Source organism: Pseudonocardia sp. NPDC046786, assembly GCF_040645415.1.
Classification (GTDB): Bacteria; Actinomycetota; Actinomycetes; order Mycobacteriales; family Pseudonocardiaceae; genus Pseudonocardia; species Pseudonocardia kongjuensis.
Genome location: NZ_JBEYYF010000027.1, coordinates 1 through 57,671, shown reverse-complemented (window position 1 = coordinate 57,671; position 57,671 = coordinate 1). Strand labels below are relative to the sequence as shown.

The 57,671-nt window shown below is 75.0% G+C and carries 49 protein-coding genes (1 of these 49 running past the window's edge); 20 read left to right on the top strand and 29 right to left on the bottom strand.

Annotation, left to right across the window (positions count from 1 at the left end; translation table 11 throughout):
• The 4 genes from ABZ881_RS26170 to ABZ881_RS26155 all read left to right on the top strand — a co-directional run.
• Positions 1-4,445: the 3' portion of an amino acid adenylation domain-containing protein gene (locus tag ABZ881_RS26170; RefSeq protein ID WP_358488258.1), read on the top strand. The gene continues 3,409 nt to the left of window position 1, outside the view; 4,445 of the gene's 7,854 nt are visible here — the last part of the coding sequence; its start codon lies beyond the left edge, outside the window; it ends in the stop codon at positions 4,443-4,445.
• Entirely contained in the window at positions 4,442-5,536 is a 1,095-nt protein-coding gene (locus ABZ881_RS26165) for a hypothetical protein (protein WP_358488257.1), read from the top strand. Before ABZ881_RS26170 ends, ABZ881_RS26165 begins: the two co-directional genes overlap by 4 nt.
• Positions 5,533-6,639, top strand: coding sequence for a Gfo/Idh/MocA family oxidoreductase (locus ABZ881_RS26160; protein WP_358488256.1), 1,107 nt, complete (start codon positions 5,533-5,535; stop codon positions 6,637-6,639). The genes ABZ881_RS26165 and ABZ881_RS26160 overlap by 4 nt, the downstream gene beginning before the upstream one ends.
• A 61-nt stretch (positions 6,640-6,700) precedes the next feature.
• Positions 6,701-7,411, top strand: a complete 711-nt coding sequence (locus tag ABZ881_RS26155) for a VOC family protein (protein ID WP_358488255.1) — start codon at positions 6,701-6,703, stop codon at positions 7,409-7,411.
• Between the two features lie 6 nt (positions 7,412-7,417).
• On the opposite strand, the gene ABZ881_RS26150 is transcribed toward ABZ881_RS26155, so the two are convergent.
• Positions 7,418-12,421, bottom strand: coding sequence for an amino acid adenylation domain-containing protein (locus tag ABZ881_RS26150; RefSeq protein ID WP_358488254.1), 5,004 nt, complete (start codon positions 12,419-12,421; stop codon positions 7,418-7,420).
• A 153-nt stretch (positions 12,422-12,574) separates the two neighbouring features.
• On the opposite strand from ABZ881_RS26150, the gene ABZ881_RS26145 reads away from it, so the two are divergent.
• The 4 genes from ABZ881_RS26145 (at position 12,575) to serA (ending at position 19,104) form a co-directional block, all read left to right on the top strand.
• Complete coding sequence (locus ABZ881_RS26145) at positions 12,575-13,348, top strand: class I SAM-dependent methyltransferase (RefSeq protein ID WP_358488253.1); 774 nt, start codon at positions 12,575-12,577, stop codon at positions 13,346-13,348.
• Between the two features lie 100 nt (positions 13,349-13,448).
• Positions 13,449-16,925 (top strand): carboxylic acid reductase, encoded by a 3,477-nt coding sequence (gene car, locus ABZ881_RS26140; RefSeq protein WP_358488252.1) that lies wholly within the window; start codon positions 13,449-13,451, stop codon positions 16,923-16,925.
• Between the two features lie 62 nt (positions 16,926-16,987).
• Positions 16,988-17,710, top strand: coding sequence for an SDR family oxidoreductase (locus ABZ881_RS26135; protein ID WP_358488251.1), 723 nt, complete (start codon positions 16,988-16,990; stop codon positions 17,708-17,710).
• Positions 17,711-17,904: 194 nt separating this feature from the next.
• Positions 17,905-19,104, top strand: a complete 1,200-nt coding sequence (gene serA / locus ABZ881_RS26130) for a phosphoglycerate dehydrogenase (protein ID WP_358488250.1) — start codon at positions 17,905-17,907, stop codon at positions 19,102-19,104.
• A 1-nt stretch (position 19,105) separates the two neighbouring features.
• On the opposite strand, the gene ABZ881_RS26125 is transcribed toward serA, so the two are convergent.
• Positions 19,106-19,588: a hypothetical protein gene (locus ABZ881_RS26125; protein ID WP_358488249.1), complete on the bottom strand. Its 483-nt coding sequence runs from the start codon at positions 19,586-19,588 to the stop codon at positions 19,106-19,108.
• 282 nt (positions 19,589-19,870) lie between these two features.
• On the opposite strand from ABZ881_RS26125, the gene ABZ881_RS26120 reads away from it, so the two are divergent.
• Positions 19,871-21,085 carry an alkaline phosphatase gene (locus ABZ881_RS26120; protein ID WP_358488248.1) on the top strand — a complete coding sequence of 405 codons (1,215 nt, stop codon included), beginning with the start codon at positions 19,871-19,873 and terminating at the stop codon, positions 21,083-21,085.
• 58 nt (positions 21,086-21,143) lie between these two features.
• Here ABZ881_RS26120 and ABZ881_RS26115 read toward each other — a convergent pair whose 3' ends face one another.
• On the bottom strand, positions 21,144-21,608 hold the full coding sequence (locus tag ABZ881_RS26115; RefSeq protein WP_358488247.1) for a GNAT family N-acetyltransferase: 465 nt from the start codon (positions 21,606-21,608) through the stop codon (positions 21,144-21,146).
• Positions 21,609-21,740: 132 nt separating this feature from the next.
• Between ABZ881_RS26115 and ABZ881_RS26110 the strand changes: the two genes are divergently transcribed.
• From ABZ881_RS26110 to ABZ881_RS26100, 3 genes are all read left to right on the top strand, one after another.
• The gene (locus tag ABZ881_RS26110) at positions 21,741-21,959 is read left to right on the top strand and encodes a hypothetical protein (protein WP_358488246.1); all 219 of its coding nucleotides are present in this window, start codon (positions 21,741-21,743) and stop codon (positions 21,957-21,959) included.
• A gap of 93 nt (positions 21,960-22,052) precedes the next feature.
• On the top strand, positions 22,053-22,664 hold the full coding sequence (locus ABZ881_RS26105; protein ID WP_358488245.1) for a histone-like nucleoid-structuring protein Lsr2: 612 nt from the start codon (positions 22,053-22,055) through the stop codon (positions 22,662-22,664).
• The gene (locus tag ABZ881_RS26100; protein ID WP_358488244.1) at positions 22,661-23,539 is read left to right on the top strand and encodes an alpha/beta hydrolase; all 879 of its coding nucleotides are present in this window, start codon (positions 22,661-22,663) and stop codon (positions 23,537-23,539) included. The genes ABZ881_RS26105 and ABZ881_RS26100 overlap by 4 nt, the downstream gene beginning before the upstream one ends.
• Positions 23,540-23,588: 49 nt before the next feature.
• Here ABZ881_RS26100 and ABZ881_RS26095 read toward each other — a convergent pair whose 3' ends face one another.
• The 3 genes from ABZ881_RS26095 to ABZ881_RS26085 all read right to left on the bottom strand — a co-directional run bounded on the left by ABZ881_RS26095 (position 23,589) and on the right by ABZ881_RS26085 (position 29,299).
• Complete coding sequence (locus tag ABZ881_RS26095) at positions 23,589-27,002, bottom strand: arabinosyltransferase domain-containing protein (RefSeq protein ID WP_358488243.1); 3,414 nt, start codon at positions 27,000-27,002, stop codon at positions 23,589-23,591.
• Positions 27,003-27,076: 74 nt separating this feature from the next.
• The gene (locus tag ABZ881_RS26090) at positions 27,077-27,718 is read right to left on the bottom strand and encodes an antibiotic biosynthesis monooxygenase (protein WP_358488242.1); all 642 of its coding nucleotides are present in this window, start codon (positions 27,716-27,718) and stop codon (positions 27,077-27,079) included.
• Between the two features lie 183 nt (positions 27,719-27,901).
• On the bottom strand, positions 27,902-29,299 hold the full coding sequence (locus ABZ881_RS26085) for an APC family permease (RefSeq protein ID WP_358488241.1): 1,398 nt from the start codon (positions 29,297-29,299) through the stop codon (positions 27,902-27,904).
• A gap of 94 nt (positions 29,300-29,393) precedes the next feature.
• On the opposite strand from ABZ881_RS26085, the gene ABZ881_RS26080 reads away from it, so the two are divergent.
• Complete coding sequence (locus tag ABZ881_RS26080) at positions 29,394-30,128, top strand: 2-phosphosulfolactate phosphatase (RefSeq protein ID WP_358488240.1); 735 nt, start codon at positions 29,394-29,396, stop codon at positions 30,126-30,128.
• A gap of 2 nt (positions 30,129-30,130) precedes the next feature.
• On the opposite strand, the gene ABZ881_RS26075 is transcribed toward ABZ881_RS26080, so the two are convergent.
• Positions 30,131-30,706, bottom strand: coding sequence for a Fic family protein (locus ABZ881_RS26075; protein WP_358488239.1), 576 nt, complete (start codon positions 30,704-30,706; stop codon positions 30,131-30,133).
• Positions 30,703-30,891 carry an antitoxin VbhA family protein gene (locus ABZ881_RS26070; protein ID WP_344017593.1) on the bottom strand — a complete coding sequence of 63 codons (189 nt, stop codon included), beginning with the start codon at positions 30,889-30,891 and terminating at the stop codon, positions 30,703-30,705. Before ABZ881_RS26070 ends, ABZ881_RS26075 begins: the two co-directional genes overlap by 4 nt.
• Before the next feature lie 142 nt (positions 30,892-31,033).
• On the opposite strand from ABZ881_RS26070, the gene ABZ881_RS26065 reads away from it, so the two are divergent.
• Positions 31,034-31,990 carry an alpha/beta fold hydrolase gene (locus ABZ881_RS26065; RefSeq protein ID WP_358488238.1) on the top strand — a complete coding sequence of 319 codons (957 nt, stop codon included), beginning with the start codon at positions 31,034-31,036 and terminating at the stop codon, positions 31,988-31,990.
• A 38-nt stretch (positions 31,991-32,028) separates the two neighbouring features.
• Positions 32,029-32,685: a pentapeptide repeat-containing protein gene (locus ABZ881_RS26060; protein ID WP_358488237.1), complete on the top strand. Its 657-nt coding sequence runs from the start codon at positions 32,029-32,031 to the stop codon at positions 32,683-32,685.
• A gap of 4 nt (positions 32,686-32,689) precedes the next feature.
• Here ABZ881_RS26060 and ABZ881_RS26055 read toward each other — a convergent pair whose 3' ends face one another.
• The 10 genes from ABZ881_RS26055 to ABZ881_RS26010 form a co-directional block, all read right to left on the bottom strand.
• Positions 32,690-33,355, bottom strand: coding sequence for a hypothetical protein (locus ABZ881_RS26055; protein ID WP_358488236.1), 666 nt, complete (start codon positions 33,353-33,355; stop codon positions 32,690-32,692).
• 69 nt (positions 33,356-33,424) lie between these two features.
• Positions 33,425-33,892 carry a hypothetical protein gene (locus tag ABZ881_RS26050; protein WP_358488235.1) on the bottom strand — a complete coding sequence of 156 codons (468 nt, stop codon included), beginning with the start codon at positions 33,890-33,892 and terminating at the stop codon, positions 33,425-33,427.
• Between the two features lie 89 nt (positions 33,893-33,981).
• Positions 33,982-34,665 carry a hypothetical protein gene (locus ABZ881_RS26045; RefSeq protein WP_358488234.1) on the bottom strand — a complete coding sequence of 228 codons (684 nt, stop codon included), beginning with the start codon at positions 34,663-34,665 and terminating at the stop codon, positions 33,982-33,984.
• A gap of 125 nt (positions 34,666-34,790) precedes the next feature.
• Positions 34,791-35,057 (bottom strand): hypothetical protein, encoded by a 267-nt coding sequence (locus tag ABZ881_RS26040; protein ID WP_358488233.1) that lies wholly within the window; start codon positions 35,055-35,057, stop codon positions 34,791-34,793.
• Between the two features lie 774 nt (positions 35,058-35,831).
• Positions 35,832-36,812, bottom strand: a complete 981-nt coding sequence (locus ABZ881_RS26035) for a biotin-dependent carboxyltransferase family protein (protein WP_358488232.1) — start codon at positions 36,810-36,812, stop codon at positions 35,832-35,834.
• The gene (locus tag ABZ881_RS26030) at positions 36,809-37,681 is read right to left on the bottom strand and encodes an allophanate hydrolase subunit 1 (protein WP_358488231.1); all 873 of its coding nucleotides are present in this window, start codon (positions 37,679-37,681) and stop codon (positions 36,809-36,811) included. Before ABZ881_RS26030 ends, ABZ881_RS26035 begins: the two co-directional genes overlap by 4 nt.
• A complete protein-coding gene (locus ABZ881_RS26025; protein ID WP_358488230.1) occupies positions 37,681-39,033 on the bottom strand; it encodes an acetyl-CoA carboxylase biotin carboxylase subunit in 1,353 nt (450 codons plus the stop codon). Before ABZ881_RS26025 ends, ABZ881_RS26030 begins: the two co-directional genes overlap by 1 nt.
• Before the next feature lie 12 nt (positions 39,034-39,045).
• Positions 39,046-39,291 (bottom strand): acetyl-CoA carboxylase, encoded by a 246-nt coding sequence (locus ABZ881_RS26020; RefSeq protein ID WP_358488229.1) that lies wholly within the window; start codon positions 39,289-39,291, stop codon positions 39,046-39,048.
• Between the two features lie 28 nt (positions 39,292-39,319).
• Complete coding sequence (locus tag ABZ881_RS26015; protein ID WP_358488228.1) at positions 39,320-40,042, bottom strand: LamB/YcsF family protein; 723 nt, start codon at positions 40,040-40,042, stop codon at positions 39,320-39,322.
• Between the two features lie 23 nt (positions 40,043-40,065).
• The gene (locus ABZ881_RS26010; RefSeq protein WP_358488227.1) at positions 40,066-42,453 is read right to left on the bottom strand and encodes a molybdopterin cofactor-binding domain-containing protein; all 2,388 of its coding nucleotides are present in this window, start codon (positions 42,451-42,453) and stop codon (positions 40,066-40,068) included.
• A gap of 120 nt (positions 42,454-42,573) precedes the next feature.
• On the opposite strand from ABZ881_RS26010, the gene ABZ881_RS26005 reads away from it, so the two are divergent.
• Both ABZ881_RS26005 and ABZ881_RS26000 read left to right on the top strand, forming a co-directional pair.
• Positions 42,574-44,064, top strand: coding sequence for a PucR family transcriptional regulator (locus ABZ881_RS26005; RefSeq protein WP_358488226.1), 1,491 nt, complete (start codon positions 42,574-42,576; stop codon positions 44,062-44,064).
• A 112-nt stretch (positions 44,065-44,176) separates the two neighbouring features.
• A complete protein-coding gene (locus tag ABZ881_RS26000) occupies positions 44,177-44,779 on the top strand; it encodes an NAD(P)H-dependent oxidoreductase (protein WP_358488225.1) in 603 nt (200 codons plus the stop codon).
• A gap of 86 nt (positions 44,780-44,865) precedes the next feature.
• Here ABZ881_RS26000 and ABZ881_RS25995 read toward each other — a convergent pair whose 3' ends face one another.
• Positions 44,866-45,456, bottom strand: coding sequence for a DUF4232 domain-containing protein (locus ABZ881_RS25995; RefSeq protein ID WP_358488224.1), 591 nt, complete (start codon positions 45,454-45,456; stop codon positions 44,866-44,868).
• Positions 45,457-45,603: 147 nt separating this feature from the next.
• Here ABZ881_RS25995 and ABZ881_RS25990 point away from each other — a divergent pair, with 147 nt between their 5' ends.
• Complete coding sequence (locus tag ABZ881_RS25990; protein WP_358488223.1) at positions 45,604-46,341, top strand: sulfite exporter TauE/SafE family protein; 738 nt, start codon at positions 45,604-45,606, stop codon at positions 46,339-46,341.
• A 30-nt stretch (positions 46,342-46,371) separates the two neighbouring features.
• Here the strand turns inward: ABZ881_RS25990 and ABZ881_RS25985 are convergent, their stop codons facing one another.
• The 9 genes from ABZ881_RS25985 to ABZ881_RS25945 all read right to left on the bottom strand — a co-directional run bounded on the left by ABZ881_RS25985 (position 46,372) and on the right by ABZ881_RS25945 (position 55,286).
• Positions 46,372-47,139, bottom strand: a complete 768-nt coding sequence (locus ABZ881_RS25985; RefSeq protein ID WP_358488222.1) for an ABC transporter permease — start codon at positions 47,137-47,139, stop codon at positions 46,372-46,374.
• A 282-nt stretch (positions 47,140-47,421) separates the two neighbouring features.
• Complete coding sequence (locus ABZ881_RS25980) at positions 47,422-48,249, bottom strand: ABC transporter ATP-binding protein (protein WP_344017572.1); 828 nt, start codon at positions 48,247-48,249, stop codon at positions 47,422-47,424.
• Between the two features lie 38 nt (positions 48,250-48,287).
• On the bottom strand, positions 48,288-49,328 hold the full coding sequence (locus ABZ881_RS25975) for an ABC transporter substrate-binding protein (RefSeq protein ID WP_358488221.1): 1,041 nt from the start codon (positions 49,326-49,328) through the stop codon (positions 48,288-48,290).
• Positions 49,329-49,357: 29 nt separating this feature from the next.
• Complete coding sequence (locus tag ABZ881_RS25970) at positions 49,358-49,789, bottom strand: DUF126 domain-containing protein (RefSeq protein ID WP_358488220.1); 432 nt, start codon at positions 49,787-49,789, stop codon at positions 49,358-49,360.
• The gene (locus ABZ881_RS25965) at positions 49,786-51,066 is read right to left on the bottom strand and encodes an aconitase X catalytic domain-containing protein (protein WP_358488219.1); all 1,281 of its coding nucleotides are present in this window, start codon (positions 51,064-51,066) and stop codon (positions 49,786-49,788) included. The genes ABZ881_RS25970 and ABZ881_RS25965 overlap by 4 nt, the downstream gene beginning before the upstream one ends.
• Before the next feature lie 82 nt (positions 51,067-51,148).
• Complete coding sequence (locus ABZ881_RS25960) at positions 51,149-52,456, bottom strand: FAD-dependent oxidoreductase (protein ID WP_358488218.1); 1,308 nt, start codon at positions 52,454-52,456, stop codon at positions 51,149-51,151.
• An 83-nt stretch (positions 52,457-52,539) separates the two neighbouring features.
• Complete coding sequence (locus tag ABZ881_RS25955) at positions 52,540-53,511, bottom strand: LysR family transcriptional regulator (RefSeq protein WP_358488217.1); 972 nt, start codon at positions 53,509-53,511, stop codon at positions 52,540-52,542.
• Positions 53,512-53,614: 103 nt separating this feature from the next.
• The gene (locus ABZ881_RS25950) at positions 53,615-54,208 is read right to left on the bottom strand and encodes a hypothetical protein (RefSeq protein WP_344017565.1); all 594 of its coding nucleotides are present in this window, start codon (positions 54,206-54,208) and stop codon (positions 53,615-53,617) included.
• A gap of 145 nt (positions 54,209-54,353) precedes the next feature.
• Positions 54,354-55,286, bottom strand: a complete 933-nt coding sequence (locus ABZ881_RS25945) for a universal stress protein (RefSeq protein WP_358488216.1) — start codon at positions 55,284-55,286, stop codon at positions 54,354-54,356.
• Between the two features lie 183 nt (positions 55,287-55,469).
• Here ABZ881_RS25945 and ABZ881_RS25940 point away from each other — a divergent pair, with 183 nt between their 5' ends.
• Positions 55,470-55,649 carry a hypothetical protein gene (locus ABZ881_RS25940; RefSeq protein ID WP_358488215.1) on the top strand — a complete coding sequence of 60 codons (180 nt, stop codon included), beginning with the start codon at positions 55,470-55,472 and terminating at the stop codon, positions 55,647-55,649.
• A 94-nt stretch (positions 55,650-55,743) separates the two neighbouring features.
• Here ABZ881_RS25940 and msrA read toward each other — a convergent pair whose 3' ends face one another.
• Entirely contained in the window at positions 55,744-56,256 is a 513-nt protein-coding gene (gene msrA / locus ABZ881_RS25935; protein WP_358488214.1) for a peptide-methionine (S)-S-oxide reductase MsrA, read from the bottom strand.
• Positions 56,257-56,550: 294 nt separating this feature from the next.
• Here msrA and ABZ881_RS25930 point away from each other — a divergent pair.
• Positions 56,551-57,671 (top strand): HAD-IC family P-type ATPase (locus tag ABZ881_RS25930; RefSeq protein WP_358488213.1); only part of this gene is annotated, 1,121 nt, incomplete at its 3' end.

The following is a 57,671-nucleotide window of genomic DNA, read 5'->3' as shown; positions in this document are numbered from 1 at the left end:
CGGCCGAGACGCTGCTGGCCGGCCTGTGGGCCGAGCTGCTCGGCGTCGGGCCGGTGGCGCGCACCGACGACTTCTTCGCCCGCGGCGGGGACAGCCTCATCGCCACCCGCCTGATCGGCAGGTTGCGCGCGGCGGGGGTGGACGGTGCCCGGATCGCCGACGTGTTCGCCCATCCGGTGCTCGCCGACCACGCCAGGCTGCTGACCCCGCCGACCGGCGGCGCACCGGCCCCGGCGCCGTCCCCTGCGGACCCCTCCCGTGAAGGACCGGCCGAGTTCGCCCCGACCGAGGTGCAGCGGGCCTACTGGCTGGGCCGCCGCCCCGAGTTCACCCTCGGCGGGGTCGGCTGCCACTTCTACCGCGAGTACGAGATCACCGATCTCGATCTCGACCGGCTGGCCACCGCACTGCAACGGCTCGTTGCCCGGCACGACATGCTCCGCACCGTCTTCGACCAGGTCACCGGTATGCAGCGGGTACTGGACGTGGCCGTCCTGCCCGCGCCGGTCGTCCCGGTCGTCGAGACCGCGCCGGGCGCGGCGGCGGAGCGGGAGTGCGGCCGGATGCGCGACGAGATGTCGCACCGGGTGTTCGACACCGCGTCCTGGCCGCTGTTCGCAGTGCGCGCCGTCCGATGGGGACGGACCACCCGGCTCGCGGTGGGCCTCGACGCGATCGTGCTGGACGCGCTCAGCGTGATGGTCTTCTACCGGGAGCTGGAGCTCCTCTACAGCGACCCGGACGCCGAGCCGCCCCGGCCCGGGGTCTCGTTCCGGGACCTGCTCGCCGCCGGGGCCCCGGATCCGCGGCGGACGGCCGACGCCAGGGCGTACTGGTGGTCGCGGATCGACGGCCTCCCGCCCGCGCCCCGACTGCCACTGGCCCGCGACCCCGCCACGATCGGACCTCCCCGGTTCGTCCGGCACACCGCACACCTGACCGAGGACCGCTGGCGGGCCGTGACGGAACGGGCCACGGGACACGGGCTCACCCCGTCCGCGGTGCTGTTCACGGCGTTCGGGGAGGTGCTGAACCGCTGGTCGGGCACCGACGGGCTCACCCTCACCGTGACCCTGTTCGACCGGCCGGCCTGCCACCCGGACGCCGACGGGGTGCTCGGCGACTTCACCTCGCTGCTCCTGCTCGCCCACCACAGCACCCCGGGCACGAGCTGGGCCGACACCGTCCGAGGCCTCCAGGAACGGTTGTGGTCGGACCTCGACCACCGCGAGCTGTCCGCGCTGACGGTGCTGCGCGAGTCGGCCCGTCGGGACGGTGTCGCCGAGCGGTCGGCGCCGGTCGTGGTGACCAGCGCGCTGGGCATCGGCGACCGGCTCGGCGGGGCGTCGCCGGGGATGTTCGACCATCCGGTGTGGGCGGTCTCGCAGACGCCGCAGGTCTGGCTCGACCACCAGATCGTCGACCGGGACGGTGGTGTCGACCTGTCCTGGGACGTCGTCGAGGGCCTCTTCCCGGACGGCATGGTCGAGGAGATGTTCGCCGCGTACCTCGATCTCCTCGATCGGGTCGCCACCCGGTCCTGGTCGGGTCCGCTCACGCCGAACCTGCCTGCCGCCACCGTCGCGGCACGTCACGGCCACAACGACACGACGGCGCCGCAGCGCAGCGCCCTGCTGCACGAACAGGTCCTCGCCCACGCCCGGCTGGCCCCGGAGCGGACCGCCGTGCTCACCGGGGTGCCCGGCGAACCGGACGCGTCGACGCTGACCTACGGCGGGCTCGCCGACATCGCGGCGCGTGTCGCGGGCGGGCTGCGGTCGGCCGGGGTGCGGCGCGGCGACCGGGTCGGGATCACCCTGGCCAAGGGGCCTGCGCAGGTCGTCGCCGTGCTCGGCGTCCTCGTCGCCGGGGCGACCTACGTGCCGATCGGTCCGGACCAGCCCCCGGCGCGGCGGGAGCGGATCCACCGCCTCGCCGGGCTCCGGGCGGTGATCGCCGCGGGTCCGGCCGATCCCGCGGCGGACGTGCCGGTGCTGGCCGTCGACCGCCTCGGCGAGGCCGAGCCGATCGACGCGCCGGTCCGGGTGGACCCCGACGACCTCGCGTACATCGTCTTCACCTCCGGCTCGACGGGCGACCCGAAGGGCGTGCAGGTCACCCACCGCAGCGCCCGCAACACCTGCGAGGACCTGGTGGACCGGTTCGCGATCGGCCCCGACGACCGGGTGCTCGCGGTGTCGGCGCTCGACTTCGACCTGTCCGTGTTCGACCTGTTCGGCCTGCTCGCCGCCGGTGGGGCGGTGGTCACCGTCGAGGAGGGAGCCCGACGCGACGCGTGGCGCTGGCAGCAGCTCGTCGACGCGCACCGGATCACCGTGTGGAACTCGGTCCCCGCGCTGCTCGACATGCTGCTGACCGTCGACCCGGGTGCGCCGGGCACGACCACCCCGCGGCTGGTGCTGCTGTCCGGCGACTGGGTCGGGCTGGACCAGCCCGAGCGGGTCGCGGACCGCTGGCCCGGATGCCGGTTCGTCGCGCTCGGCGGGGCCACCGAGGCCGCGATCTGGTCGAACGCCTACGAAGTGGCCGCGGTGGACCCCGCGTGGCGCTCGATCCCGTACGGCTATCCGCTGCGCAACCAGCGATTCCGGGTCGTCGACGCACTCGGCCGGGACTGCCCCGACCACGTCCCCGGCGAGCTGTGGATCGGCGGCACCGGGGTGGCTGCGGGCTACTGCGGCGCCCCGGAGGAGACCGCGCGGCGGTTCGTCACGCACGACGGCGAACGCTGGTACCGGACCGGCGACCTCGGCTGCTACCGGCCCGGCGGCATCCTGGAGTTCCTCGGGCGGACCGACCACCAGGTGCAGCTGCGCGGGTACCGGGTGGAGCTCGGGGAGATCGAGTCGGCGCTGACCCGGCACCCGGGGGTGGACCAGGCCGTCGTCGTGGTCGACGACGGTGGCCCGTCCGGACCACGGCTGGCCGCCGCCGTCACGCCCGCGCTGCCCGGCCCGCGCGGCGCGGGGTGCGATCCCGGCGACGTCGGCCCGGTCCTCGACCACGGCCGCAGGGCGGCCGAGGCGGCCGACGTCGAGCATCTGGTCGCCGGGCTGCTCGGTCTCGGCGCGGACCGGCAGGCCGCCGTCGCACCGGACCTGGAGCCGGTGGCGTCGCTGTGGCGGTCCTGGCTGACCGCGCGCGGCGTGCTGGACGACGACGGGCTGCCCGGCAGGCGGCTCTGCGAGGTCCTGGTCCACCGCCCGGCCGGGGTGGCGGGGGACTCCCCGGCCGCCCCGGCGCTCGCCGGTGCTCTCGAGCGCCGGGAGCTGCTCGCCGCGATCCTCGCCGGTGAGCGCGACCCGCTGGTCCTGCTCGACGACCCCGATCTCGCCCCGGCCGCCGTGCTCGACACCGCGCCGGGCATGCCGGACGCGGTGCGCCGGGTGGTGGACGTCGTCGCCGGGTTCGCCGCCGCCCGGCCGGGTGCCGCGGTGACCGTCGCCGAGATCGGCGGGCACGGGAGCACCGCGGAGGCCGTCCCGGCCGCCTGCGCGGCCCGTGGCCTGGCCGTCGACCACACCGTGCTCGCAGCGTCCCCGGCGGCCGCCGAGCGGGTCGACCGGTCGGTGACGCGGGTCAGGACGACCGATCTCACCGTCGTCGACGACGACCTCGCCGGGACGTTCGATCTCGTGCTCTGCACCGGCACCCTGCACACGTTCGCCGATCCGGCGGACGGCCCGGCGACCGCGGCCCTGCTGCTGCGTCCCGGCGGACGGCTGGTCGCCGTGGAACCGGCCGGGCTCGCACCGGTCGGCCTCCTCACCGCCGCACTCCTCGAACGGGGGTTCACCCGGCTCGACCCGGTGCGGCGGGAGCACGGCTCGCCGATGCTGACCGGTGCCGGGTGGCGGACGGTCCTGGAGCGCGCGGGCTGGGGCTCGGTCACGGCGCAGCCGCTTCCGGGAGCGGAGCTGACCCTGCTGATCGGCGACCGGCCGGTCGCCGAGCCGCCGGCGCCGGACCGCCTGCGCGCGTTCGCCGCCGAGCAGCTACCGGCCCACATGGTTCCGGAGCTGGTCTGTCTGCTCGGCCGGGCGCCGCTGACGGCGAACGGCAAGCTCGACCGCGGGGCGATCGGGTCCCGGCTCCGCCGGACCGGTGGGCCGGAGGGCGGCGGACCGGAGACCGGGCCGCCCCGCGGCGACTGGGAGCGCGCCGTCGCCGCGCAGTGGGAGTCGCTGCTGGGGGTCGCTCCCGGGCGCGGGGACAACTTCTTCGCGCTCGGCGGGGACAGCCTGCTGGCCACCCGGTTCGTCGCCGCGATGGAACGTGAGCGCGGCGTCGCGATCCCGATGCGGCACCTGTTCGACGATCCCGTGCTGCATCGGGTCGCCGCGGTCGCCGAGGTGCTCGCCGGGCCGGGCCCGGTTCCCGGCGAGGCGGAGGAGTACGACGGGTTCGAGGAGTTCGTGCTGTGACCCCCCGGATCGGGGTGCTCGGCGCGTCCGGCGCCGTGGGCAGGTACGCCACGCGGATCCTCGCCCGGTACGGGACGCTGCGGCTCGGCGGTCGTACCCCGGTTCCCGCGGAGATCGCCACCGGGCCGGAGGGCCGGGTGGCGATCGAGCGGGTCGTCGTGGACGTCACCGACACCGCCGCCGTCGCCACGTTCGCCGCCGGGTGCGCCGTGGTCCTGGACTGCACCGGCGCGTCGTTCCGGGACGGCGGCCGGGTGGCGGAGGCGGTGCTGGCGTCCGGTGCCCGGCACGTCGACGCGGGCGAGCCACCGCACGGCAGCACGCAGCAGGAACCGCCCGGCGGAGCCCGGTCGCTGACCGCCGCAGGCATGTCGCCGGGGCTGAGCGGGCTGCTCCCCCGCCGGGTCTGCGCCGGGTTCGCTCCCGGGGCCACGCTGACCTGCTGGCTCGCGGTGCGGGACCGACTCTCCCCTACCGCGGCCACCGAGCTGCTGCACAGCATCACCGACGGCTCCCAGCGGGCACTCGCGTCCTGGCGCGACGGCGCCGTGCAGCCCCGCGCGCTCACCCGGCGCGACGACGTCGACTGGCCACTGCACGACGAGCCGGTCACCGTGAGCCCGGTGCTGACCGACGAGCACATCGCGACGGCGCGGGCCACCGGGCTGCGCGACGGGACCTGGTGGACCGTCCTGGTGTCCCCGCAGGTGCGGACGGCGCTGGACCGGGCGCCGTCGCTGCCCGCTCCGGACGCCGTGGAGGCGTTGTGCCGCGCATCCGCGCTGGACGTCGCGGGCCGGGCGCCGTGGGCGGTCCTCGCCTGCGAGGTCACCGGCACCGTCGCTGGGCGCCCGGCGACCCGTACCGCCGTGCTGCGCGGGCCGGGCGGCGCCGCGCTGACCGGCGCGCTCGCCGCGGCCGCCGTCGCCGAGCTGCTCGACGACGCCGTGCCGCCCGGTCGGCACACCGCCGCGGCGGCCCTCGATCCGGGTCGCGCGCTGGACCGGGTGTGCACCGCGGGCGGGGCGACCCTGGAGGTCGTGGACGGACCGCTCACGACCGTCGTCGATGTCGAGGAGTTCGTGCTGTGACACCCGCCGTGCCCCTGGCCCCGCCGACCCGGGTCGTGGTCTGCGGGGCGACGTTCGGCCGGGCCTACGTCGACGCGGTGCTGCGCGACCCGGCCCGGTTCACCCTCGCCGGCGTGCTCGGCCGCGGCGGGTCGTCGTCCCGGGCGGCGGCCGAGCACGCCGGGGTTCCGTGGTGGACCGATGTGGACCAGGTCCCGGACGACGTGGACGTGGCGGCCGTGGTCGTGCGGTCCGGTGTGGTCGGTGGTCAGGGCACCGAGCTGGCCAGGGCGTTGCTGGCCAGGGGGGTGCACGTCGTGCAGGAGCAGCCGCTGCACCACGACGAGGTCGCGGGCAACCTGCGCGCGGCCCGCGGCGGCGGGGCCACGTTCGTGCTCGGCGACCCCTACCCGCACCTGCCCGCGGTCCGCCGGTTCGTCGCGGCGGCGGCCGCGGCCCGGGCCGCGGACGACATCGTGTTCGTCGACGCCGCCTGCGCGGTCCAGGTCGCGTTCCCGTTGCTGCACGTGCTCGGGGCCGCGCTCGGGTCGCTGCGCCCGTGGCGGTTCGGCGCGCCCGCCGAGCCGGTGCATCCGGACGACCCGTTGCGGGTGATGTCGGGGCAGCTCGGCGGCGTCCCGCTGAGCCTGCGCGTCCAGACCGAGATGGACGCCGACGACCCGGACAACCACCTGCTCCGGCTGATCACGATCACGATCGGCACCACCGCGGGGAACCTGACCCTGCTCGACGCGCACGGGCCGGTGGTCTGGTCGCCACGCCTGCACGTGCCGAGGGCCGTCCGGCTCGCGGGGCGGTTCGACGACGAGGAGGCGGCGCACCTCGGGATGCCGGCGGCGACGCTGCTCGACGCAGCGGACAGCGCCACCCAACGCGACCTGCTGGCCACGCACTTCCCGGACGCACTGGCCGCGGTGCTCGGCACCCTGCGCCCGGACTCCGCGACGCCGCCGGAGGCCGGGGCGCGGCTCCTCGCGGCCTGCCGTGCCTGGCACGACCTCACCGAGCGGCTCGGCTACCCGCGGCTGCGGCCGCATCCGACGCCGGTGCCCCGCCCGGCCGCCGCCCTGCGCGCCGCCGCCGACGCGGCCGACCCGCGGTGAACCCGTCCCACCACCGGACCGCCGCCGCGGTACCGGCGTCCATCCCGACATCGGAGGTCCCGTGACCGCTCCACCCCTCCCGGCCCGTCGCGCCGGGCACGTCCTGGTCAAGGTCGCGGCGCTGCACGACGCCGTCCGCGACTTCCGGGAGCTCGGCTTCACCGTCGACTACGCCACCGCCCCGGAGAAGGCGCACAACGCCCACGTGTGGTTCGCCTCCGGTCCGTTCCTGGAGCTGTTCGAACTGCCGGCCCAGGCGGCGCGGCTGCGCCCGCTGATCGCGTTGCGCTACGGGTCCGCGATGGCCGACCGGGTCGCCCGGTGGGCCCGCACCGGCATCGAGGGCTTCTGCGACCTGGCGATCGAGACGGACTCCACGGACCTGCGCGCCGACCTGCGCGCCCTGAACCGGGCCGGGGCACGGCTCGGTCGGCGGATCCGCAGCAGCCGGGTGCGTCCGGACGGCGAGCGGGTGCGCTACGAGTTCGCCATGGCCGGGCCGTCCCGGGCCCCGTTCGTCGTCTCCGCCTACGACCCGCCCCAGCGACCCCCGTCGACCGCCCATCCCAATGGCGCGCAGGCCGTCACCGGCATCACCCTGGGGGTCGCCGCCGAGGAGGTCGCCGTGACCGACGCGATCGTCGGGCCCGGCGACCCCGTCCTGCGACGGGAGCCCGCCGACCGCACCGGGGTCGTGTCGATCACCGTCGCCGGGCTGGACCGGGCGCCGGACCCGGCCCTGCTGCACGGCGCCGTCGTCCACGCGGGCTGAGGGCGCTCACCGGCCGAGCCGGGCCGCCAGGTGCCCGGCCACGGCCTCGACGTGCGGTGGCTCGATGCAGCTGAAGTGGTCGCCGCCGACGTCGACCACCTCCAGCTCGCCGAGGATCGCGTCCCGCCAGTACGACATCGTCTCGGCACCGATCTCGGCGCCCGCACTCTCCGACGAGGCGGGACGCAGGTAGGTGGCGTCGGCGTCGACCGGCTCGACCCGGTGCCGGGAGGCGAGCAGGCTCTGCCGGAACGTGCGGTACAGGCCGGGGATCGCGCCGGGCGGATGCATCCCGTCCGACGCGGCGCGGGCGTACTCCTCCAGGCGCTCACGCTGCGGGCGGCCGGCGATCCGGCGCAGGGTGGCCGCCACCGCGTCCAGCCCGGGGTCGCCGCCGACGGCGCCGAGCGCGCCTGCGGGGAGACGGCCGTCGTGGGCCGCCATCGCGACCTCCATCGCCCGCATCAGCTCCGCGGGATCGACACCCCCGTAGACCGCCGTGTCCGGCGTCAGGCCCAGCGAGGGGACGAACGCGGCCTCGACGAACAGCTCCTCCTCGACGTCGAAGAACATCGGCATGGCGTCGACGAGCGTCAGATCGGCGACGGCCGCGCCGCGTTCGACCAGCCGGGAGGCCACCTCCGCCGCGAAGATCCCGCCGATGCAGTACCCGATGAGCTGGAAGTCGCGCACCCCGGTGCCGAGCAGCCGGTCGGTGTAGTCGTCGGCGGCGACCGCGACCACGTCCTCGGGTGGCACGGCGCAGTAGCCGTCCACGTCGTCCAGCGCGACGCCGACGACCGGCCCGAGGCGCTGCCCGGCCAGCCGGGACGCCAGGGTGCGGAAGCAGTCCATGGTGCCGAAGCCCGCATGGAACAGGACCCGGACCGGTCCCGCCGGTGTGCCGGGCTCCGGCGGCGCGGTGAACCACACCAGCTGGCCGATCCCGGCCGGACCGGGGGCCGCGGCGGGAGCGGGCACAGCCGGGCCGGCGGCGGGGTCCGGGGCCGGGTGGGTCCCCGCGGCCGCGGGCTCCGGGGTTCCGCCGCGGCGGCGCAGCAGGTCGGCGACCGCGGCGATCGTCGCGCTGTTGAGCAGCTGCCGCAGCAGGACGTCGAACGCGACCGCGTGGGCGTCCGGGACCCGCTCCCGCCACCGTCCGGCGAGGCGGGCCATCACCAGCGAGTCCGCACCCAGGTCGTAGAGGTTGACCGTGCGTCCGACCGGCCCGGTGCCGATGAGCTCGGCGGCCACCGCGGCGAGGTCCCGCTCCAGGCCGTCCTGCCCGGTGGTCACCGGCTCCGCGGCACCGTCCGGCGGCGCGGGCCGGTGCGACCGACCCAGCTCGCGCACGGCGGCGCGGTCGACCTTCCCGTTCCCGGTCAACGGCAACACGTCCACCGTGACGATCACCGGCGGGACCGCCGCCGCGGGCAGCCGGGAGCGCAGGTACCCGTCGAGCGCGTCGCGGTCGATCCGGGCCCGCGCCGGGTTCGCCCGCAGCACGAGGAGATCGGTGCCGTCGTCGAGGTCGGCGAGTACCTCGGCAGGCCCGCGGGCGGCCGCGGCGAGCCGGTCGGCGCGGCCGGTGTCCCGACGGTCGACGACGACTATCCAGGCGCCCGCGGCGAGCGTGTCGGCCAGCCCCTCGATCGCCGCGGCCGGGTCGAGGCCGGGGTCGCAGGCCGCGACGACGAGGACGTCCACGGTGCCCGGTGCCGGGCGCCGCGCCCCGGCCGGTCCACCGGGCTCGGCGGGTGCCCCGGCGGGGTCGAGCACCGCGGTGCGCAACGAGTCGAAGCGCGCGCCCCTGGCCCGGACCGGGGCGAGCAGCTCCGGGTCCGGGTCGGTGGCGAGGTAGTCGACGTCGAACCCCTCGATCGCCCGCAGGACGTGCCGGTGGGTGGCCGTGCGGCCGGCGCCGATCTCGACGAACCGGACTGTGCCCGGGCCCGCCGCGGTGGTCAGGATCCGGTCGCAGACCGCGGCCACGGCGGGACCCGCCCCGCGCGGCACCGCCGCCCGCGCCGCGGCCCGGAGCCCGTCCAGGACCGCGGCGGACCCGCGCGCGTCCGGCTCCGGGGCGGGCGGCGCGGCGGGCACGACGGCGGCGACCAGCCCGGGGTCCACACCCGGTCCCGGTGCGGCGTCCAGCACGACGGCGGCCTCGCCGACACCGGGGGCGTCGAGCAGGACCGCCTCGACCTCGCCCAGCTCGATCCGGTTGCCCCGGATCTTCACCTGGGTGTCCTCCCGGCCGAGGAACTCGATGATGCCGCCCGGGCGGTAGCGCCCGACGTCGCCGGTCCGGTAGATCCGGGTGCCGTCGGGGTGGGTCGGGAACCGGGCCGCGGTGAGCGCGGGATCGCCCGCGTAGCCCTCCGCCAGACCGAGGCCGGTGATCACGAGGTCACCGGCGACCCAGTCCGGCCGGTCCCGCCCGTGCTCGTCGAGCACCCGGAACCCCTGGTTGGCCAGTGGCGTGCCGTAGGGGATGCTCCGCCAGCCGGGGTCGAGGGTGCCGATCCGGTGGTGGATCGACCAGATCGCGGCTTCGGTCGCGCCGCCGAGGCTGACCAGCTCGACCGCCGGGCACGCCGCCCGGACCTGGCCGGGCAGCGTCAGCGGGATCCAGTCCCCGGACAGCAGCGCGATCCGCAGCGACGGCAGCCGCCGACCGGTGCTCTCCAGCATGGTCGTGAGCACCTGCATCTGGGCCGGGACCGAGTTCCAGACGGTGACGCCCTCGGTCTCGACGAGGTCGGCCCAGTGCCCGGGGTCGACCGGACGGCCGGGCGCGGGCAGCACCAGCGCCGCACCCGCGCCGAGCGCACCGAACAGGTCGTAGACCGACAGGTCGAACCCGAGGTTGGCCAGCCCGAGCACCCGGTCGCCCTGGCCGATCCGGAAGCGCCGGGTGATGTCCTCGACCGTGTTGAGCGCCGCACGGTGCGACGTCATGACGCCCTTGGGCGCGCCGGTGGAGCCGGACGTGTAGATCACGTAGGCCAGGTCGGTGGGCACGGCGGACGGCACGACGGCCGTCTCGGGGACCGGCCCCGGGTCATCGACGTCGATCACCGGGACGCCCGCCGGGACGTCGGCCCGGATGTCGGCCCAGGACTGCCCGAGAACGGCCGCGACGCCCGCCGCCTCCAGCACGGTCCGCCTCCGGGCGGCCGGGAGGACGACGTCCACCGGGACGTAGGCGGCCCCGGCGAGCAGCGTCGCCAGCGCCGCGACGACCTGCTCGACGCCCTTGTCCATGACGACCGCGACCCGGTCGCCGGGACGGCACCCGGCGACGGTCAGGACGGCCGCGATCTCCCGCGCCCGCCGCACCAGCTCCCGGTAGCTCAGCGTCTCGGCCGCGCCGATCACGGCGGGGGCGTCCGGGGTGCGGTCGGCCTGCTCCAGCAGCCGGGTGTGCAGCATCCCGTCCGGGACCGGGCCGGCGGTGTCGTTCACCGCGGCGCGGGCCCGGCGCTGGTGCCCGGGCAGCGGGACGGGTTCGGCTCCGTCCCAGGCCGCGTCCTCCCGGGCCAGCCGGGTCAGCAGCTCGGCGAACGCTGCCACCATGTCCTCGACGACACCCTCGGGCAGTGCCCCGGTCCGGACGTCCCAGTTCGCGGCGAGGCCGTCGGCGTCGTCCACGACCTGACAGTCGATCACGACCTGCGGGGTCTGGCTGATCCCGAACCGGTCGGAGTCCCCGCCGGCCCCGGTGCCGGTCCCGGCCTCGCGCCCGATCGCGCTGGTGAACACGACCGGCATCAGCGCCGCCTCCCGGCCGCGGCGCCGGGTGATCTCCCGCATCACCTCGACCCCGGAGTAGAGGCCGTGGTCCAGGTCGTCGAACAGGCGGACGCCGATCTCCCGTGCGGACTCGGCGAACGGTCGCCGCGCGCTGCCGTCGACCTCCAGCAGGCTCACCGAGGTGAAGTCGCCGACCACCAGCTCGACGTCCGGGTGCAGCGGCCGCCTGCCCAGGACGGTGAGGTTGAGGCAGAACCGCGGGCGCCTGCTCCAGGCCCGCACCACCTCCGCGTACGCGGCCAGCACGGCGACCGACGGGGTCACGTTCCGGGCCCGCGCCCGCTCACCGAGCGCGGACCAGTCGGCGGCGTCGAGCCGCAACCGGTGCCTGCGGAACTCCGGATCGCCGGTGGCCGGTGCGGGCTCGGCCCGGGGCAGCTCCGGCGCGGGCGGCAGATCGTCGATCCGGTCCAGCCAGTACCGCCGGTCCCGGCCGTAGCGGGGCGTGTCGCGCAGCCCGCGCTCGGCCAGCACGTAGTCGCGGAAACCGATCCGGGCCAGCGGGAGATCGGCGTCCGGATCGTCGTACAGCGCGTCGAGCTCACCGAGGACCCTGGCGATGCCCGGCCAGTCGGCGACCAGGAAGTCGATCGAGACGTGCAGCACCGCGCCGTCGTCGGACCGGGTCAGCCGCAGCTCGTGCATCCGGCCCGACGCCGGGTCGTGGATCGCGTTCCCCAGCTCGGCCCGGACCGCGTCCCGGGCGGTCTGTACCTCGGCGGTCGTGCTGCCGCGCAGGTCGAGGCAGACCGGCGTGGGGTCCGGGGCCGAGCCGACCGGGAGCACCCGCTGCGAGCCGTCGGCGTCGAACACGACCCGCAGCATGTCGTGCCGCTCCACCACCCGGCGCCAGGCCGCCGCCAGCCGCTCCGGGTCCCGGTCGGGGTAGCTCTTCTCCAGGTAGACGTGGCAGGCGACACCGCCGTAACCGAAGACGTCGTACCGGCCGAGCAGGTACGCGGCCTGCACATCGGTCAGCGGGAACGGTTCGTGGCGGGCATCCGGATCCCCGACGACGACCGGTTCCTCATCGGCCCGCAGCAGCGCGAGCACCTCCTCCTTGCGGGCCGTCAGCGACTCGCGCAGCTCGGTGGTGAGCACCCCGCGGGGTGCCCGGAAACGAAGGCTTCCGCCGTCGGCCCACAGGGTCGCGCCGCGTCCACGCAACTCGGCGACCAGCTCGACGACGTCCATCGGCATACCTCCGCGCACCGCTCCGGCTCACTTGTTCCCCAAAGTTAGGTAAGGCATCCTTTAGCTAACCAGGCGCCGGTACCCGCGCCAAGGCCCCTGACAGGAGCCGCCGGGGCCGGCCGGACACCGCCTCCCCATCGAGGACCACCCCACATGACCCCTGCACAGGGCCTCTACCAGGACGGTTACGCCGAGGTCTACGACCTGCTGATGCGCAGGCGAGGACACGACCACGCGGGCGAGTGCCGGGCACTGCTGGAGCTGATCGGGCGGTGGCGCCCCGGCGCGCACTCCCTGCTGGACGTCGCCTGCGGCACCGGCCTGCACCTGGAGCGGATCGCGCCGTCCTTCGACACCGTGCATGCGGCCGACCTCTCACCAGAGGCGCTCGCGATCGCGGCGGGCCGGGTGGACTCGCTGCACCGACACGTCGTCGACATGCGGCGGATCGAGCTGGCCGAGCGCTTCGACGCGATCACGTGCCTGTTCGCGGTCCCGCACCTGAGCTCGGCGGCCGAGCTCGACGCGACCGTCGCCCGGCTGGCGGACCACCTCGCGCCGGGCGGCGTGCTGATCGTCGAGCCCTGGTACCACCCGGAGGACTTCCTGCCCGGCTACATCGCGACCGACGCCCTCGACGAGGGCGGACGGAGCATCGTGCGGCTGTCCCATTCGGACTGGCTGGACCGGGCGTCGCAGCGGATCAGGATGGTCGTCCACCACGCGACCGCCGACCCGGCACACGGCATCCGGCACGCCACCGAGGAGATCGACCTGACCCTGTTCACACCCGAGCAGTTCCGGGACGCGTTCGTCGCCGCGGGCTGCCACGCCGAGCACACCGGCGCCGCGCCGTTCCGATGGGGACTGTGGCTGGCCAGGCGGGCCGGCGGCGGATCGATCTGCTCGACTCTCCCAGGAACCTAAGATAGCCTTACCTTAGTAACGATCATTGGCGTCGATCGCCGCCCGGGCCGTCCCGCCGCGGTCCGCACACCACCCCGTGCACCCCTACCGCGGAGGACCCATGGCTGACCCGTCGCAGACGGCCGAGGACCTGCGACTGGCCGAGCTCATGGCGGCAGAGCCGAATCTCGCGGCGCACGCCCCGCTGCCGGAGGTCGCCGACGCCGTCGCCGGGTGCACGGCGCAGAGCGAGATCGTCGAGACGATCATGCTCGGCTACGGCGACCGGCCCGCGCTGGGCGAGCGGCCGACGACCACCGTGCGCGAGCCGGACGGCCGCACCGTCGACCGGCCCGAGGCGCGCTACCGGACGATCACCCACCGCGAGGCGTGGACCAGGGCCCGCGCGATCGGCACCGCCTGGCGGCACGGGCCGGAACCGATCCTGCGGACGGGCGACCTGCTGTGCTCCCTCGCCTCGTCCAGCGTGGACTACAACCTGCTGGAGCTGGCGGCGATCTCGGCAGGCGTGGTGTCGGTCCCGCTCGCCACCTCAGGATCCGCCGCGCAGTGGGCCTCGATCATGCGGGAGACGGATCCACGTGCACTCGCGGTCGGGGTCGACCTGCTCGACTCCGTGCTGGCGGCACTGCCCGCGGAGGTCCGGCCACCGCACCTGGTCGTGCTGGCGCAGGGGCGCCCGCGGGAACGGGTGGAGGAGATCGTGGCCGACGCCAGGGTCGCGCTCGGCGACACCGGCACCCGCGTCCACACCCTCGCCGAACTCGTCGACTCGGGCCTCGGGCTGCCGCAGGCACCGCTGTTCGTCCCCGAGCCGGGGACCGAACCGCTCGCGCAGATCCTCTACACCTCGGGCAGCACAGGCGCCCCCAAGGGCGCGATGTTCACCGAACCGCTGCTGGCCATGGGCTGGCACGGCTTCTCCCAGGTGCCCCGGCCGGGCGTCTTCCTGCACTTCATGCCGATGAGCCACATCACCGGCCGCTACGCGCTGGTGGGCGCGCTGGCCAGGGGCGGGGTGTGCTGTTCGGTCGGCAGCGGCGACCTGTCCACACTGCTCACCGACCTGGAGCTGGTACGCCCGACCGAACTCTGGCTGGTGCCGCGGGTGTGCGAACTGATCCGGGACCGGTTCGCAGGCGACCTGGAGGCCCGGACCGCGGCCGGACAGGACCGTGACAGGGCCCGCCGGGAGGCGATCGCGGACCTGCGGGACCGGGTGCTCGGTGGTCGGATCCTGATGGCGTCGAACGGCAGCGCACTGCTCAACGACGAGGTGCGTGCACTCATGGAGGAACTGTTCCGGATCCCCCTGCACGAGGGGTACGGGACCACCGAGACCGGATCCGCCTTCGTGATCGACAACCAGATCCTGCGGCCACCGGTGATCGACTACAAGCTCGTCGACGTCCCCGAGCTCGGCTACTTCGCCACGGACCGTCCGTACCCCCGCGGCGAGCTGCTCGTGAAGACCTACACGATGATCTCCGGCTACTACCGGCGCCCTGACCTCGACGCCGAACTGTTCGACGCCGACGGCTTCTGCCGCACCGGGGACGTGATGGCCCTGACCGGGCCGGACGAGCTGCGCTTCGTGGACCGCCGGAACAACGTCCTCAAGCTGTCCCAGGCGGAGTTCGTGGCGATCTCGACCGTCGAGGACGCGCTGCTCGCCGCCCCGCTCGTCGAGCAGGTCTTCGTCCACGGCCGCGCCGGGCGGTCCTACCTGGTCGCGGTCATCGTCCCCACCGCGCAGGCCCTCCGGGCGCACCCCGATCCCGGCGAGCTGCGGGCCGCGCTCACCCGGTCGATCCGCGACCAGGCCGACGCGGCCGGGCTGCGCCCGTACGAGGTGCCCCGCGACATCCTGGTCGAGCCCGAGCCGTTCAGCATCGGCAACGGGCTGCTCTCCGAGGTCGGCAAGCCGCTGCGGCCCCGGCTCGACGCCCGGTACGCCGACCGGCTGGAGGCACTCTGCGCCGACCTCGACACCCGGCGGGAGGATCGCCTCACCCGGCTGCGCCGGGACGCGGGCGGGCGCGGCCCGCTGGAGACGGTGCTGGAGGCCGCGGCGGCGCTCACCGGGAGCCCGTCCACACCGGAGCCGCAGGCCGCGTTCGCCGACCTGGGCGGCGACTCCATGAGTGCGCTCGGCTTCGCCTCGCTGCTGCGGGACCTCTACGACGTCGAGGTCCCGGTCACCGCGATCGTCGGCCCCACCGCCACCCTCGCCGCAGTGGCGCAGGTGGTGAGCGACGCCCGCGCCGGCGGCCCCGCCGGCCCTACCGCGCGGTCGGTGCACGGCGCCGGGGACACGCTCCGGGCCGCCGACCTCACCCCGGAGACCTTCCTCGACCCGACGCTCCTGGATGCGGCCGCGGACGCGCCCGGGCCGGGCGAGGACCCCGGCAGCGTGCTGCTCACCGGCGCTACCGGCTTCCTCGGCCGGTTCGTCGCCCTGGAACTGCTGGAACGCTCGTCGGGACCGGTCGTCTGCCTGGTCCGGGGCGCCGACGACGCCGAGGCCCGGCGCCGTCTCGACGCAGCCTTCGACACCGGTGACGCCGAGCTGGTCGACCGGTTCCGCACGGCCGCCACCGACCGGCTGCAGGTCGTCGCGGGTGACGTGGAGCGCCCGCAGCTCGGCCTGGATCCGGGGCGCTGGGCGGAGCTGACCCGCACGGTCGACACGATCGTGCACCCGGCCGCCCTGGTGAACCACCTGCTCCCCTACGAGCACCTGTTCGGCCCGAACGTCCGCGGCACGGCCGAGGTGGTGCGGCTGGCGCTCACCTCGCGGCGCAAGCGGATCGTGTACCTGTCCACGATCGCCGTCGGCGACCGGATGGAGGGCCCGCTCACCGAGGACGACGACCTCCGCGCTGTGAGCCCGGTCCGCAGGCTCTCCGACGGGTACGCCGCCGGGTACGCGAACAGCAAGTGGGCCGCGGAGGTCCTGCTCCGCGCCACGCACGACCGGTGCGGCGTGCCGGTGACGGTGCTGCGCACCGGCATGATCCTCGCCCACCGGCGGTTCCGCGGGCAACTGAACCGGCCCGACATGTTCACCCGCCTGGTCCTCAGCATCCTGCACACCGGTCTCGCGCCGACGTCGTTCCACGGCCCCGGCGGGGAAGCCTCGCCCTACGGGGGACTGCCGGTCGACGTCGTCGCCGATGCCGTCGTCCGGCTCGGCACCGGGCCGGCGGAGGAGGGCTGGCGGGTGTTCCACGTGACCGATCCGGACCCCGGCGGCGCGTCGCTGGACACCGTCGTCGACTGGCTCGCCGAGAGCGGTGCGGAGATCACCCGCGTCGACGACCCACAGGATTGGCTGAGGCGGTTCGAGATCGGGCTACACACGCTCGACGAGCGGGTCGCCGCGTTCAGCGCGCTCCCCCTGCTGGACGCGCTGCGCGCACCCGGCACCGGGACACCACCGGCCGCGCCGTCCACCACCCGGTTCGTCGCCGCGGCCCGGGCCGCCGGACTGGACGGCACCGGAGAGGTCCCGGGTGTGGACCGGCACCTGGTCCGGAAGTACGTCACCGACCTGCAGGCACTCGGCCTGCGGTAGGTACCCGCACCGCATGGCGCGTGCCGCCGGTGCGACCCGTCGTCATCGAGAGAGGATCGTTCATGCGCACCGTCGTCGTCACCGGCGCCGCCACCGGGATCGGCCTGGCCACCGCCCGGGTCTTCCACTCCGGAGGGGACCGGGTCGTCCTGACCGGTCGCCGGAAGGACGTGCTCGACGCCGCCGTCGCCGGGCTCGGCGACCGGGCCACGGCACTCCCGTTCGACGCGACCGACCCGGCCCAGGTCGAGTCCGCCCTGGACCAGCTCCCCGCGCAGGTCGACGTGCTCGTCAACAACGCGGGCGGCAACACCGACTTCGACCGCGAGCCGCCGTCCACGCTGGCCGAGACGGCCGAGGCGTGGCGGGCGAACCTGGACGCGAACCTGCTCTCCGCGGTCCTGGTCACCACCGCGCTGCGGGAGCGGCTCGCGCCGGGTGGCGCGGTGGTCAACATCGGGTCCATCGCAGCGGACCAGGGTTCCGGCGCCTACGGCGCGGCCAAGGCCGCCCTCGCCTCCTGGACGGTCGATCTCGCGACCCAGCTCGGCCCGCAGGACGTCACCGTGAACACGGTCGCCCCCGGGTTCGTCGCCGACACCGAGTTCTTCCGGGGGATGCTGCCCGACGAGTACCGCCAGTCGTTCGTCGACGCGGCGCTGACCGGGCGGGCGGGCAGCCCCGACGACGTCGCGGGCACGATCGGCTTCCTCGCCGGTCCTGCCGCCCGGCACGTCACCGGCCAGTCCCTCGCCGTGAACGGCGGTACCCGGACCACTCGCTGACGGTCGGGCCCCGCCTCGCCGATGCACCTGGCGGACGGGTTCGATCGGTGTGGTCGTGTCGAGACCGGCCCAGGCGCGATCGCTGGTCAGGACGGTCCCGGCGAGGCCGGTCCCGGCTCCGGCGAGGTCTCGGTGTGTCACCACCCTTCCCGCCGGGTGTCTGCCGACCGGCCCGGGCGCCTAGGTTGGGTCGGGTGAAGGCTCTGCTGCTCGAAAACATCCACCCCGGCGCCGCCGAGGCGTTCCGTCGCGCGGGCATCGAGGTCGAGACGCGACCCGGCTCGCTCAGCGGCGACGAGCTGCTCGATGCGGTGTCCGGCGTCCAGCTGCTCGGCATCCGGTCCAACACGACGATCACCGACGGCGTCCTGGACGCCGCGAAGGACCTGCTCGCCGTCGGCTGCTTCTGCATCGGCACCAACCAGGTCGACCTGTCCGCGGCGGCCGAGCGCGGGATCGCGGTGTTCAACGCGCCGTACTCGAACACCCGCAGCGTCGTCGAGCTGGTGCTCGGCGAGATCGTGGTGCTGGCCCGCCGGCTGACCGAGAAGACCCAGCGGATGCACGAGGGCGTCTGGGACAAGTCCGCGCGCGGCAGCCACGAGATCCGCGGCCGCACGCTGGGCATCGTCGGCTACGGCAACATCGGCACCCAGCTGTCCAACATGGCCGAGGCGGTCGGCCTGCGGGTGATCTTCTACGACACCGCGGACCGGCTCGCGCACGGCAACGCCCGCCGCGTCCCCACCCTGGACGCGCTGCTGGAGCAGGCCGACATCGTCTCCATCCACGTCGACGGCCGCCCCGGCAACGCCGGCCTGTTCGGCGCGGAGCAGTTCGCCCGGATGAAGCCGCGGTCGATGTTCATCAACGCCTCGCGCGGGATGGTGATCGACGAGCTGGCGCTGCGCGAGAACATCCTGTCCGGGCACATCGCGGGCGCCGCGGTGGACGTCTTCCCGATCGAGCCGAAGGCGCAGGGCGACGAGTTCGACTCGCCGCTGCGCGGCCTGGACAATGTCATCCTCACCCCGCACATCGGCGGCTCCACCCAGGAGGCGCAGGAGGAGATCGGCCACTTCGTCTCCACCAAGCTCGTCGACTTCGTCTCGGGCGGCGCCACCGCGCTGTCGGTGAACCTGCCCAACGTCGCCGCGCCGCGCCCGCCGGGCGTGTTCCGCACCGGCTACCTGCACACCAGCAGCCCCGGGGTGCTCGCCGACATCAACCGGCTGCTCGCCGACGCCGGGGTGAACGTGACCGGGCAGTCGCTGTCCACCCAGGGCGACCACGGCTACGTGCTGACCGACACCGACCAGGTGCTGCCGGACGGCGTGCTGTCGGCGCTGCGCCGGGCGCCGCAGACGGTGTGGCTGCGCTCCTACGAGCTGTAGCTCAGGCGCACGCGCCGTACTCCTCGACGTCCGAGGGGTGCATCGGGCCGTGCTCGCCGTGGTGCACCACGAACTCGACGCCGGACGGGCGGCGCAGCCAGGAGCCGCCCGCCCGGCGCCGGTACACCAGCGGCGCGCAGCGGTAGCCGAACACGGCCCGGGCCCAGCCCTCGGCCTCCCCCTTCGGCAGCACTCCCCCGTCGCGGACGGCGACGGCGAGCTCCCAGATCCCGACGCCGCGGGCCGGTGCGGCGCCGTCCGGCGCGGTCGAGGCGACGAGCATCAGCTCCGGTCCGCCGCGGACGGCGGGCACCCCGATCTCGACGCGGTGCCGGTCCGGCAGCGGATGCGGGTAGGGGTAGGTCAGCAGTCCCCCGCGCAGTGTCGTCACGTCCTCGCCGAACCGTTCGTGGATCACCTGCGCGAGATCCACCGATCGCTTGCGGCGCAGGTCTGCGTTGACCAGGCCGGACTCGACCGTCATTCCCCGTGGCTCCGTTTCCGTCCCCGCACCCGGATGCGGACGGACGGCGGAACGTCAGCCGGTCGCCCAGGTGGTGGACCGTCGAGCGGTCTGGCGTTCGGCACCGTATTTCTACGGCTCGTAGAGCATTCTAGGTCACGCTGTACGTTCGAGCGAGAGCGGCATCACAGTCCCGGTGCACGCAGGGTGAACGCTCGGGAAGCAGTCGGCACGACGGTATCGGAATCAGCGCCGTACATCCGTAATGTCCGCTTCGATCGATCATCGACGGAGGGACGATCCGTGATCAGAACGACGAGCGGCCGGCGGGCCGGCCGGGCGGCCGTGGCACTGGCGGGTGCGGCGCTGCTGGCCCTGCCCGCCGGCTGCGCCGCGGCATCGGCGACGGCGGCCGGCGAGCCTGCGGCGAAGAACGTGATCCTGGTGATCGGTGACGGGATGTCGGACACCCAGATCCTCGCCTCCCGCTACCTCGACCGCGGCCGGGACGAGCCGCTGGCCATGGAGACGGTCCCGCACCGGGCGCGGGCCGCCACCTTCTCCGCCGACGACCTGGTGACCGACTCGGCCGCGGCGGCGTCGTCGATGGGTTCGGGCACGCTCGTGGAGAACGGGTCCCTCAACGTCACCCCGGATGGCGCGAACACCCTGGACGAGACGCTGGGCGTGCTCGCCCAGCAGGCGGGCAAGGGCGTCGGGCTGATCAGCACCCGGGACATCGCGAACGCCACCCCCGCCGGGTTCGCCTCCTCGGTGCCCGATCGCGACCTGCAGAGCGAGATCGCCGGGCAGTACCTGGACAACGGGATCGACGTGCTGCTCGGCGGCGGCGAGTCGTTCTTCCTGCCGGCGGGCACCGCCGGTGAGCACTGCGCCGCCGAGGAGACCGACCGGACCGACGGGCGCGACCTGTTCGCCGACTACGCGGCCGCCGGGTACACCGTCGCCCGGGACCGCGACCAGCTGCTGGCCGCGGACGCCGACCGGCTGCTCGGCGTCTTCGAGTGCACCGACATGAACTACGACCGCGAGCGCACTCCGGTCGAGCCGACGCTCGCCGAGATGACCGACGCCGCGCTGGCCACGCTGAGCCGCGACGACGACGGCTTCTTCCTGATGGTCGAGGGCGGCATGATCGACCCGGCGGCGGAGGACAACGACGGCGCCAACGCGATGGGCGACACGATCGCGCTGGACCGGGCCGTCGAGCGGGTGCTGGAGTTCGCGCAGGGCCGCGACGACACCCTCGTCGTCGTCACCGCCGATCACGAGGCGGGCGGCATGGCGCTGGTCTTCGAGGAGCGCGCGGAGGAGACCTTCACCGCCGCGGACGGCCGGCCGATCCGGATCGCCTGGGCGACCAACCCGGGCCACACCGGGGCGCCGGTGCCGGTGCGCGCCACCGGGCCCGGCTCGGAGCGGTTCGACGGGTTCGTCGGCACCGAGCACCTGCGTGACCTCTACGGCGTGCTCCGCACCGCGCAGCACGGCGGCTGATCGTCGTCCGGTGGTGGATCGGTGCCGGCGGCGGCACCGATCCACCACCGATCGCTGATCATTCGGTCAGGTCCAGGCGCATGTGCACGCTGTTCGGGTCCTCCGGGTAGTCCGCGAACGGTGGGCACGGCACGAACCCGTGCCGCTGGTAGAGCCGCCGGGCGGGCGCGAAGTACGCGGTCGAGCCGGTCTCCAGGTGCAGCGTCCGGTAGCCGCGCCGGCGGGCCTCGCCGACGACGTGCCGGACCAGGCCGGCGCCGACGCCGCGGCCGGTCGCCCACGGCGCGGTCCGCATCGACTTGATCTCGCCGTCGTCGTCGGCGAGCTCCTTCAGTGCCGCGCAGCCGAGCAGCGCCCCGGTGTCGTCGTGGCAGGCCCAGACGGTGACGGCCGGATCGCGCAGTGCGGCCACGTCCAGCGCGTGGGTGCTCTCCGGCGGGCCCTGCGCGTGCATGTCGGCGAGATGATCGGCGAGGAGGTCGAGGACCGCCGGGCCGCTGAGATCGTCGATCGTGATGCGCACAGCCACATCGTGCCGCAGACGCGCCGGTACCGGCCTCAAGAACTGCTCAAGTCCGGCTCCGCCGCTCCCCCGCCGCCCTATCGTCGGGGGCACTTGCAGTGTGACCCAGCTCGCGTCCGGGAGGAGAGCATCGTGAACGTTCTCGTGGTGGTCGGTGTACTCGTACTGGTCGGCCTCGCCCTGACGGGTGTGGCGGCCCTCGGCGCGCGACTGGCGTCCCGCCCGGGGCGGCCCCGCGCCCGTTCAGCGGGCTACGCGGGTTCCGGCGCCGGTGACGGCGGCGGCGGCTCGTTCGCCGGCGGGGGCTGCTCCGGCGGTGACGGCGGCGGTGGCGGCGGCGGGGGCTGCTGAGCGCCGCGTCCGTCCGGCCCGTCGCCCGGTCACGCATCGTTATGATCGTGCCGACCACCGGGCTCCCGGACCGGCGACGCGAGAGGAACAGCAGTGGCGAAGGTCGAGACGACCCGGCTCGTCGACGACATCACCGGCGGCGATGCGGACGAGACCCTCGATTTCGGGCTCGACGGGATCCGGTTCGAGATCGACCTGAGCGCCGGCAACGCCCGCAGGCTCCGGGAGGAGCTGGCGCCCTTCCTCGCCGCCGCCCGCCCGGCCGGTGCCCCGCGCGCCCGTCGCGCGGCGGGGCCGGCATCAACGGCGCGGACGGCATCGAGGGCGCCGACGGGGCAGTCGGCATCGACGGGGCCGCGTCCGGGCGCGGACGGGGACCCGGCGGTCCGCGAGCAGAACCGGGCGGTCCGGGTCTGGGCCCGGGAGCACGGCTACGCGGTCTCCGAACGCGGCCGGATCCCGTCCGGCGTCGTCGAGGCGTACCGGCGGGGCGGGCAGGCGGCGGCCGATCCGGTCCCCGACACCGGGGCCGAGCCTGCGCCGTCCGGCGGGGAGAGCGGCGCCGGGCACGCTGCGCCCGGCGGGCCGTTCGCGCCGGCCACCCCGTTCGGCTCCGCACCCGACCCGGCGTCCGGGTCCGGATCCGCCGAGGCCGGGGCCGATCCGGACCGGCGTCCTGCCCCCGCGGTCCGGTTCAGCGGTTGACCGGCCGGGCGACAGCGGTGCCGCACTGCCAGGGCACACCGGGCCACGTCCGCACCCGGGACGGCCGCACGCTGTTCCTGCAGCGCACACCCGGTCCGCCCGGGATGCCGACGGTCGTCCTGGAAGCCGGGATGGGGGCCACCCGGTCGTCCTGGGCCGCGGTGCAGCGCGCGATCGCCGGGCGTGCCCCGGTCGTCGTGTACGACCGGTCCGGGCTGGGCCGCAGCGCCCCCGATCCGGGCCCGCGGATCCTGCACCGGCTCGCGATGGACCTGAACGACGTCCTCGACCGGATCGGCGCCGACCGATACCTGCTCGCCGGGCACAGCTGGGGCGGCCCGGTGGCGCGGGTCGCCGTGGCCGCCCGCCCCGAGCGGGTGGCCGGGCTGGTCCTGGTCGACCCGACCGACGAGGGCTGCGAGCTGTACTTCACCCGGGCGTTCGCGGTGCAGGAGCGGATCACTGCGGCGCTGCTGCCGGCGCTGGCCCGGACCGGCCTGCTCCGCTGGGCGTCGGCGCCGATGCGGCGCGGGCTGCCCGCCGACGCGGCCGCGGACCTGCGCGCCGAGTGGCTCTCCCCCGCCGGCGTCGCCGGTCACCTCGCCGAGGCGGCGTCCACCGTGACCGACCTGCGCGCGCTGCGCGCCGACCCGCCGGACACCGGCGCCGTCCCGGTCACCGTCATCTCCGGGACGGCGGCGACCGGGACCGGCCGCCGGGCCCGGGCCGCGCTCAACACCGCGCACACCGTCCGCGCCGCGCTCGGGCCGGAACGCCGACACGTGCTCGCGCTGCGGTCCGGGCACCTGGTCCCGGTCACCGAGCCGGACCTGGTCGCCGGCGAGATCCTCCGGCTGGCCGGGCGACGGCCGTGACCGGGCCTGCGGCGGCCCGGAGCCCGGACCGGGCCCGGCCGGCGCCGGGTCAGCGGCTCGGCGACGGGATGCCCGGCGGCGGCTCCGGGAGCGGTCCCGAGCTGTAGGTCCCGGCGCGCAACCGGTCGGTGCGCTCCAGCGTGGGACCGACGGCGTCGGGCCGGTACGGCTGGATCGACTGCACCTTGCCCCAGTCCCGGGCGGGGTCGCCCTCCAGGTAGGTGGGCAGCTCGTTCTGCTTGCCGATCACGGTGATCCAGCCGAGCGGACCACCGGCCTGCGGGCTGGACCAGCCCTCGCCGTCGGACCGCATCCGGCTGCCGTCGGCCTGCAGCCGGTACGCCGGGATCTCGGCGATCCCGCCCGAGGTGGCGAACGGGCGCAGGCAGGGGCTGGCCAGCGACACCGGGTACTCCAGGAACATCGGCTGGTCCGCGACCACGGTGGACAGCGGGGCGAGCTGCGGGGCGCGCAGTGGCGCGACGGCCAGCCAGCCGTCGGCGCCGACCGAGTTGTCCTGCACCACCATCCGCACCTCGGTGGCGCTGCGGGCGGCCTCCGGGAGGTCGAACCGCAGCTCCCGCCACGGCATCTCCTCGCCACGGCCGTCGTCGAGGGTGGTCTGCTCCACGATCCGGACCCGGCCGTCGTCGAGCCGGGTCGCGTACTGGATCGTCAGCCGGTTGCCGCCGCCGAGCCGGCCGGCCGCCGTCACCACCAGGGGGGTCGTGCCGGCCCGCTGGTCCGCGGTGAGCTCGGCCCACGGCGTGCGCAGGGTGCCGGTGTTCTGGCCGGACGGGTCGAAGCTGCCGAACGCCGGGGCCGCGTCGCTGCCCAGACCGCCGGACAGCACGTACTCGAACCCGGAGACGCCCGTGCCGCCGCCGGTCGGCGGGAGCCCGTCGCGACGGAACCCGGATCCGCCGCTGGTCGGGTTGAGCAGCTCCGCGTCCGGGCTGTTCGGCGGCACGACGCCGGGCGGCAGCGGGGCCGGGGTGGCGGTCGCCTCCCCCGGCGGGGGCGGCGGGGCGACGGTCGGGAGCAGATCGGGGTTGGCGGGCGGGGCCATCCCGCTCGGTTCCGGTGCCGGGGTGAGCACGCCGTCGGCCGGTCTGCGTTCGGCGTAGACCTGGCTGGCCAGCCCGCAGGAGCCGCCGAACGGGTGGGTCAGCGCGTCGGCACCCATCGACCAGGAGCCGGCCTGGTTCTGCATCGCCGCGGTCATCGACCACAGGTTGAACGTCACGAGCATCCCGCAGAGCAGGGCGAGCGGGGCGGAGGTGAGCCGCAGTCTGCGGGTGGCGGCCAATGCCGCCGAGGCGTCCCGCCGCCAGTCCCGGGCCCGCCACCAGCGGCCGACCAGCGGCAGCCGGCCGATCGCGCGTTCCAGCACGGCGAGCTGGTCGGGATGGCGTTCCTCGCGGATGCCGCGCAGGTGTTCGACGCCGGCGCCGGCGGCCAGCAGCAGCGCCGCGAACAGCAGCACCGTGGAGACCTCGAAACCGCCGAGCATCAGCTGCTCGTCGGCCCACGGGACGCCCCAGTTGTTGGTGTACCACCAGGTGTTCGGCCCGGCGGCGCTGAGCGCGGCGACCAGGAACGCGGCCGAGAGGAAGGCGAGCCGGTTGCGCAGCGACCGCAGCGCGTCCGATCCGGTCGCGATCGCGGCCAGCGCGACCATCCCGGCGCCGAGCCCGACCAGGTCGCCGAAGTGGTGGGTCCACTTCGTCGGCGTCATCGCGAAGATCAGGAACGAGATGATCGTGCTGCCGATCAGCCGCTGCGCGGGGCCGAGCGCGGCGCCCGGGATCCGGGAGCGGCGGATCAGCACCGCGACGCAGGCCAGCGTGCACAGCATGACCAGCAGGATCGGGAAGCGGCGGGCGATCGAGCCGTCCGCGGTGCCGGCGAACAGCGGCGCGTAGCGGTTCTCGATCTCGGTGTACCAGGGCCAGTCCGGGCCGATGTCGGAGCGGATCCGGGTGGACTCGATGACCGCGGCCCAGCTCTGGTCCGCCCAGGCGATCATCAGGATCGCGGTGCCCGCGGCGAGCAGCGGGGCGAGCACCGGGGCCGGGCCGAACACCCGCACCCGGCTGCTGAGCAGTCGCCACAGCGGCCGGACCGCGGCCAGGAACGGGGCGACGGCGATCAGCCCGGCCGGGTTCGCGCCGACCGCCATCGACGCGGCGAACAGGCCGAGCGCGAGCGGCAGCAGCCGCTGCAGGGCGACCGCCCGCTCGACGCACACGAGCGCGAGCAGCGAGCACACCACGACCACCGGTTCCGGGCGCAGGCCGGAGTTGTAGGCCATCCAGAACGCCAGGAACACCGCGGCGGCGGCCCAGGTCGCGGCGTGCGAGCGGCGGGCCTGCCTGCCCAGCCGGGGCAGCAGGCCGCGCGACACCAGCCACCACGCGGTGATGCCCATCAGCACCGAGGGCAGCCGCAGCCACAGCAGCGAGTCCGAGACCTGCACCCAGAGCGCGTAGAGATCGTAGAACCAGCCGAAGGGCGCCTCGGCGGCGTCGTACCAGCGGTAGTAGTTGCCGACATAGCCCGAGCTCGGGACGTCCCGGACGATGCCGAGGGTGAAGCCGTCGTCGGAGGTCTGGCCCCCGATCGCCATCCAGACGAACAGCACCGCGGTGACCACGAGATCGACCGGCCGTGGACGGGCCCGGGACCACCAGCGGCGCAGCCGCGGCGGCCACCGCCCGGCGAGCCCGCCGACGGCCTCCCGCCCGGCCCGGTGCGGGCTGCGGCCGAGCCGGCGGTCCACCCCGGCGAGTGCGAGCAGCGAGCCGACCAGCGCGACGCTCGCCACGACGGTCGCCGCCGTCTTCCAGACCGACGGGCTGGTGTCGAAGCGGGTGTCCGGGCTGATCCGGACGGCGGTGTCGGCGAGCGGATCGAGGTCGGCGTCCAGATCGGAGTAGACACCGACCGACTGCGGCCGCAGGTCGCCCTCGAAGGTCTGCGCCCCGGAGCCGAGATCGACGGTGCTGGACCGGGCGTCGGAGGTGACCCGCACCTGTGTCGGGCCGTCCCGCAGCGGCGCCGCCACCAGCTCCTGCCCGCGGTTGACCAGCAACAGCCTGCCGTCGGAGACCGACAGCGACATCCCGGAGCGGGCGCCCTCCGGCGACTCGGGCGGCACGGTGGACACCACGGTCGCCGGGCCGGGGGTGCGCGCGTCCAGGCTGCGGATGGCCTCGGCCGGCACGGTGACCGACATCGACTCCGGGCGCAGCGCGACCAGCGGCGCGTTGACGTCGGCGGTGCCGGTGGACGGCGACGGCCAGACGATCGTGTTCTCGTGCTGGATCACCGGGAGGAACGGCACGGCGACGGCCAGCACGAAGGCGAGCAGGCCGAGCCCGCCCGCCCAGCGCAGGCGGAGGCGGTCACGTGCGGTGTCGACCGGCTCCCGTTCCGCGACCGTCGGTTCCGAGGTGAGCACCGAACGACGGTAGCGACCGCGCAACGGACGGTCCGGGGGCCCCCGTGGATGATCAGCCGGGCGGATGTGCCGGGTCAGCCGGCGGGGCTGAGGTGCCGGTCCCGGAACCGTTGGCCGTGCAGCCACCAGCCGAGCAGCCGGGTGATCCGGGGCAGGATCAGGTACACCATCAGCGGGGTCAGCACGAGGGTCAGCACCGCCGTGCGCGGCACCACCGGCCAGTCCGCGATCAGCGCGCCCAGGGTGACGGTGGCGAGCAGGTTCAGCGGGAAGAACGCCAGCCAGATGGTGGTCGCCTGCTTCCAGCGCGGCGGGCCGGCCTGCACTGGTCCGACGGCCTCGACCTGCTCGGGGGTGTCGAACCAGCCCTCGATGCCGGTGCGGCGCTCGGCGCGGGTCATCTCGGCGAGGCCCTGCGCGGAGCCCAGCCACCAGCGGCGTTCCGGGCTGGCCTCCCAGCCGGCCAGCGAGTCCGGGGAGTCGAAGCGGGCGAGCATGTGCCACTCGTCGGACCCGCCGCGGGTGCGGACCCAGCCGCCGCCGAGGAAGCCGGAGAAGCCCTCGGCCAGCAGCAGCCCGGAGCGGATCCAGGCGACCATCTCGGTGGCGTGCTCGGGATCGGCGCGGCGGGTGAACGAGACGGTGACGGGGGCGGTGGTCGCGTCGGCGGGGGTGGTGCCGGGCGAGCGGACGCCGGTGGGGGTGTCAACGGCCATAGCGGAATGGTGGCCCCACCGGCCCGCGGTCGCACCCCGCCCGCCGAAGGTCACATCGGGGGCGCGGCGCTTCACCCGGGTTCGCACGGGTTCGTCCGGCTCGCACGGGATCGTCCGGCTCGCACGGGATCGTCCGGTTCGTATGGATCGGATCCCGTGCGGACGGCGCGGGGCGGTGGCGGATCAGCGGCCGGTCGCGGCGACGAGGCGGCTCTCGGCGTCGGGGCCGGGGCCGGTCTCCGGGAAGCGGGTCAGGAAGTAGAGCCCGGCGAGCCACCAGGTGCCGACGATCGTCCACTCCGGCAGGCCGAGCGCAGCCGGCATCCCCGGCAGGTAGAGCGACAGCAGCACCAGGCTCGCCACGGCGGCGGTCGTCCCGATCACCGGGCCGCCGCGCACCCGGAACGGCCGCACCAGCCCGGGCTCGCGACGGCGCAGCACCAGGAAGGTCACCGCGACCATGGTGAAGCCCATCGTGATCGTCAGGCCGCCCGCGTTCACCAGCCAGGTCAGCATGTTGTCGCCGAACAGCGGCGCGAGCACCGACAGTCCGCCGAGGAACAGGATCGCGTGCGTCGGCGTACGGAACCGCGGGTGCACGAACGCGAACCAGCGCGGCAGCATGCCGGACGCAGCCATCGCGTAGACCAGCCTGCTCGCCCCGATCAGGAAGGCGTTCCAGCTGGTCAGGATGCCCGCGATGCCACCGAGCACGAGCAGCGTGCCGAACGCCGGATGCCCCCACAGGACACCCATGGCGTCGGCGGCGGCGAGCTGGGAGCTGCCCAGCGCGTCGTCGCCGAGTGCGAACCCGGTCCCGACCACGATGACCACGTAGAACGCGATCGCCATCAACACCGACACCACCAGCAGCCGTCCGATGTGCCGCTCGGGCAGGTCGATCTCCTCGGCGGACTGCGGGATGACGTCGAAGCCGACGAACAGGAACGGCACCGCCACCAGCACCCCGAGAATCCCGGCGAACCCGCCGGTGAACCAAGGCTCCGCAGTCGCGGCGCTGCCGCCGACGACGGTGCCGGTCAGCATCACGATCCCGACGCCCACCAGGAACGCGACCGCGATCGTCTGAGCGACGGCGGCCGGCCGGATCCCCACGTAGTTCAGCCAGGTGATGACGACGGCGCCGACGATCCCGACCAGTGCCCAGGTGGCGTACACGTCGTAACCGGCGACCGTCCACAGCAGGCCGGCGTTGAGATCGGGGAACAGGTACAGCGCCGTCTCGGGCAGCGCGACGGCCTCGAACGCGACGACCGACAGGTAGCCGAGCACCATCGCCCAGGACGCGACGAACGCCCAGCGCGATCCCAGCGCGCGCAGCACGTAGTGGTGCTCACCGCCGGCCTTCGGCAGCGCCGACACCAGCTCGGCGTAGGTGAGCCCGACGACGGCCATCACCGACCCGCCGAGCACGAAGGCGAGCGCGGCACCCGCGGTCCCGGCACCGCTCACCCACTCGCCGGCCAGCACGACCCAGCCGAAGCCGATCATCGCACCGAAGCCGACGGCCAGCACGTCCGCCCGGCCCAACGCCTTGACGAAGGTTTGATCATTGCCCATGGCGACAGCGTCCGGGACGATCGTTTCGTTCCGATAGGGTCCAGACCGTCCCGTCCGGGTGCCGGTACGCACCACTCCGTCGGGGGAGCCAGCGATGTCCGGCGTGCACGGCCAGGACGGCCACCGGATCCGGTTCGACTGGGGGCCGGTCGGCGCCGCCGCCACCGCCGGCGACCTGCTGGTGGTCGTCGACGTGCTGAGCTTCAGCACGACGCTGTCGGTCGCGGCGGACCGCGGCGTGCCGGTCGTCCCGTGCCGGTGGCGCGACGGGCGCGCGGCGGATCTCGCGCGGGCGCACCGGGCGACCCTGGCCGTCCCGCGCTCGGCGGCCGGGCCGGGCGAGGTCAGCCTGTCCCCCGGCACCGTCCGGGCCGCGGCCGGGCTGCAGCGGCTGGTGCTGCCCTCGCCCAACGGTTCCGCGATCGCCGCCGCGGCGCGCGGGCCGGTGCTCGGGGTGTCGCTGCGGAACCGGGCGGCCGCCGCGGACCGGATCCGTCCGCTGCTGGAGCGCGGCCTGCGGATCACCGTGGTCGCCGCGGGCGAGCGGTGGCCGGACGGGTCGCTGCGCCCGGCCGTGGAGGACCTGTGGGGCGCGGGGGCGCTGATCGCGGCGCTGCCCGCCGACGGCCGCTCCCCCGAGGCGGCCGCGGCGGCCGCCGCGGCCGGGCCGGTGCTCGCCGACCCGGCCGGGATGCTGCACGGCTGCGCGAGCGGGCGGGAGCTGGCCGCCATCGGGTTCGGCGACGACGTCGAGGTGGCCGCGGAGCTGGACGCCGGGACCGCGGTGCCGGAGCTGCGGGACGGGGTGTTCGAGCCGGACCGCCGGTGAGCTCAGGGCGCGAGAGCGCGGTCGAGCAGTGCGCGCAGCGGTGCCCGGTCCCCGGCCGCGGCGGCCCGGGCGGCGGCCGCGGCGGTGACCGGGTCCTGGCCGTCCCAGGACAGCGGGCGGCCGGCCTCCCGGGCGAGCTGCCCCAGGAAGGTCCGCTGGGCGCGGCCGTTGCCCTCGCGGAACGGGTGCAGGTCGTTCAGCTCGGCGAGCAGGGTGGTGAGACCGTCGAGCACCGCGGCGCGGTCCCGGCCGCGCCAGGGGCCCCCGGCGGCGAGCCGGGCGAAGATCACGTCGGCGGTGTGGCGGATCAGCTCCGGCGCGCAGAACGGGCGGCCGCTGCGGGCCAGGGTGACCGTGCGGAGGGTGCCGGCCCAGGGGTAGACGTCGGAGAAGATCCGCCAGTGCACGTGCTGCAGATGCGCCAGGTCGTAGCCGCCGGGCACCGGGGAGCGTTCGATCCCGGCGATGCGCAGGGCCGAGATGCGCCGTTCGACCGCGGCGAGCTCGGCCGCGTCGGTGATGCCGAGCCGGTTGCGGAGGACGCCGTGCTCGAGATCGAGGTACGGATCGAGGCTCACCGGTAGCGGGCGAGCACCTGCCCGACCGCCTCGTCGACGGTCAGCTCCTCGCGGGCGACCGCGTCGAGCAGGGCCTGCCCGTCCCGGTCGATCTCCAGCCCGTCGACCGCCATGCTGCCCGCCGCGTACCGCACGGCTTCCGCCCAGGTCGGGGCCGGGACCGCGGGCGCGGTGGAGGACGTCACCGGCACAGCGTAACCCAGCCACGCCGGGTGTGGCCGGTGCCGCGGGTGTCGTATCCGGCCACCCGTCCGGAGCAGCGCGCATCCCTTCCCGTCACCGGTCGTTGTACCCACCGGTAACACCGGACGCGAGGAGGCGGCAGCGATGAACCGGCGGCGATGGGGTGCGATCGCGTCGATCGCGCTGGCGACCCTGGTGGTCGGCACGGCGATGGTGACCCCCGCGCAGGCCGCCTCGGCGGCGCCCGCACAGCTTCCCGGCCGGCTGATCGACCCGCTGACGGACCTGATCGATCCGCCGCCGCCGGGCTCCAACGACTGGACCTGCACGCCGACCGCGGAGCACCCGAACCCGGTGGTGCTGGTGCACGGGCTGTCGGCGAACCAGGCGAACAACTGGGCCTACGTCGCCCCGCAGCTCGCCGCGCGCGGGTACTGCGTGTTCTCGCTGACCTACGGCCGCAATCCGCTGGCCCCGCCGCCGCTGACCCAGGTCGGTGGCCTGACGCCGATGGAGGACAGCGCGCGGGAGCTGGCCGGGTTCGTCGACCGGGTGCTGGACGCGACCGGCGCGGAGCAGGTCGACATCGTCGGCCACTCCGAGGGCTCGCTGATGCCGAACCACTGGGTGAAGTTCCTCGGCGGGGCCGAGGTCGTCGACCGCTACGTCGGTCTCACCCCGCTGTGGGACGGCACGAACACCGCCGGGCTGGCGTTCCTCAACCGCACCGGGCAGCAGCTCGGGCTCGGCCCGGCGATCGGGCTGGTGCTGGATCCGCTGTGCGCCTCGTGCCGGCAGTTCCTGCGCGGATCGGACTTCCTGACCGAGCTGAACTCCGGTGGCGGGCCGCGGGTGGACGGCGTCACCTACACGATGATCCTGACCCGGTACGACGAGCTGGTCGTCCCGTACACCTCCGGGCTGATGGACGGCGCGACGAACATCGTGCTGCAGGAGGGCTGCCCGGCGAACCTGGCCGAGCACGTCGCGGTCGCGTTCGACCCGGTCACCCTGCAGCACATCACCGACACGCTCGACCCGGCGAACGCCCTGCCGGTCCGCTGCTTCCCGGTCGGGCCGGACGCGCCACCGGCGACCTGAGCTCCGGACCCGTCGGTGGCCCGTGCCAGGCTGCCGGGGTGACGACCGCCGAGACACTCATCGCCGCCGTCCGGTCCGGGGAGCCGGTGCACGATCCCGACCTGCCGGAGGGTGATCTGCGGGAGGTCGACCTCGCCGGTGTGCAGGTGCGCGGCGGCTCGCTGGCCGGGGCGGACCTGCGCGGTGCGCGGTTGGACCGGGCCCGGATCTCGGGGGCCTCGCTGGCCGGGGCCGACCTGCGGGATGCGGACCTGACCGACGCCGTGCTGGAGGGGGTGGACCTGTCGGGCGCGCGGTTCGCCGGCGCGCTGCTCGGGGACACCCGCTTCGAGGGGTGCCGGATGATCGGCGCCGTGCTGCGCGGCGTGCGCGGGCTCGCCGCGTCGTTCGTGCTGTCCGGGTGCAACCTGCAGATCGCCGATCTCGGCGATCTCGCGCTGCGCGGGCTGCGGGTCAGCGGGTGCGACCTGTCCGAGGCCGATCTGTCCGGTTCCGACCTGCGGACGGTGGTCTTCGACCGGTGCCGGCTGCGCGGGACCGTGCTGCGGGCGGCCCGGCTGGACCAGGCCGACCTGCGTACCAGCGACCTGGGCGAGATCACCCCGGACACCCCGCGGGAGCTGCGCGGCGCGGTCGTCTCGCCCGGTCAGGCCGCGGCGATCTGTGCCGCGCTCGGGCTGACCGTGCTGGAGTAGCGCCTCAGCGCATCCGGTCCAGGCTGTCCTCGACCTGACCGGCGACCCACGGGTCCAGCTCGCAGTCCGGATCGTCCGGCCCGGCCAGCGCGACCGGCCCGAGCCGCAGCAGGTCCGACGACGTGCAGGTGGCACCCGGGTCCGCGACGGGATCGCCGGTGCGGTCGGCGTCCAGCGGGGCCGGGACGACCGGCCGGGACGAGCCGGTCGACCGCTGCTGCTCGGCCTGCGCCTCGTGGTAGGCGGCGAACTCGGCGTCGCCGGCGGCGCGGGCCTGGGCGGCCCGCTCCTCGGCCTGGGCGCGCAGCTGTTCGGCCACGGTGCTGACCTCGGCGGCGGCCTGCGCGTCCATCGACTGCCGGGCCTGCGTCGCGTCGCGGGCGCCCGCGACCGCGTCCATCAGCAGCTCGCCGCGGCCCGGGAGGGCGCCGGGGCCCGCGGTGCCGGTCTCGGTGACCGGTGCCGAGGCCGTGCCGGGCGGTCCCGCGGCGGGCTCGATCTCGGCCTCGGCCACCGGCAGGGTCGCCGCGGCCGGGGCGGGCGCCGGGACGTCCCCCGGTGCGGCGCCGGCCAGCAGACCTGCGGCGACGCCGGCTCCGCCGAGCAGCGGGACCGTGCCGAGCAGGGCGCGGTGGCCCGGTGTGGTGGGTGTTCGATGCCGTCCGGTCATCGTGATCGCCTCCCGTCCCCGACTCCGTATCCCGAACGGTCCGGGGCGAAACACCGGATCGGCTCCGGTTCAGTTTCCGGTGCCGTCGAGGAGCTGACCGTCGATCCACGGATCGTGCGAGCGCTCCCGGCCCTGCTGGTCGAGGTAGCCGCAGGCGCGGTTGGTGATCCGGTGCGGGTCGGCCGGGGCGTCGAACCGGGGTGGGCCGTCGAGGTCGCAGCCGGCGGCCGCGGCAGGCCCGCGGGTGTCCTGCCGGGCCGCGGCACGGACCGCGTCACCGGCGGCCGTGGCGACCGCGTCGGTGGCGGGGAGGTGCAGCACCGGTGCCGCACGCGGGACCAGCACGGCCGGGGCCCCGACGCCCGCCCTCTGGGTGAGCGAAGGGGCGCCGCCACCGGTGAGCAGCCCGCCGCCGACGACCACCGCGACCAGGGCGACCACCGCCGCGGCCATCGCGACGACGACCGGCAGCGCCTCGAGCAGCGCGCGGCGGGTCGGGGCGCGGCGTACCCGACGCGCGCGATGACGTCCGCCCATCAGCGCCCCTTCCGGCTGGTCCGAACAGCTCAACGGCTCCGTCGATGATGGCGGGCGCGCGGCCGGACCGCGACCGCCCGGATGGCTGGTCACTCTCCGGTGGTCCCGGGCTGCTCCCCCAGCGGGTTCGCGGGCCCGTCGCCGGTCGGCGCGAGCCGGTCGGAGCCCGGGCCGGGCGACTCCGCCGGTTCGGGCCCGGCCGGGGCGGGCGGTGCCGGCTCGGCCTCGGTGGGGACGGGCGGGTCGGGCGCGGGCCGGGCCGGTCCGGCAGGTGGGGGTGACTCCGCCGCGGTCCGGGCCCGTTCCCGGCGGAGCTCCACCTCGGCGGCCCGGCGCTGCTGCGCGGCCCGTTCGCGTTCCTGGCGGGCCTGCTCCGCCGCGCGCTCCTCGGCGGCGGCCCGCACGGTGACCGCGCGGGCGGCGTCGCCGGCGGCGCGGGCGGCCGGATCGCCGGCCAGGATCGCCTCGCCGGGCACTGCGCCGTGCGGGGCCGTGGTGCGGGGCGGGGCGGTCCGGGACGGGCCCGGTGTCGGCTCCGGGCCGTCCGCGACGGCCGAGGGCCGGTCGGCGAACGTCGGGATCGGCACGCTGTCCCCGATCCGCTCGTCGGCCGGTGCGGCGCGGCCGGTGAGCAGGCTCGCGACGACGGCGCCGGTCACCAGCAGCAGCGGGATCCCGCCGTACAGGACCGTCCGCCACGGTCCGGGACGGCCCGGGCCGCGGCGCGGCGGGGTGTGCCCGGCCCGGGGAGCGGCGCCGTGGGACGCGGGCATGCGATGGCGTGGCGCCATCAGGAGCAATCAGTACGGCCGATCGGATCAATCATGCTGATCACGATGACGGGCGGGGTGCGCCGCGGTCATGCGCCGAACGGGTGGGTGCGCAGCCCGGCCGGGGGTCAGTCCGGGATCAGCGAGAGCGCCGGGCCGGGGACCCGCACGTCGAGCTCCGCGGACTCCTGCAGCTTCAGCCGGAGCCGGAGCAGGGCGCCGCTCTCGTCCGCGCCGCGGACCTTCTGCCGGACCTCGTCGCGGGTGCCCAGGCCGGGGCGGTCGGCGCGCTGACGGGGTGCGCTGCCGGGTGGGGTGGCGCTGCGCGATGGTGCCGGGTCGGCCGAGCGCTGCTGCGGGACGACGGGGACGGGTTCGGTCCGGGGCTGCGGCACCGGCGGGGGTGTGCGGTCGCGGCCCGGTGCGGCGGGGCCGGCACCCGGGGCGGCAGAGCCTGGGCCGGCAGGGCCGGAGTCCGCAGGTTCGGGACCCGCAGGATCGGGACCAGGTTCGGGACCCGCAGGACCCGAACCGGCAGGGCCCATGGCCGCAGGGCTCGAGCCGCCAGGATCCGTACCGGCAGGGCCAGTACCAGCTGAGCCCGCAGGGCCCGCAGCAGCCGGACCCGCCGGACCGGCGCCGGCGGTACCCGAGCCGGAACCCGACCCGCCGGAACCCCCGGCGCCCGCGTCCGCAGAACCCGATCCGGCAGGTGCCGGGGCGGCCGGACCCGGTACGGATCCCCCGGCGCCCCGGCCCGCGGCGGCCGGCGCGGTCGCGGCGGCGCCGGCCGCCTCCCCGGCGGCGAGCGCGGGACCCGGTGCACCCGTGGCGTCGGGCGCGGCCGGGATCCCGTCGGGGGTGCCTGCGGTCGCGCCCGGCTCGGGCGCGGACGTGTCCGGCTCCGGGGCACGGTCGGCGGGCCGATCCGGCCCGGACCCGAGCACCACGGCCGCGGCGAGCGCGACCGCGCCGATCGCGGGGATCGCGACCGCGAGGATCCTCCGGGCCAGGCTCGTACCCGCCGTGCTCCGGTGCCTGCCCATGGTGCGCCAACCGCCTCCCCGCGATGTTCCGGTACGACCGAGCGTCGAGTCTGGACCAGATGATCGCGTCCGGCCACCCCGGACGGGTGAGTCACCTACCTCGGTCCGGCGGAACCGGGGCCGTCAGGTCAGCGCCGCGTACATCCGGGCGAGGCGGTCCTTCCGCTCGGCGCGCAGCCCCAGCGCGGTCTCCAGGTCGACCTCGACGAACCGGGTGCGGGTCCGCGGCGCCGACTGGGCGACCACGTCGAGATCCCCGGAGATCACCGTCGCCACCATCATGTAGCCGCCGCCGGACACCGCATCGCGGTGCAGGATGATCGGCTCCACGCCGCCCGGCACCTGGATGGAGCCGATCGGGTACGGCGAGTCCACGATGTTCGACGGGTCCTGCCCGGCCCCGAACGGCGGCTCCCGGTCGACCGTCTCCAGCTGCCCGCCGGCGTAGCGGAAGCCCATCCGGTCGGCGACCGGGGTCAGCGTCCAGGTGGTGTCCAGGAAGGTGGCCCGGCCGGTGTCGGTGAGCCGGTGGTCGTAGAGGCCCATCACGACGCGCACCTCGACGTCCTTGGACGTCGACGTCCGCAGGTCCTCGGGCACCACCAGGCCGGCCCGCCCGGACCCGCCGGAGCCGATCGGCAGCACGTCGCCCTCGGCGATCGGGCGGCCGTCCACCCCGCCCAGCGAGCCGATCACGTAGGTGGAGCGGCTGCCCAGGTCGACCCGGGTGTCCAGGCCGCCGGACACGGCCAGGTAGGCCCGCGCACCGGACTTGAGATAGTCGAAGTCGAGCACATCGCCCTCGGCGACGGCGAACGACTCCCACTGCGGCCGGGTCTCCCCGTTCACCCGCGGCGCGATCGCCGCACCGGTCACGGCGACCACGGCCGGGCCGGTGAAGCGCAGCTCCGGGCCCATGTAGACGATCTCGAGCACGGCGTCGTCGGGCGAGTTGCCGACCAGCGCGTTCGCCGCGGCGAGCGAGTACTGGTCCAGCGCGCCCGACGGCGGGATGCCCAGGTGGTAGTAGCCCGACCGGCCGCCGTCCTGCACCGTGGTGGACAGGCCGGGCTTGCGGACCTCGATCGACGTCGTCGCGCTCACGTCAGGACCTCCAGCAGGCGCTTGTTGTAGCCGTCCGGGTCGTCCAGGAACGGCTGCAGGTCGAACTCGACCGGCCGGGCGGTGATGCGGTACTCCCCCGCCTCGGCCTTCGCCTCGGCGTCGTCGTACTCGTCCCGGTCGATCGGCCGGAACTTGACCATGTCGCCGGGCCGCATGAACACCTTGTGCTCGGTGAAGTCCGGCTTGGTCTGGCGCGGGTCGTAGATCGGGGCCGGGGTGATGCCGAACATCTGGTAGCCGCCCGCCCCGCGCACCGAGTAGATGCAGGAGAAGCAGCCGCCGTAGCCGACGGTCTGCTTCGGGGTGTCGGTGCGCGGCCGCAGGTACTTGGGGACGACGATCTGACGCTCGCGGGGCACCATCTGGTACTTGAACGGCAGCCCGGCGACGAACCCGACCATCGAGGTGAACCAGGGGGAGCCGGAGTGCGCGGCGATGAACTCGTCGACGCCGGCGTAGCCGTTGATGCGGGCCGCGTACTCGATGTCGGTGGCGTCCGGGTCCTGGTGGCGGTCCCGGAAGCGCAGCAGCGTCTCGGTGGTCCACGGGTCCTGGTAGAGCACCGGGATCTCGACGACCCGGCAGTTCAGGGTGACGCCCAGCGCGTCGCCGACCCGCGCCTCGAGCTCCTTGAGGTGGGTCAGGAACCCGTGCGGCTCGAGCACGTCGGGGTCGTAGCGCACCTGGTAGGACGCGTTCGCCGGGCAGATCTCCAGGATCCCGTCCGGGCGTTCCTCGGACAGCAGGTTCGTGATCGCGACGGCCTTGAAGTTGGCCTGCAGGCTCATCTCCTCGGCCAGCTCGACGAACACGAACTCGTCGCCGCCCCAGCTGTAGCGGGCGCTCATCAGGTCTCCTTCCGTTCGGCCAGCCACTGTTCGAGGGTCCCGGTGTGGAAGTCGGCCGCGCCGACCCACGGCTCGTCGACGAGCTCGCGGAGCAGCCCGACGGTGGTCGGGATGCCGGCGACGGTGAACTCGTCCAGCGCGCGGCGGGACCGGGTCAGCGCCTCGTCGCGGTCGATACCCCACACGACGACCTTGGCCAGCAGCGAGTCGTAGTAGGGCGGGACGGCCGCGTCGGGTTCCAGCCAGGTGTCGCAGCGCACCCACGGCCCGGCGGGCAGGGTGATCCGGCCGACCGGGCCGGGCTGGGGCATGAAGTCCTTGGTGGGGTCCTCAGCGTTGACCCGGTACTCGATGGCGTGCCCACGCCGCTCGATCCGGTCCTGGCTGAACCGCAGCGGCTCGCCGGCAGCGATCCGCAGCTGCTCGGCGACCAGGTCGATCCCGGTGACCAGCTCGGTCGTCGGGTGCTCGACCTGGATCCGGGTGTTCATCTCGATGAAGAAGAACTCCCCCGTCGTGTCGTCGACCAGGAACTCGACGGTGCCCGCCGAGGTGTAGCCGACCTCCCGGCACAGGTCGACCGCGGCGGTCGTCATGGCGTCCCGGGTGGCCGCGGAGATGCCCGGGGACACCGCCTCCTCGACGACCTTCTGCCGGCGCCGCTGCAGCGAGCACTCCCGCTCGAACAGGTGCACCGCGTCGGAGCCGTCGCCGAGCACCTGGACCTCGACGTGCCGGGCGCGCTCGACGAACCGCTCCAGGTACATGGTGCCGTCGCCGAACGCCTTCTGGGCCTCGGTGGACGCCTGCCCGAACGCGCGGCGCAGGCCGGCCTCGTCCTGCACCACCCGGATGCCGCGCCCGCCGCCGCCGGCGGCGGCCTTGAGCATCACCGGGTAGCCGGTGTCCCGGGCCGCCTCGACCGCCGCGTCGGCGTCGGCGACGCCGCCGGGGGTGCCGGGCACCGTCGGGACCCCGGCGGCCCGGGCGACCTCACGGGCCGCGACCTTGTCGCCCATCCGCTCGATCACCGGGCCCGCCGGCCCGACGAAGGTCAGCCCGGCGTCGGCGACCGCGGTCGCGAACGACGCCCGCTCGGAGAGGAACCCGTAGCCCGGGTGCACGGCGTCCGCCCCGGAGTCCTTCGCGGCCGCCAGGATCGCGTCGGCGACCAGGTACGACTTGGACGCCGGCGACGGCCCGATGTCGACGCTGGTGTCGGCGAGGCGGGTGTGTAGCGCGTCGGCGTCGGCCGCGGAGGCGACGGCGACCGTGGAGATCCCGAGGTCCCTGGCGGCCCGGATGATCCGGACGGCGATCTCGCCGCGGTTCGCGACGAGCAGCTTCTTCATCGGTGCGGCCCCTCAGTCGATCTCGATGACCGCCACCGGCTGGCCGGCGTCCACCTCGTCCTCGTCGCCGACCAGGAACTCGACGAGCGTGCCGGAGGCACCGGCCGGGATCTGGTGGAACGACTTCATGACCTCGACCAGACCGATGGCCTGGTCGTCGGAGACGGTGCCGCCGTCCTCGGCGAACGGCGGGCTGTCCGGGTCGGGCTTGCGGTAGAAGACGCCGGGGATCGGGGAGACGACCTCATGACGGGGCACGTACGAACTCCTCAGCTCAGGTGGGATTTCAGTTCAGATGCGGCTTGAGGGCGGCGTGGACGGCCTCGGCCAGCTCCACCGCGTTCGGGGTGTCGGAGTGCACGCACACCGAGTCGGCGCGCACGGTGAGCTCCTTGCCGTTCTCCGAGGTCGCCTTCCCCTCGGTGACGGCGCGCAGCGCGCGCTCCGCGGACCGCACCGGGTCGAACGCCTGGTGCTCCCGGGTGATGATCAGCGAGCCGTCGTCGCGGTAGTCGAGATCGGCGTAGTACTCGGCGATGAACCCGGCGGCGCGGTCGCCCCACACCTGCTCGTGCACGGTGCCGACCATCCCCATCAGGGGTGCGCCGAAGACGTCCGCTGCGTCCGCGATCGCCTGCGCCACCTCCGGGTCACGGGAGGACATCCCGTAGAGCGACCCGTGCACCTTCACGTGGTTGAGGTCCATGCCCTCGGCGCGCAGGAAGCCCGACAACGCGCCGATCTGGTACACGACGGCGGCGGTCAGCTCCTCCCGGTCCATCGTCATCTCGCGACGGCCGAAGCCCTCGCGGTCGGGCAGCGACGGGTGCGCGCCGACCTTCACGCCGTGCCGCTTGGCGAGCTTCACGGTCCGGGTCATCACCCGGGGATCGGACGCGTGGAACCCGCACGCCACGTTGGCGACGGTCACGTAGGGCATCAGCCCCTCGTCGTCGCCGCAGTGGTAGATCGAGAACGACTCGCCCATGTCGCAGTTGATGGCCACCATGTCCCGGCCTCCTCCTTACGGGTTCAGGCAGTCTGCTCGCTCGCTCGCGTGATCGCCCGCCAGACGGCCTGCGGCGTGGCGGGCATGTCGACGTGGGTGACCCCGAGGTGCGCGACGGCGTCGATCACGGCGTTGACCACGGCCGGGGACGACCCGATCGCGCCGGACTCGCCGATCCCCTTGACCCCCATCGGGTTCGTCGGCGACGGGGTGACGGTCTGCTCCAGCTCGAAGTGCGGCAGGTCGGTCGCCGCGGGCACGGTGTAGGACGCCAGGTTGCCCGCGGTCGGGTTGCCGGCGTCGTCGAACGTGGCGTGTTCGTAGAGCGCCTGGCCAATGCCCTGGGCGATGCCGCCGTGCAGCTGGCCCTCGACGATCGTCGGGTTCACGACGACGCCGCAGTCGTCGACGGCGACGTAGCGGCGGATCCGGGTGAAGCCGGTCTCGGTGTCGACCTCGGTGACGCAGATGTGGGTGCCGAACGGCCAGGTGAAGTTGGGTGGATCGAACGCCGAGTCGGCGGTCAGGTTGGGCTCCATGCCGTCGGGCAGGTTCGCGGCCAGCGAGGCGGCCCCGGCGACCTCCTGGATGGTCACCGACGGGCCGGCGGTGCCGGCGACCTGGAACCGGCCGGCCTCGAACTCGAGGTCCTTCTCGTCGGCCTCCAGCAGGTGCGCGGCGATCTGCATCGCCTTGTCCCGCACCTTCCCGGCGGCCAGGTGCACGGCGGTGCCGCCGACGGCGAGGCTGCGTGAGCCGTAGGTGTCGCGGCCGAACGGCGCGATCAGGGTGTCGCCGTGCAGCACCTCGACGTCGTCGGGGTGCACGCCGAGCCGGTCGGCCACGATCTGCGACCAGGCCGTCTCGTGGCCCTGCCCGTGCGGCGAGGTGCCGGTGACGACCTCGACCTTGCCGCTGGTCGTCATCCGGACGGTGGCCTGCTCCCAGCCGCCGGACTGCAGCCGCACCCCGGCCGCCACCTTGGACGGCGACAGGCCGCCGGACTCGGTGAAGTTGCCGAAGCCGATGCCGATCTGCACGGCGTCGCCGGACTCGCGCCGGGTCCGCTGCTCCTCGCGCAGCTTCTCGTAGTCGACGAGCTCCATCGCCTTGCGCATGCAGGTCTCGTAGTCGCCGGAGTCGTACTGGACGCCGGACGGGACGGTGCGCGGCTCGTCGAACTTGGGGTGCAGGTTGCGCAGCCGCACCTCGGCCGCGTCCATGCCCAGCTCGCGGGCCAGGTCATCCATGATCCGCTCGTGACCGTAGGCGGCCTCGGAGCGGCCGGCGCCGCGGTAGGCGTCGGTCGGGGTGAGGTTGGTGAACACGCCGCGGCAGGTGAAGGAGTAGCTGCCGAAGTCGTAGAGCCCGCAGAAGGTGAAGGCGCCGAACACGGCGATGCCCGGGGTGAGCAGCTGCAGGTAGGCGCCCATGTCGGCGAGCAGCTCGACCTTCATCCCGAGGATCTTGCCGTCCTTGGTCGCGGCGACCGAGATGTCCTGGATCTGGCCGCGGCCGTGCGTGGTGGCCTGGTGGTGCTCAGAGCGGGTCTCGGTCCACTTGACCGGTGCGCCGAGCTTGCGGGCGAGGACGAGCGCGAGGAACTCCTCGGCGTAGACGTTCAGCTTGGCGCCGAAGCCGCCGCCGACGTCCGGGGCGATCACCCGGATCTTGGTGTCGGAGATCCCGGTGACCGCGGCCAGGATGTCCCGGACGAAGTGCGGGACCTGGGTGGCGGTGTAGACGGTGAACCCGCCGCCGACCGGGTCCGGCACGCAGACCACGGCGCGCGGCTCCATCGGCGAGGCGATCACCCGCTGCTGCAGGTACTGCCCGGAGACGACGACGTCGGCCTCGGCGAACGCGGCGTCCACGTCACCGGTGGCGAGCGGCCAGGTGTAGCAGTGGTTGGTGCCCAGCTCGGTGTGCACCAGCGGGGCGTCGTCGGCCAGCGCGTCGGCGATGTCGACGACGGCGGGCAGCTCGTCGTACTCGACGTCGACGAGGTCGGCCGCGTCCCGGGCGGCCCGGGCGCTGGTCGCGAGGACGACGGCCACGCCGTCCCCGACATGGTTGACCTCGTCCCGGGCCAGCGGACGGTGGTCGGGCACCTTGATGTCCTCGGTGACCGGCCAGCCGCACGGGATGCCGGCGAGGAACTCGTGGTCCACGTCGGCTGCGGTGTAGACGGCGCGCACACCGGTCTGCTCGCGGGCGGCCGTGGTGTCGATCGAGACGATCCTGGCGTGCGGGACCGGGCTGCGGACCACCGCCATGTGCAGGGTGCCCACGGGCGTGATGTCGTCGGTCCAGGTCGCCCGACCGGTCAGCAGGGCCGGGTCCTCCTTGCGCGGGAGGCTGGTCCCGACGTAGCGCTGCGCGGTGATGGTCCGGGGCGCGGTGGTGGTCACGCTCGAACTTCCCTTCGACGACGATCCGTGCCGGACAGCGTGATCCACGACACCGATCCGCGGTAGTGTCCGGATCGTCGAGTTCAGCAGCGCCAGCACTCCACTGTGTCAGGGGGCTTTATGTCGGTCACCTTGCAGGACCTCTGCGATGACCGCACCCTCGGACTGCGCCCCGCGTGTCCCTCCGCGGATCTGGATCGTCGTATCACCTGGGTGCACTCCTCCGAGCTCGCCGATCCGACCCCGTACCTGGAGGGCGGCGAGCTGCTGCTCACCACCGGCCTGGGGCCGGCCGCCGATCCGGCCGCCTACGTCCGGCGGGTCGCCGCGCACGGGCTCGCGGCGCTCGGGTTCGGCACCGGACTAGGGCACGACGAGCACCTCCCGGCGGTCGCCGCGGCCTGCGAGCACGAGGGGCTGCCGCTGATCGAGGTGCCCGAGCGCACCCCGTTCCTGGCGCTGACCAGAGCGGTCACCGAGGCCCGCGCGGCCGAACGGTACGCCGAGGTGGTGCGCACCGACGAGGCCCAGCGGGCGCTCACCGCGGCGGCGCTCGGGGACGACCGCGCCGAGAGCACCGGCCGGGTGCTGGACCGGCTCGCGGAACGCCTGGAGGCGTGGGTGCTGGTCTCCGACGCCGACGACCGGGTACGGCACGCCGCGCCACGCCAGGCGTCCCGGCGGGCGGTCGCACTGGCCGGTGAGATCGCCCGGGTCCGCGAGCACTCCGGCCCGTCCAGCGTGACCGTGTCCACCGGTGACGGGCAGGTCGTGCTGCAGCCGGTCCGGCTGATCGGCCCGGCGGTGCTCGTGGTCGGGCGGAACCGGCAGTTCAGCCCGGTCGACCGGCAGGTGATCGGCTCGGCGGTGTCGGTGCTGACCCTGGCGCACGCGCGCACCGCCGCGGCCGGGCGGGCCGAGCAGCGGCTGCGCACCGCCGTGCTGCGCAGCCTCGCCACGCTACCCGGCTGCGGCGCCGACCGGGTGCTCGCCGACACCTGGGGCGCGCTGCCCGACGGCGACCTGGTCGCGATCGCACTCGGCGGGCGGCCCGCCGCGGGCCGGCTGGACGTGCTGGTGGACGGGCTCGAACGGGCGTCGGTCGGGTTCCACGCCGAGCTGGACGGGCAGGTCGCCGCGATCGTCGGTGCGGACGCGGTGGAGTCCGTGCTGAGCCTCGCCGCCCGGGTCCGCGGGGTGCGGGCCGGGATCTCCGATCCGGCGCCGGTGACCCACCTCGGCCGGGCGTTGCGGGAGGCGGGGCGGGCGCTGGACGCCGCCGAACGCCGGGACCGCGCGGTGATCCGGTTCTCCGACCTGGCCGGCAGCGGCCTGTCCGCGCTGGTGATCCCGGAGGATGCGGCCGCCTTCGCCGAGTCGGTGCTCGCCCCGCTGGTGCGGCATGACACCGAGCGCCGCGGCGACCTGGTCGCCTCGCTGCGCGAGTGGCTCGCCCACCACGGCCAGTGGGATCCGGCCGCAGCCCGGCTGGGCGTGCACCGGCACACGCTGCGCTCCCGGATCGAGAAGGCCGGCGCACTGCTGGGCCGCGACCTCGACTCCCCCGGGGTGCGGGCCGAGCTCTGGTTCGCCCTGCACGCGCCGGCCTGAGCCTGCCCGCGCACCCACCCCACCCCGGCCCTTGACCTGTAGTGAGCTATAGCTCATAGCGTCATCGGTGCCGGGTGGAGAGGCCACCCGCCGAATCCCTGCGGGAGCAGTCATGACCCTGACCTCGAACAGCACGGCAGGCACCGGGACCGGCACCGACGATCCCGTCCGGGTCGCCGTCATCATCGGCAGCGTGCGCACCGGCCGGGCCGGGCCGACCGTCGCCCGCTGGTTCGCCGACACCGCCGGCGGACGGGACGACGTCGTCGTCGACGTCGTGGACCTGCTCGGGTCCGATCTCGCACCGCGGATGGATCGCGACCCCGATCCCGTCCTGGCCACACGGCTGGCCGGCGCGGACGCGTTCGCCGTGGTCACCCCGGAGTACAACCACTCCTATCCGGCCGGGCTGAAGATCGCGATCGACGCCTTCCACGCCGAATGGGCCGCCAAGCCGGTCGGGTTCGTCAGCTACGGGGGGCGCTCCGGCGGCGTCCGGGCGGTCGAGCACCTGCGGACGGTGTTCGTCGAGCTGCACGGTGCCCCGGTACGGGACTCGGTCAGCCTGCACGACTTCTGGACCCTGTTCGACGACGGCGGCAGCCTCACCGACGACGGTTCCGCCGCGGAGGCCGCGCGGGTGCTCACCGACCAGCTCGTGTGGTGGGGGCGGGCCCTGCGGGACGCCCGCTCCGGGCAAGGGGCCGTCGCCTGAACGGGCCCTGACCGGCGCCGGTGCGTCCGGCCGGGCCGGGTCCGCCCGGGTTCAGCGCGACGGCCGCGGGGCGAGACTCCGGCGACTCAGCGCGCGACCACCGACGCGACGGTGGCCTGCGGCGGCTCCGGCTCGGCCGCACACACCGGGCCGGGCCGCGGCACGAAGCGGCCGCCGGTCCCCCCGGGCGGCGCGACCCGGATCCCGCGGACCTCCCGGGGGTCGCAGTCCCGCGCCGGGTAGCTCTCGGTGGCGGTGACGCGCAGCGTCGCGGTGGCGGCCCGCCCGGGTTCGAGGCGGACCTGGGCACGGGGCCCGTCGATCGCGGCGCGCGCACCGACCGGGGTCCCCTCGTTGCCGGCGACGAAGGAGACGCCTGGATAGCCGTCGAGCACGCAGGCCGCGGGACCGGTGTTGCGGAACACCAGCTCCTGCACGCCCGCGTCGCCGTCCGGGCGGACCGGGGTGGCGGAGACGTCGAGCGTGTCGCCGGTGCACGGGCCGGCCGGCGCGGCCGGATCCGGCGCGGCCGGTGCGGCGATCTCCCCCGGGGGGATCGCCGGCTGCGGAGCCGCGGCGATGTTCGGGACGGCGCTCGGCGCGGGGGCGGGAGCGGAACAGCCCGCGGCCAGCGCCAGCAGTGCGATCGCGGCCCCCGACCTGCGCAGACCCGCCATCCCGCTCTCCGTCCCGTCGGACCTACAGGTTCATTGTGACCTCTGCCGCGACCGGCTCGTCACCCGGTCGGGATACCGGGGCCGTTGCGATGCATGTCGATATGATCGACACATCGTCGACGTCGTACCGCTCCCCCGCCCCGGCCGGTGACCGCCGCCCAGGTGCTCCTGCTGTTCGTCGCCGGGATCGGCGCGGGCCTGACCGGCGCGGTCGCCGGGCTGGCCTCGCTGTTCTCCTATCCCGCGCTGCTCGCCGTCGGGCTCCCGGCGACGACCGCGAACGTCACGAACACGGTCTGCATGCTGTTCCAGGGCGCGGGCTCGGTCGCCGGGTCGCGCCCGGAGCTGCGCGGGGCCGGGCCCCAGATCCGACGCTGGGTCGTTCCGGCACTGCTCGGTGGCGCGACCGGGGCCGGGCTGCTGCTGCTCACGCCGGAGGGCGGCTTCGAGCGGATCGTGCCGTTCCTGGTCGGCGGTGCGGCAGCACTGCTGCTGCGGCCACCGCGCCCGGCCGCGCCCCGCGAACCCGGCCCGGGCGTCGCCGCCGGGGTGTTCGCGGTCGCGGTCTACGCCGGCTACTTCGGCGCGGCCGCCGGGGTGTTGATGCTGGCGCTGCTCGCCACGCTGCCGGGTACCACGCTGCTGCGGGCCAACGGCCTGAAGAACGTCCTGAGCTGGGCTGCGAACGCCGTCGCCGCCGTCGGGTTCGCGCTGTTCGGCGACGTCGCCTGGGCGGCCGTGCCGGCCCTGGCGGCGGGCCTGCTGCTGGGCGCCCGGCTCGGTCCGCCGCTGGCGCGCCGGCTGCCCACCCGGGCGCTGCGAATCGCGATCGCCGCCGCCGGTCTCGGGCTGGCCGTCCGGCTCTTCGTCGACGGCTGGCTGTAGCCCGCTCGGGCGCCGGCGCGGGGTGCGCGGTCACACGCCGGTGGAGACCGACTCGTGCCACGGGATGACCAGCCGCTTGGCCGTCGTCACCGCGAGGTAGAGCAACGAGCCCAGCACCGCGAGCAACACGATCACCGCGAACAGCCGCGGTGCATCCAGGGCGTTCAGGCTGGATACGACCAGGAAGCCCAGGCCCGCACTACCGCCGAGGTACTCCCCGACGATCGCGCCGATCACCGAGAACACGATCGCCACCTCGGCGCCGGCGAAGACGTAGGGCAACGTGGAGGGCAGCTCCAGGTTCCGGAACGTCGCCCAGCGGCCCGCACCCAGACCGCGCATCACGTCGCGGTGTCCCCGCTCCACGGAGCGGACGCCCAGCATCACGTTGAGCATGATCGGGAAGAACGCCAGCAGCGCGGCCATGATGATCTTCGAGGTCGGGCCGAACCCGAACCAGATGACGAAGATCGGCACGAACGCGACCTTCGGCACGACCTGCAACGCCACCAGCGCAGGCTGGACGGCGCGTTGCAGCCAGACCACGCGGCCGAGCACCGCCCCGACCGTCACACCGGCGACCAACGCGATCCCGAACCCGGCGAGAACCTCGAACAGCGTGATCCCCACGTGCCCCCAGATCTCCGGGCCGGAGAACAGCTGCACCAGTGCCGAGGCCACCGCGGCCGGGGCGGGCAGGATGAACTCCGAGACGCCGACCACGGAGACCGCGAACTGCCACCCGCCGAGCAGCAACACCAGCATCAGCGGCCCGGAGACCCACGGCAGCCGGCGCATCCACACCGACTCCCCGTCCGGTCCCGCGCCACCGTCGGCGCCCGGGCCGGCCGCACCCGGCGGCCCCGCGCCGTCCGGGCCCGCCACATCCGGGCCGGCCGGGACCGTTCCGCGCGGCGCCCGCACGGCACCGGGACCGGCACGATCATCCGGCTCACCCGCGGCGGCGACCGCGGCAGTCGAACCGGCAGCGCCCGGACCTGCAGCACCCGAATCTGCCCCACCGGCACCCCGGCCCCGCTCCGGCACCTGCCCACCCCGCTCGACCGTCGTCATCGCGCCTCAGTCCTCCCGGTCCAGCTCGCGCCGCAGCTCCGCGACGATCTCCCCGAACTCCGGCTGCGACTCCACACCGGCCGATCGCGGCCGGGGCAGTCCCACCGGCACGATCGACCGGATCCGTCCGGGGCGGGGCGTCAGCAGCACCACCCGGTCGGCGAGGAACACCGCCTCCGGGATCGAGTGCGTCACGAACACCACGGTCGCCCCGGACACCGCGTGGATCTGCTGCAGCTCCAGGTTCATCCGGTCCCTGGTCAGCGCGTCCAGCGCGCCGAACGGCTCGTCCATCAGCAGCACCGACGGGTCGCAGGCCAGCGCCCGCGCGATCGCCGCCCGCTGCCGCATCCCGCCGGAGAGCTCGCGTGGGTAGGAGTCCTCGAACCCGGACAGCCCGACCGTCGCGCACAGCTCCAGCGCGCGGGCCCGCCGGGCCGCGCGTCCGGCCCCGCGCAGCTTCAGCGGGAGGCCCACGTTCTCGGCGACGGTGAACCACGGGAACAGGTTCGCCTCCTGGAAGACCAGGCCGAACTCGGCGAACACGGCGTCGTCGCGGCGTCCGGCCACCCACGCCGGGCGGCCGCCCGCCTCGACGGTGCCGGCCGAGGGCGCCAGCAGGCCGGACAGGATGCGCAGCAGCGTCGTCTTCCCGCAGCCCGACCGGCCGACCAGTGACACGAACTCGCCGCGGCCGACGTCGAGGTCGATCCCGGACAGCGCGTGCACCTCGCCGCGGCGGGTCGGGTAGATCTTGTCCACTCCGGACACCCGGATCCCGACCGCCCGGGACGCGAGGTCCCCCGCCGCGCGCGGTGCCGTCTCCTGCGTCATGTCCCTCTCCTCCTCGGGTCGAGCGCTCGCGGTGGTGGTCACGGTGTGGCCTCCGCCGCGGCGACGGAGCCGTCCAGCCAGTCGGCCGGGTCCAGGCCGGCCGGGAGCTGACCGATCCCGGCTATCTCGTCGTAGGTCGCCTGCCAGCGCTGCGGGGATATCCCGGTGGGCCCGTCGCCGGCGTTGTAGGACTCGACGTAGGCGGACAGCGCGGCCGTCGCCACCTGCGGGTCGGCCAGCGCGGGCACCTGGTACGCGGAGCCGATCAGCCGCATGGTCTCGGCGAACCCGTTCGCCTCGTCCTCGGTGATGAAGCGGGTGGCGTCGGCGATCGCGGCCAGGTAGCGGCGCAGCTTGTCCTTCTCGGCCGGGTCGTCCAGCATCGCGGCCGACGTCGCGTACACCTGGGAGCCGGCGGAGATCGCGTCGTTCGGGTCGTAGACGACGGCCTCGGGCCGGGTGGCGTCGAGCACCATCGCGGTGTCGAGGGAGACGATGAAGGCGTCCACCCGGCCGGCCTGCACCAGCTCGAAGACGCCCGGGCTGAGCCCGACGACCTGTCGGCGGACGTCCTCGGCCGGGATCCCGGCCGAGCCCGCGACCAGGTCCAGGGTGATGGAGCTGGTGCCGCCCTCGGACGGCGTGCCGACCAGCTTCCCGGCGAAGTCGGCGGCTTCGGTGACCGGCGCGCGCTCCGCGGAGATCATCCGGATCGGGCCGCGGTGCACCACCGAGCCGATCGCGACCAGCGGCGCACCCCGCTCCCCCGCCGCGACCATCGTCTCGATGTCGCCGATCCGGGAGATCTCGGCGGATCCGGCCAGCAGCGTCTGGATGGCGGGCGCGGAACCCTGGGTGGCCTCGAAGTTCACGTCCAGCCCGTGCTCGGCGAAGTGGCCGTTCGTGTCGGCGACCATCTCGGCTGCGTAGCCGAGCGACTCCATCGGCAGGATGTTCAGGAAGGTGATCTCATCAGGGCCGTCGGCGCCCCCGTCGCCGCCGGACCCGCCGCAGCCGGCGAGCACCAGCCCCGCGGCGAGCAGCGCGGCGGCCAGCCGGCCGGTGGTGGTGCGTGCCATCGGGGTACCTCCGTGGGTGGTGGGGAGCGTCATCCGGAGACCGCCCGGTTCAGCAGCTCGACGGTCCCGGCGGTCGCGTCCAGCCGAATCAGGTCGCCGGTGCGCAGCAGCCGGACCGGGTCGCCGTCCGGGTCGGCGAGTGCCGGGACCCGGGTGACGACGGCGCCGAGCGCGGCCTTCGTGGTGGTGACGGTGAAGATCATCCCGAGCGGTCCGGTGCCGAGTAGCCGGGTCGTCTGGAAGAAGCCGGACCAGCCCGAGGAGCCCTTCGCCCCGGGGAACACCAGGATCCGGCCGGTGAAGCACACCCCGGCCAGCGGATGCCGGGCCTCGATGATCGTGCCGGTTGCCGGATCGATGCCGCCCCAGCCGGAGATCGTGTCGGCCGACACCAGCGCCTCGCCCTCGACCACGCCGGGCACCACGGTCCGCCCGCGCAGCACCGTCCGCGCCGCGCTCACCGCAGCTCACCCCGCCAGCGGCCGGTGACGGCGGCGTCCACGCACTCCGCGGTGCTGCCGAACCAGGCCTCGATCCCGAGGATCGCGGGCAGGTAGTGGGCCTGCTTGGCGGAGTCGGTCGCGAACACCCGGGTGCCCTCCGGCGCGGCCCGCGACATCGCCGGGCAGGAGTCGGTGAGCACCCGCCCGCCGGCGCGTTCGATCACCGCGGTGTAGCCGGACCGCTCGGCGACCGCGGCCAGCGCACGCGGCGCCATGATCCACAGCTCGGTGCCCGGGTGCAGCCGGCGGCCGTCGAGCGCGCGGGCGGCGTCGCGGATCTGGTCCAGCGAGGCGTGCGGGCAGCCGAGCAGCACGAAGTCGACGTCCTCACTGCCGCCCTGGTCGTTGAGCCGCTCGTAGGTCGCCCGGCGTTCCGCTGCGCCGTAGACGATCGGCTCCGGGACTCCCGCCCCGCCGAACGCGGCCTCGGTCGTCGGCGCCTCCGGGGTGACGCCCGGTACGTGGTACATCTCCACCCCGCCGGACGACGCCGCGGCCGCCCCGAAGTGCTTGAGATCGGTCAGTTCGGGCAGCGCGTGGTCCCCGGTGACGACCGGCCGGGCCTCCTGCACCGCGTCGCCGGTGAAGTACCCGAGCAGGCCCCAGTCCAGGAACGTCGCGACCGGGGTGTCCACCCGGACCAGGTGGGTGCCGCGCCGGTGCTCGTCGTGGTGGTTGCCCCAGCAGGGCACCCGGCCGGTGAGGCTCGCCGCGCCGGTCGACGCGGTGCCCTCGCAGTTGGTGCGCGCGCCCAGCACGGCGTTCGCGTAGACCACCGCGGACGACTCCATCCACGCGCAGTGCTCGCCGCGCACCGGCAGGTTCCCCACCTGGTACGGGGTGCAGGTGGCGAGCACCGAGACGCCGCGCCCGCCGTAGAACACCTCGGCGTCGCTCTGCAGCGCGACGAACTCCGCCGGGTACGGCACGACGCCCGCCGCGTCCGGCCCGAACCCCTGCTGCAGCTGGCAGGTCGGGACCGCCATCGGCGGGATCGGCAGCGTCTCGTCGGCGTCCAGGTTGATCACCGAGAACGCCCGGTCCCAGCCACCCTCGGCGACCAGCCGGGCCTTCAGCGGCGACGGCTGGGTGGTCGTCCCGGCGACGTTGCGCACCGTGCACAGCCGCTCGGCGTCCAGCGCGGCCGCGTACCGGATCAGCAGGTCCATCGCCGCGGCGACGGCCGGGCCGTCCGCGCCGTCACGCATCCTGCGCTCGTCGTCGGTGAGGATCACGCCGCACCTGCCACTGTGGGTTCGCTCGTGCTGGGACTGGGCATCGTTGCCGGTCTCCTCGTGGTGGGACGGTGGGGCCGGATCAGTCGTCGACGTTCTCCCGGATGCGGCCGGTGAGCTCGGCGGCGTCCACGTCGTGCACGCTGCCGTCCGGGCCCGCCAGGTCGAGCGCGTGCGCGGCGGCGTGCCCCATCGCCGCGCACGGCCCCATCACCCGCACGCTGGACAGCGCCGCAGCATCGCCGTCGACGCAGCGGCCCGCGGCGAGCACGTTCGACGCGTCCGGCGGGGTCATCGAGCGCAGCGGCACGTAGTGCAGGTGGTCGGGGCCGAAGGTCTCCCAGACGTAGCCGTCCGGGGTGTCGTGCAGCTCGATCGGCCAGGCGGTGCGGGCGACCGAGTCCGGGAAGCGGGTGCCTGCCCGCACCTCGTCCACGGTCAGCTGGTGGGCCGCGGCCAGCCAGCGGGTCTGCCGCCGCCCGGGCAGGCCGTAGGAGCGCACCGTGGCCTTGCCGAACACCTCCGGGAACTCGGCCCGCAGGAACCCGACGACCCGGTCGGCCTGCGCCTTGCCCTCCAGCTGCGCGTCGGCCGCCGCGACCGGGTCCAGCGGCGCCTCGATGTGGGTCATGTTGAGCACCGCGGTACCCCGCCCGGGGAAGTAGAACGCCAGGCCGTCGCGGCGGCGCAGCCCGTACTCGGCGGCCTTCGCCGCGACCCGCCCGGCGAGCTCGGCGGGCTCGGGTGCGGCGTCGGTGTCCAGGTGTTCGACGACGAGCTGCTGGCTGCCGTAGATCTCGCGTTCCGGCAGCCGGCAGGCCAGCCCGGCCGACCAGCACAGCGCGGCGTCCCCGCTGGCGTCGACGAAGCCGGACGCGCGGACGTCGACCGATCCGTACCGGGTGGCGAACCGGGCGGCCTGCAGCCGGTCGCCGTCCCGCTCGACCCCGGTGAGGGTGGCGTTGGTGAGCACCCGGATGCCGTGCTCGCGGACGGTGTCCTCCACCCACCGGCCGAGCCGGACCTCGTCGTAGCCGACCGTCACCGTGTGCCCGACCCGGTAGAACAGGTCGCCGGCGGCCTCCAGGTCGGTGAAGATCCCGTCCAGGATCCCGTGGGTCAGCCTGCGGTGCTCCGGCGCGTTCCCGAACGCCCCGCAGAACAGCCCGATCAGCGAGTTGACCATCTGCCCGCCGAGCACCGGCGCGGCGTCGACCAGCACCACCCGCCGGCCCAGCCGGGCCGACTCGACGGCTGCCGACAGTCCGGCGATGCCGGAGCCGACCACGCAGACGTCGGTGGTCACGGCGTGCTCCGCCGGATCGCCGGCGCGGACCGGGGCGTCCCGGACGACGGTGCGCACCGGCAGGTCGGTCAGCGGATGAGGCATGGCCCACACGCTAGGCACGGCATGCGGGGCTCCGGAAATAGAGCTTCCGCCTGCGGATCATCGACCGGACGAATAGTTCCTGTTCAGCGCGTCGTCCCGACCTCTGCCGCGATCTCGACGACGACGTCGCGGAGCCAGCGGTGGGCCGGGTCGGCGTCGAGATCGGTGTGCCACCAGAGCCGCTCGGCGATCGGCCCCGGCTCACCGGGGCAGTCCAGCACGGCCAGCCCGAGCCGATCGGCGACCTGGCGGGCGAGCCGCTCCTGCAGCAGCGCCACCCGGTCGGTGCCGGCCACCAGGTAGGGCACCGACAGGTAGCTCTCGACCCGGACCCGGATGTCCGGTTCGAGCCCGAGCCGGTTCAGCTGCCGGGTCATCGGCGCGGCGGCGGACATGCCCCGGTCCGGCGCGAACGGCACCACCCACGGCATCGCGGCGAGCTCGTCGAGGGTGAGCTCGCCGGCCGCGGCGCTGGGGTGGCCGCGGTCGACGACGCACACCCAGCGGTCCGAGAACAGGCCGGTGGAGTTCAGCTCGGGCCGCTCGAACCGGACCGCGTGCGGGGCGAACATGCCGTCGATCAGCCGGATGGTCTCCCCGATGTCGGCGGAGAACGACTCGCGCACCAGGCGCAGGCGCAGCTCCACCCCGGGCGCCCGGGCGGCCAGCGCCGAGGACAGCGCCGGGCCGAGCACGGCGACCGTGTAGTCGGCGACGAGCAGGGTGAAGCCGCGCCGGGCCGTCGCCGGGTCGAACCGGTGCCCGGTGTCGAACAGCCGCTCCGCCGCCGAGCAGACGCCCTCGACCTGGTCGACCAGCTGGGACGCGAGCGGGGTGAGCACGTAGCCGCCGGGGCGGCGGGCGAGCAGCTCGTCGTCGAAGTGCCTGCGCAGCCGGGACAGCGCGGCGCTGGCGGCGGGCTGCGAGATCCCGATCCGGGCGGCGGCCCGGGTGACGTTGCGCTCCCGCAGCAGCTCACGGAGCGAGACGAGCAGGTTCAGGTCGAGATTGGCGAGCCGGGCGGTCGGGGCGCTGATCCGGGGGCTCGGGTCCACGAACCGCGGACGCTATCCGCGGCCGGTCGAAGCGTCAATCAGCCTGACATTCGCGGGCCGGGAACCCCCGGCCGGCGCGGCGCACCCGGGCCGCCGCCGGCGGTCAGCCGGCGCGGCGACCGGTCCACTGCGGTTCGACGCCGGCCCAGTCCAGCTCCCAGGCCCGGGCGAACCGGCCCGCGGTCCAGCGGAAGGCCAGGAACCCGGCGCCCAGCACGAGCACTCCCCACAGCAGGACGGTCATGAAACCGGCGCCGAAACCGACCGTGACGGCGTCCTCCGCGGTGGCCGGTGGCGTGGTCAGCGTCCCGCCGGGGCCGACCCAGACGGTGATCCGGTCGCCGACCTCGTGCAGGCCTGGGGTGGACGTCCGGTCAGTCCGCTCGGTCCCGTCCGGTGCGGTCCACCGGACGGTCACGGCCTGCATCCCGGCCTGCAGGTCGCCGATCGGCGCGGCCCGCTCGGTGATCACGGCCTCGGTCGCCGCCCGCTCCGAGTGCTCCGCGGCGCCGCGCTCGGCGACGGCCCCGTAGGCCGCCGTCCCGACCAGCCAGGCCAGCACCAGGCCGATCGCGACCAGCAGGCCCAGACCGACCGAGAGCAGGTCCTCCCAGCGGGCGGCGCTGCGCCGCAGCCGGTCGGCCGGGCCGGGCGCCGGGCGCGCCCCGGACCGCCCGTGGTCGTCCGCTGTACGCATCGCTTCTCCTCGCCGGGATCTCCTGGTCCGCCGGTCCGTCACGGCCCACGGTGCTGGCCGGTGCACCGAGAAGTACCCGTGATGCGCTGCCACGACAGCCGGTCGGGACGAGGATCACTGGTGAAACGGTGCACAGCGGGGCCGGTCAGCCCGCCGGTGCCGCGGCCGCCGGCCGGTCGGCGGCCGGATCCGCACCGGCCGTGGCGGGGGTCAGCACGACGACCGGGCAGCGGGCGTGCTGCAGGCAGGCGGCGCTGACCGAGCCGAGCAGCATCCGGCCGAGCCGTCCGCGGCCGTGGCTGCCGACGACGAGCATCGCGGCGGCGTCGGCCGCCCGGCACAGCTCGGCGGCCACCGGCCCCTCCCGGAGCTCGGCGACGACCGGACCGCCGGACACGTCGGCGGCCAGCGCGGCCCGTTCCGCGGACCGCAGCCCGGCGAGCGGCGCGTCCACCGGCAGCGGCGCCGGGTCCCAGACCCGGACCGCCCGGACCGTCCGCCCGGTCCGGGCCGCCTCGGCCACCGCCCAGCGCAACGCGGCCCGGCCGGAGGCCGACCCGTCGACGCCGACCACCACCGGGCCGGTGCCGCCGGGCGCGGCGCCGGGAGCGGTCCGCGGGTGCGGCAGGTCGGTGACGGCCGTGCGGGTCTCGGCGGGTACGAAACGGCCACCGGTGCCGGGCGGGACGGGTGCGACCAGCACCGGGATCCCGGCGTGCTCGACGACCGCCGACGCCGTGCTCCCGAGCAGGTCGGCCCGCCCGGTCGAGCGGGCCCCGAGCACCAGCAGGTCGCAGCCGTCCGCGCCCTCGACCAGCGCGACCGCCACCGCCCGCCCGATCCGCCCCGGCACGGCCGGCGGGGCCGGGACGATCACCCGGCGCACGACGGCGGGATCGTCCGGGCCGGGTGCGTCGCCGACCGTGACGGTCACGACGGGACGGCCGGGGAGCACCCGGTGCACCAGTGCGAGTGCCGCGTGGGCGCCGGGCGAGCCGTCCCAGCCGACGGCGATCTCGTTCCCGGCCCGCGCGCGCGGACGCCGACCGCCGTCGCCGCCGTCGCCGCTGTCGTTCATGGCCCGCTCCCGTCCGTGTGGTTCCCGGCCACCGTGGCCGGTCCGGCGGCGCGGCACAGCGGCCCGACGGCCCGTGCGGCGGGGGACCTCCGGCCCGCGCCGGACGGCCCGGGCCGTTCCGCCCTGGCCCGGTGGCACCGGTGCGCGCAGGCTGCGCGCACCACCAGCCACCGGGAGGACACCATGACCGCATCCACCAGCTCCGGCACCGTCGTCGTCGACTACTCCGGTGTGCGGATCGGCATCGCCGACGAGCGCAGCGACGTCCGCGACTTCGGCGGCGTCCGGATCGGCTCGGTCGGCGACGACGGCGTCGTCCGCGATCCCGGGAACGTCGTGCTCGGCCACGTCGAGGGCCGCTGAGTCGAGGGCCGCTGATCCGGCGCACCGCAACGGGACCGGGAACGGAACGGGCCCCGGGGGATGTCCCCCGGGGCCCGGCCGTGTGGTGGGAGCGTCAGCTCGTGCTCGCCGCCCGCCGCGGCAGCACCCAGTTCGGCCGCGGGAAGTGGCAAGTGTAGCCGTACGGGTACTTCTGCAGGTAGTCCTGGTGCTCCGGCTCGGCCTCCCAGAAGTCGCCGGCCGGCTCGACGTCGGTGCTCGCCCGCCCGGGCCACAGCCCGGAGGCGTCGACGTCGGCGATCGTGTCCAGGGCGACCCGGCGCTGCTCGTCGTCGGTGTAGAAGATCGCCGAGCGGTAGCTGCGGCCGATGTCGTTGCCCTGCCGGTCCTTCGTCGACGGGTCGTGGATCTGGAAGAAGAACTCCAGGATCTCCCGGTAGCTGATCTGCTCCGGGTCGAAGACGACCTCGACGGCCTCGGCGTGGTCGCCGTGGCGGCGGTACGTCGCGTTCGGCGTGTTCGGGTCGCCGGAGTAGCCGACCCGGGTGGAGACGACGCCCGGCCGCTTGCGGAGCAGCTCCTGCACTCCCCAGAAGCAGCCGCCTGCCAGGATCGCGGTCTCGGTCATCTCACGGCCTCCTGTCTCGGGTTCGCCCCGTACAACAGTACGTCCGCACCGGATGTTCCGTCGCGCACGACGTGGGGGACCTTCGCCCCTGGGTGCGGCGCACCGGCCGACGGACGCTGGGTGCGGCGACCCGCGATCCTCCTCCGGGCCGGGTCGCCCGGGCCGGCCCGCCTGCGTCGAGCCACCGCCCCCGACCCGGCGCGGGGCAGGCCGGCCCGACAGCGGACACCTCCCAGCTCATGCACAGCGTCGGGTGCCATGATCGGCCGGTCGCACAGCACCCGGGGGACGTCGATGGCAACCGGCACGGTAGGCACGTCGCAGGAGCGCGGTCTCAGCGCCGCACAGGTCGCCGAGCAGCGCCGCGCCGGGCGGGTCAACACCCCGGTGACCGGCGGCTCGCGCAGCTACACCTCGATCCTGCGGACGAACGTCTTCTCGTTCTACAACTCGATCCTGTTCTCGATCGGCGCGATCCTGCTGGTACTGGGCCGGTACAACGACGCGCTGATCAGCGTCGGCCTCGGCCTGATCAACGCCGTGGTGGGCGCGGTCCAGGAGGCCAGGGCGAAGCGCCAGCTCGACAACCTGCAACTGCTCGACGAGGCCGACGTCGCCGTCGTCCGGGACGGTCACGAGATCCGGATCCCGGCCACCGACGTCGTCGCGGGCGACAACCTGGTGGTCCGGGCGGGTGACCAGATCGTCGTCGACGGGCCGGTGCTGGCCGGGCACGCGGAGGCCGACGAGTCGCTGCTGACCGGTGAGTCCGAGCCGGTCCCGAAGGCGGTCGGTGACGTGCTGCGCTCCGGCAGCCACTGCATCGCCGGGGAGGCGCGGCAGCGGGCCGACGGCGTCGGTGCCGACTCCTACGCGGGCCGGCTCACCCTGGACGCCCGCCGCGCCACCACCGATGCCACCCCGCTGCAGCGCCGGATCGACTTCGTGGTCCGCCTGACGATGGCGCTGGTCGTGCTGATGAGCGGCGCGATCCTGGCGCAGGCGTTCCTGGAGGGCTTCTCGCTGCTGCGGGTCGTCCAGATCACCGCGGTGCTGTCCGGGCTGGTGCCCTACGGCCTGTTCTTCCTGATCGCGGTCGCCTACACCCGCGGTGCCGCCCGGATCGCCGGGCAGGGGGCGCTGGTGCAGCAGGTGAACGCCGTCGAGTCGGTGACCCACGTCGACGTCGTGTGCACCGACAAGACCGGCACGCTCACCACCGGGGCGCTGCGCCTCGACGAGCTCGCACCGCTCGGCCCGGCCGATCCGGAGCAGCCGCTGGCCCGGTTCGCGGCGGCGGTCTCCGATCCGAACCTCACCTCGGCCGCGCTGGCCGGGGCGCTCCCGGGGAGCCCGTGGGAGCTGCGCGACGAGATCGCGTTCACCTCGTCGCTGCGCTGGTCGGGGCAGGTCAC

Bases quoted from the DNA above. Each gene is read 5' to 3' on its own strand.
- ABZ881_RS26065 (WP_358488238.1), top strand. From the start codon at position 31,034: ATGAACCGGCGGCGATGGGGTGCGATCGCGTCGATCGCGCTGGCGACC.
- ABZ881_RS26085 (WP_358488241.1), bottom strand. From the start codon at position 29,299: ATGGGCAATGATCAAACCTTCGTCAAGGCGTTGGGCCGGGCGGACGTG.
- ABZ881_RS25960 (WP_358488218.1), bottom strand. From the start codon at position 52,456: ATGCCTCATCCGCTGACCGACCTGCCGGTGCGCACCGTCGTCCGGGAC.
- ABZ881_RS25940 (WP_358488215.1), top strand. From the start codon at position 55,470: ATGACCGCATCCACCAGCTCCGGCACCGTCGTCGTCGACTACTCCGGT.
- ABZ881_RS26150 (WP_358488254.1), bottom strand. From the start codon at position 12,421: ATGGACGTCGTCGAGCTGGTCGCCGAGTTGCGTGGACGCGGCGCGACC.
- ABZ881_RS26125 (WP_358488249.1), bottom strand. From the start codon at position 19,588: ATGACGGTCGAGTCCGGCCTGGTCAACGCAGACCTGCGCCGCAAGCGA.
- car (WP_358488252.1), top strand. From the start codon at position 13,449: ATGGCTGACCCGTCGCAGACGGCCGAGGACCTGCGACTGGCCGAGCTC.
- ABZ881_RS26145 (WP_358488253.1), top strand. From the start codon at position 12,575: ATGACCCCTGCACAGGGCCTCTACCAGGACGGTTACGCCGAGGTCTAC.
- ABZ881_RS26000 (WP_358488225.1), top strand. From the start codon at position 44,177: ATGACCCTGACCTCGAACAGCACGGCAGGCACCGGGACCGGCACCGAC.
- ABZ881_RS26055 (WP_358488236.1), bottom strand. From the start codon at position 33,355: ATGACCGGACGGCATCGAACACCCACCACACCGGGCCACCGCGCCCTG.
- ABZ881_RS26045 (WP_358488234.1), bottom strand. From the start codon at position 34,665: ATGCCCGCGTCCCACGGCGCCGCTCCCCGGGCCGGGCACACCCCGCCG.
- ABZ881_RS25985 (WP_358488222.1), bottom strand. From the start codon at position 47,139: ATGCGCCGGCTGCCGTGGGTCTCCGGGCCGCTGATGCTGGTGTTGCTG.
- ABZ881_RS25945 (WP_358488216.1), bottom strand. From the start codon at position 55,286: ATGAACGACAGCGGCGACGGCGGCGACGGCGGTCGGCGTCCGCGCGCG.
- ABZ881_RS26050 (WP_358488235.1), bottom strand. From the start codon at position 33,892: ATGGGCGGACGTCATCGCGCGCGTCGGGTACGCCGCGCCCCGACCCGC.
- ABZ881_RS26090 (WP_358488242.1), bottom strand. From the start codon at position 27,718: ATGGCCGTTGACACCCCCACCGGCGTCCGCTCGCCCGGCACCACCCCC.
- ABZ881_RS26135 (WP_358488251.1), top strand. From the start codon at position 16,988: ATGCGCACCGTCGTCGTCACCGGCGCCGCCACCGGGATCGGCCTGGCC.
- ABZ881_RS25980 (WP_344017572.1), bottom strand. From the start codon at position 48,249: ATGACGCAGGAGACGGCACCGCGCGCGGCGGGGGACCTCGCGTCCCGG.
- ABZ881_RS25950 (WP_344017565.1), bottom strand. From the start codon at position 54,208: ATGCGTACAGCGGACGACCACGGGCGGTCCGGGGCGCGCCCGGCGCCC.
- ABZ881_RS26015 (WP_358488228.1), bottom strand. From the start codon at position 40,042: ATGGTGGCCATCAACTGCGACATGGGCGAGTCGTTCTCGATCTACCAC.
- ABZ881_RS26025 (WP_358488230.1), bottom strand. From the start codon at position 39,033: ATGAAGAAGCTGCTCGTCGCGAACCGCGGCGAGATCGCCGTCCGGATC.
- ABZ881_RS25995 (WP_358488224.1), bottom strand. From the start codon at position 45,456: ATGGCGGGTCTGCGCAGGTCGGGGGCCGCGATCGCACTGCTGGCGCTG.
- msrA (WP_358488214.1), bottom strand. From the start codon at position 56,256: ATGACCGAGACCGCGATCCTGGCAGGCGGCTGCTTCTGGGGAGTGCAG.
- ABZ881_RS25975 (WP_358488221.1), bottom strand. From the start codon at position 49,328: ATGGCACGCACCACCACCGGCCGGCTGGCCGCCGCGCTGCTCGCCGCG.
- ABZ881_RS26030 (WP_358488231.1), bottom strand. From the start codon at position 37,681: ATGAGCGCCCGCTACAGCTGGGGCGGCGACGAGTTCGTGTTCGTCGAG.
- ABZ881_RS26005 (WP_358488226.1), top strand. From the start codon at position 42,574: ATGTCGGTCACCTTGCAGGACCTCTGCGATGACCGCACCCTCGGACTG.
- ABZ881_RS26080 (WP_358488240.1), top strand. From the start codon at position 29,394: ATGTCCGGCGTGCACGGCCAGGACGGCCACCGGATCCGGTTCGACTGG.